The sequence below is a fragment of the Kitasatospora sp. NPDC001175 genome (assembly GCF_053598215.1).
Genome location: NZ_JBSFJU010000049.1, coordinates 1 through 43,480 on the forward strand (window position 1 = coordinate 1; position 43,480 = coordinate 43,480).

At 71.3% G+C, this 43,480-nt stretch carries 38 protein-coding genes, 1 pseudogene and 1 riboswitch; of the genes and pseudogenes, 18 read left to right on the forward strand and 21 right to left on the reverse strand.

From position 1 onward, the window contains the following. Positions 1–260 precede the first annotated feature (260 nt). From ACWDAK_RS28400 to ACWDAK_RS28410, 3 genes are read right to left on the reverse strand one after another with little or no spacing between them, the layout of a single operon-like run. Positions 261–1,349, reverse strand: a complete 1,089-nt coding sequence (locus ACWDAK_RS28400) for a threonine aldolase family protein (RefSeq protein WP_344635957.1) — start codon at positions 1,347–1,349, stop codon at positions 261–263. Beyond that, positions 1,346–2,092, reverse strand: a complete 747-nt coding sequence (locus ACWDAK_RS28405) for an SDR family NAD(P)-dependent oxidoreductase (protein ID WP_344635727.1) — start codon at positions 2,090–2,092, stop codon at positions 1,346–1,348. The genes ACWDAK_RS28400 and ACWDAK_RS28405 overlap by 4 nt, the downstream gene beginning before the upstream one ends. Further along, positions 2,089–3,510 (reverse strand): DUF6421 family protein, encoded by a 1,422-nt coding sequence (locus ACWDAK_RS28410; RefSeq protein WP_344635728.1) that lies wholly within the window; start codon positions 3,508–3,510, stop codon positions 2,089–2,091. Before ACWDAK_RS28410 ends, ACWDAK_RS28405 begins: the two co-directional genes overlap by 4 nt. Before the next feature lie 433 nt (positions 3,511–3,943). On the opposite strand from ACWDAK_RS28410, the gene ACWDAK_RS28415 reads away from it, so the two are divergent. The 6 genes from ACWDAK_RS28415 to ACWDAK_RS28440 all read left to right on the forward strand — a co-directional run bounded on the left by ACWDAK_RS28415 (position 3,944) and on the right by ACWDAK_RS28440 (position 9,854). Beyond that, the gene (locus ACWDAK_RS28415; RefSeq protein WP_344635729.1) at positions 3,944–4,846 is read left to right on the forward strand and encodes an ABC transporter substrate-binding protein; all 903 of its coding nucleotides are present in this window, start codon (positions 3,944–3,946) and stop codon (positions 4,844–4,846) included. Positions 4,847–4,869: 23 nt separating this feature from the next. Next, positions 4,870–5,754, forward strand: a complete 885-nt coding sequence (locus tag ACWDAK_RS28420) for an amino acid ABC transporter permease (protein WP_427395159.1) — start codon at positions 4,870–4,872, stop codon at positions 5,752–5,754. Continuing rightward, positions 5,751–6,506: an amino acid ABC transporter ATP-binding protein gene (locus tag ACWDAK_RS28425; protein ID WP_344635731.1), complete on the forward strand. Its 756-nt coding sequence runs from the start codon at positions 5,751–5,753 to the stop codon at positions 6,504–6,506. The genes ACWDAK_RS28420 and ACWDAK_RS28425 overlap by 4 nt, the downstream gene beginning before the upstream one ends. A 243-nt stretch (positions 6,507–6,749) precedes the next feature. After that, positions 6,750–7,331 carry a DUF5134 domain-containing protein gene (locus ACWDAK_RS28430; protein ID WP_427395143.1) on the forward strand — a complete coding sequence of 194 codons (582 nt, stop codon included), beginning with the start codon at positions 6,750–6,752 and terminating at the stop codon, positions 7,329–7,331. 595 nt (positions 7,332–7,926) lie between these two features. Further along, positions 7,927–8,883, forward strand: coding sequence for a M56 family metallopeptidase (locus tag ACWDAK_RS28435; RefSeq protein WP_344635733.1), 957 nt, complete (start codon positions 7,927–7,929; stop codon positions 8,881–8,883). A gap of 332 nt (positions 8,884–9,215) precedes the next feature. After that, entirely contained in the window at positions 9,216–9,854 is a 639-nt protein-coding gene (locus ACWDAK_RS28440; protein ID WP_427395144.1) for a TetR/AcrR family transcriptional regulator, read from the forward strand. A 127-nt stretch (positions 9,855–9,981) separates the two neighbouring features. Here the strand turns inward: ACWDAK_RS28440 and ACWDAK_RS28445 are convergent, their stop codons facing one another. After that, positions 9,982–10,848: a helix-turn-helix domain-containing protein gene (locus tag ACWDAK_RS28445; RefSeq protein ID WP_427395145.1), complete on the reverse strand. Its 867-nt coding sequence runs from the start codon at positions 10,846–10,848 to the stop codon at positions 9,982–9,984. 418 nt (positions 10,849–11,266) lie between these two features. Here ACWDAK_RS28445 and ACWDAK_RS28450 point away from each other — a divergent pair, with 418 nt between their 5' ends. Then, the gene (locus ACWDAK_RS28450) at positions 11,267–11,800 is read left to right on the forward strand and encodes an ATP-binding protein (RefSeq protein WP_344635958.1); all 534 of its coding nucleotides are present in this window, start codon (positions 11,267–11,269) and stop codon (positions 11,798–11,800) included. A 425-nt stretch (positions 11,801–12,225) separates the two neighbouring features. Here ACWDAK_RS28450 and ACWDAK_RS28455 read toward each other — a convergent pair whose 3' ends face one another. Further along, positions 12,226–12,462 carry a DUF397 domain-containing protein gene (locus ACWDAK_RS28455; RefSeq protein WP_344635959.1) on the reverse strand — a complete coding sequence of 79 codons (237 nt, stop codon included), beginning with the start codon at positions 12,460–12,462 and terminating at the stop codon, positions 12,226–12,228. A gap of 449 nt (positions 12,463–12,911) precedes the next feature. Here ACWDAK_RS28455 and ACWDAK_RS28460 point away from each other — a divergent pair, with 449 nt between their 5' ends. The 3 genes from ACWDAK_RS28460 (at position 12,912) to ACWDAK_RS28470 (ending at position 16,109) form a co-directional block, all read left to right on the forward strand. Beyond that, complete coding sequence (locus ACWDAK_RS28460) at positions 12,912–13,829, forward strand: sirohydrochlorin chelatase (RefSeq protein ID WP_344635736.1); 918 nt, start codon at positions 12,912–12,914, stop codon at positions 13,827–13,829. 522 nt (positions 13,830–14,351) lie between these two features. Continuing rightward, a riboswitch (cyclic di-AMP (ydaO/yuaA leader) is annotated at positions 14,352–14,524 on the forward strand. Beyond that, positions 14,509–15,660, forward strand: a complete 1,152-nt coding sequence (locus tag ACWDAK_RS28465) for a transglycosylase family protein (protein ID WP_427395146.1) — start codon at positions 14,509–14,511, stop codon at positions 15,658–15,660. (Overlaps the previous riboswitch by 16 nt.) A 248-nt stretch (positions 15,661–15,908) precedes the next feature. After that, positions 15,909–16,109: a hypothetical protein gene (locus ACWDAK_RS28470; protein ID WP_344635738.1), complete on the forward strand. Its 201-nt coding sequence runs from the start codon at positions 15,909–15,911 to the stop codon at positions 16,107–16,109. Positions 16,110–16,116: 7 nt separating this feature from the next. On the opposite strand, the gene ACWDAK_RS28475 is transcribed toward ACWDAK_RS28470, so the two are convergent. From ACWDAK_RS28475 to ACWDAK_RS28500, 6 genes are all read right to left on the reverse strand, one after another. After that, positions 16,117–16,683, reverse strand: coding sequence for a hypothetical protein (locus ACWDAK_RS28475; protein WP_427395147.1), 567 nt, complete (start codon positions 16,681–16,683; stop codon positions 16,117–16,119). Positions 16,684–17,009: 326 nt separating this feature from the next. Beyond that, positions 17,010–18,053, reverse strand: a complete 1,044-nt coding sequence (locus ACWDAK_RS28480) for a LacI family DNA-binding transcriptional regulator (protein WP_427395148.1) — start codon at positions 18,051–18,053, stop codon at positions 17,010–17,012. A 1-nt stretch (position 18,054) separates the two neighbouring features. Then, on the reverse strand, positions 18,055–19,764 hold the full coding sequence (locus ACWDAK_RS28485) for a glycoside hydrolase family 13 protein (RefSeq protein WP_344635741.1): 1,710 nt from the start codon (positions 19,762–19,764) through the stop codon (positions 18,055–18,057). A 75-nt stretch (positions 19,765–19,839) separates the two neighbouring features. Continuing rightward, a complete protein-coding gene (locus ACWDAK_RS28490; RefSeq protein WP_427395149.1) occupies positions 19,840–20,742 on the reverse strand; it encodes a sugar ABC transporter permease in 903 nt (300 codons plus the stop codon). Positions 20,743–20,794: 52 nt separating this feature from the next. Further along, positions 20,795–21,787, reverse strand: coding sequence for a carbohydrate ABC transporter permease (locus ACWDAK_RS28495; RefSeq protein WP_344635743.1), 993 nt, complete (start codon positions 21,785–21,787; stop codon positions 20,795–20,797). Between the two features lie 105 nt (positions 21,788–21,892). After that, on the reverse strand, positions 21,893–23,176 hold the full coding sequence (locus ACWDAK_RS28500; protein WP_427395150.1) for an extracellular solute-binding protein: 1,284 nt from the start codon (positions 23,174–23,176) through the stop codon (positions 21,893–21,895). Positions 23,177–23,552: 376 nt separating this feature from the next. Here ACWDAK_RS28500 and ACWDAK_RS28505 point away from each other — a divergent pair, with 376 nt between their 5' ends. Next, positions 23,553–24,752: a globin domain-containing protein gene (locus ACWDAK_RS28505; RefSeq protein WP_344635960.1), complete on the forward strand. Its 1,200-nt coding sequence runs from the start codon at positions 23,553–23,555 to the stop codon at positions 24,750–24,752. Positions 24,753–24,894: 142 nt separating this feature from the next. Here the strand turns inward: ACWDAK_RS28505 and ACWDAK_RS28510 are convergent, their stop codons facing one another. The 3 genes from ACWDAK_RS28510 to ACWDAK_RS28520 form a co-directional block, all read right to left on the reverse strand. Beyond that, the gene (locus tag ACWDAK_RS28510; RefSeq protein WP_344635745.1) at positions 24,895–25,548 is read right to left on the reverse strand and encodes a helix-turn-helix transcriptional regulator; all 654 of its coding nucleotides are present in this window, start codon (positions 25,546–25,548) and stop codon (positions 24,895–24,897) included. Between the two features lie 78 nt (positions 25,549–25,626). Further along, positions 25,627–26,694: an aldose epimerase family protein gene (locus ACWDAK_RS28515; protein WP_344635746.1), complete on the reverse strand. Its 1,068-nt coding sequence runs from the start codon at positions 26,692–26,694 to the stop codon at positions 25,627–25,629. Between the two features lie 124 nt (positions 26,695–26,818). Then, on the reverse strand, positions 26,819–29,845 hold the full coding sequence (locus ACWDAK_RS28520; protein ID WP_427395151.1) for an ATP-binding protein: 3,027 nt from the start codon (positions 29,843–29,845) through the stop codon (positions 26,819–26,821). A gap of 279 nt (positions 29,846–30,124) precedes the next feature. Between ACWDAK_RS28520 and ACWDAK_RS28525 the strand changes: the two genes are divergently transcribed. The 3 genes from ACWDAK_RS28525 to ACWDAK_RS28535 all read left to right on the forward strand — a co-directional run bounded on the left by ACWDAK_RS28525 (position 30,125) and on the right by ACWDAK_RS28535 (position 33,944). Continuing rightward, the gene (locus ACWDAK_RS28525; protein WP_344635748.1) at positions 30,125–31,075 is read left to right on the forward strand and encodes a terpene synthase family protein; all 951 of its coding nucleotides are present in this window, start codon (positions 30,125–30,127) and stop codon (positions 31,073–31,075) included. Positions 31,076–32,041: 966 nt separating this feature from the next. After that, entirely contained in the window at positions 32,042–33,565 is a 1,524-nt protein-coding gene (exaC, locus tag ACWDAK_RS28530; protein WP_344635749.1) for an acetaldehyde dehydrogenase ExaC, read from the forward strand. A 1-nt stretch (position 33,566) separates the two neighbouring features. Further along, the gene (locus ACWDAK_RS28535; protein WP_344635750.1) at positions 33,567–33,944 is read left to right on the forward strand and encodes a DUF779 domain-containing protein; all 378 of its coding nucleotides are present in this window, start codon (positions 33,567–33,569) and stop codon (positions 33,942–33,944) included. A 59-nt stretch (positions 33,945–34,003) separates the two neighbouring features. Here ACWDAK_RS28535 and ACWDAK_RS28540 read toward each other — a convergent pair whose 3' ends face one another. Continuing rightward, entirely contained in the window at positions 34,004–34,129 is a 126-nt protein-coding gene (locus ACWDAK_RS28540) for an SHOCT domain-containing protein (RefSeq protein WP_344635751.1), read from the reverse strand. Between the two features lie 79 nt (positions 34,130–34,208). Continuing rightward, positions 34,209–34,643 carry a DUF6325 family protein gene (locus tag ACWDAK_RS28545; RefSeq protein WP_344635752.1) on the reverse strand — a complete coding sequence of 145 codons (435 nt, stop codon included), beginning with the start codon at positions 34,641–34,643 and terminating at the stop codon, positions 34,209–34,211. Positions 34,644–34,820: 177 nt separating this feature from the next. Between ACWDAK_RS28545 and ACWDAK_RS28550 the strand changes: the two genes are divergently transcribed. Next, positions 34,821–35,144, forward strand: a complete 324-nt coding sequence (locus tag ACWDAK_RS28550; RefSeq protein WP_344635753.1) for a nuclear transport factor 2-like protein — start codon at positions 34,821–34,823, stop codon at positions 35,142–35,144. Between the two features lie 185 nt (positions 35,145–35,329). Here ACWDAK_RS28550 and ACWDAK_RS28555 read toward each other — a convergent pair whose 3' ends face one another. The 3 genes from ACWDAK_RS28555 to ACWDAK_RS28565 form a co-directional block, all read right to left on the reverse strand. Next, the gene (locus ACWDAK_RS28555) at positions 35,330–36,007 is read right to left on the reverse strand and encodes an NlpC/P60 family protein (protein WP_427395152.1); all 678 of its coding nucleotides are present in this window, start codon (positions 36,005–36,007) and stop codon (positions 35,330–35,332) included. A gap of 38 nt (positions 36,008–36,045) precedes the next feature. Next, the gene (locus ACWDAK_RS28560) at positions 36,046–36,768 is read right to left on the reverse strand and encodes a hypothetical protein (protein ID WP_344635755.1); all 723 of its coding nucleotides are present in this window, start codon (positions 36,766–36,768) and stop codon (positions 36,046–36,048) included. A 733-nt stretch (positions 36,769–37,501) separates the two neighbouring features. Then, positions 37,502–38,722 (reverse strand): serine hydrolase domain-containing protein, encoded by a 1,221-nt coding sequence (locus ACWDAK_RS28565; RefSeq protein WP_344635756.1) that lies wholly within the window; start codon positions 38,720–38,722, stop codon positions 37,502–37,504. A gap of 109 nt (positions 38,723–38,831) precedes the next feature. On the opposite strand from ACWDAK_RS28565, the gene ACWDAK_RS28570 reads away from it, so the two are divergent. Then, on the forward strand, positions 38,832–39,350 hold the full coding sequence (locus ACWDAK_RS28570; protein WP_344635757.1) for an NUDIX hydrolase: 519 nt from the start codon (positions 38,832–38,834) through the stop codon (positions 39,348–39,350). 180 nt (positions 39,351–39,530) lie between these two features. Here ACWDAK_RS28570 and ACWDAK_RS28575 read toward each other — a convergent pair whose 3' ends face one another. Further along, positions 39,531–40,178 (reverse strand): cytochrome b/b6 domain-containing protein, encoded by a 648-nt coding sequence (locus tag ACWDAK_RS28575; protein WP_344635758.1) that lies wholly within the window; start codon positions 40,176–40,178, stop codon positions 39,531–39,533. Beyond that, positions 40,120–40,824: a molybdopterin-dependent oxidoreductase gene (locus ACWDAK_RS28580; RefSeq protein ID WP_344635759.1), complete on the reverse strand. Its 705-nt coding sequence runs from the start codon at positions 40,822–40,824 to the stop codon at positions 40,120–40,122. The genes ACWDAK_RS28575 and ACWDAK_RS28580 overlap by 59 nt, the downstream gene beginning before the upstream one ends. Positions 40,825–40,940: 116 nt before the next feature. Between ACWDAK_RS28580 and ACWDAK_RS28585 the strand changes: the two genes are divergently transcribed. Next, complete coding sequence (locus tag ACWDAK_RS28585; protein WP_344635760.1) at positions 40,941–41,762, forward strand: TetR/AcrR family transcriptional regulator; 822 nt, start codon at positions 40,941–40,943, stop codon at positions 41,760–41,762. A 209-nt stretch (positions 41,763–41,971) separates the two neighbouring features. Then, a pseudogene (locus tag ACWDAK_RS28590) lies at positions 41,972–43,480 on the forward strand (hypothetical protein); the annotation flags it as partial.

Below are 43,480 nucleotides of genomic sequence, written 5' to 3' on the forward strand. Positions count from 1 at the left end.
CTGTTGAGTTCTCAAGGAACGGACGCTTCCTTCGGACCGCCTTCCAGCGGAACCTCCGGGCGCTTCGTTCTTTCGTGTTTCCAGCTTATCAGATGCTTTTCGCTCCGTTTTCCGGAGCGAATTCCATCGAACTCGCTTTTTGTCGCCCCTCTCGGTGCGACTCCGGAACTCTACGGGTCCGGTCCCCGACAAGCAAATCGCCCCCGCCCGGAGCCCCCCACGGGTCCCGGACAGGGGCGACGACGAGCCCGGCCGCTTGGTCAGACCCGGCCCATCTCCTCCGCGATCGCTGCCGCGAAGGCGTCGATGTCGGCCTCGGTCGTGTCGAAAGCGGCCATCCAGCGCACCTCGCCGGTGTGCTCATCCCAGAAGTAGAAGCGGTAACGCTTCTGCAGGCGCTCGCTGACCTCGCGCGGGAGCACGGCGAAGACCGCGTTGGCCTCGGCCGGCCGGACGACGGTCACACCGTCGATCCCGCGGACGGCGGCCTCGAGGCGCTTGGCCATCGCGTTGGCGTGGCCGGCATTGCGCAGCCAGAGGTCTCCGGTGAGCAGCGCCTCGAACTGGACCGAGACGAAACGCATCTTCGAGGCGAGTTGCATCGACATCTTGCGGAGGTACTTGATGTCGCGGACCCGGTCCGGGTTGAGGACGACGACGGCTTCACCGAAGAGCAGGCCGTTCTTGGTACCGCCGAAGGACAGGACGTCGACGCCCGCGTCCGTGGTGAAGGCGCGGAACGGCAGGTCCAGCGAGGCGGCGGCGTTGGCCAGGCGCGAGCCGTCCATGTGGACGAGCATGCCGCGCTCGTGGGCGTGCTCGCAGATCGCCCGGACCTCCTCGGCGGTGTAGCAGGTGCCGAGCTCGGTGCTCTGGGTGATGGAAACGGCGAGCGGCTGGGCGCGGTGCTCGTCGCCCCAGCCCCAGGCCTGCTGGTCGATCAGCTCGGGGGTGAGCTTGCCGTCCGGGGTGATGATGGTGAGGAGCTTGATGCCCCCCATCTTCTCGGGGGCGCCGCACTCGTCCACGTTGATGTGGGCGGTCCCGGCAGCGATCACCGCGCCCCAGCGCGGGAGCAGGGCCTGCAGGGCCACGACGTTGGCGCCGGTGCCGTTGAAGACGGGGTACGCCTCGGCGCGGTCGCCGAAGTGCTTGCGGAAGACCGTCTGGAGGTGCTCGGTGTACTGGTCCTCGCCGTACGCGATCTGGTGGCCCTCGTTGGCCAGGGCTATCGCGGCGAGGATCTCGGGGTGCACCCCCGCGTAGTTGTCGCTCGCGAAACCGCGGACGGCGGGATCGTGCCGCCGTACCGCGTCCGTCGCGCCGGCGAAGACGCCGGTGGTGCTCATCGGGCTGTCAGCCACAGGTGCTGTCCGTTCAGTTCTGCTGCGGGGCGGTCCCAGAGGCCCGCCAGGGTGTCGGCCAGGTCGGCGGTGTCGGTGAAACCGGCGAACTTCGCCTCCGGCTTATCGGCACGCATCTCGGGGCTGACCAGGGCCTTGATCACCAGGATGGCAGCTGCGGCGGTGGGCTCGCCGTCGTCGGCGGTGGTCTCCTTCTTGAAGGAGTCGGCCATGGCCAGGGTCCAGGCCTCGGTGGCGGCCTTGGCGGCCGCGTAGGCGGCGCCGCCGGCGGTGGGCTTGTGGGCCGCGGCCGCGGAGACCATGGCGTACCGGCCGGCCGGGCTGCGGACCAGGGCGGGCTGGAAGGCCAGCGAAGTGTGCTGCAGGGTGCGCACCACGCGGTCGTGCAGGAAGTCCCAGTCGTCGATGCGGCTGTCGAAGAAGGTCTTGCTGCCGCGCCAGCCGCCGACCAGGTGGAGCAGGCCGTCGACGTGGCCGTGCTCGGCCTCCAGGTGGTCGGCCCAGTCGTGGACCTCCTGCGGGTCGAGCAGGTCTATCACCTGACCGGTCACCTTGGCGCCGGGCACGGCTACGCGGATGGACTCGACCAGCGAGTCGAGCCGCTGCTGGTCGATGTCGGCGGCGATGACGGTGGCGCCGTCGGCGGCGAGACGGCGGACGACGGCCGGACCGCCGAGACCGCTGGCCCCGGCAACCGCGATGACCTTGCCTTCGAGTCGGGTGCTCACGCGGCGGCCCCCTGGATGCCGGCGCCGGTGATACCGGTGGTGGCGGCGATGACGCCGCTGAGCTTCTTGCTCAGGGCCTCGTAGAACATCGACAACGGGAACTCGTCGGGCAGGACTGCGTCACACAGTGCCTTGTTGAGGGCCTTGCCGTCGGCGATGTCGAGCGGCAGCGCCTCGGGGCCCTTGGCCCAGGTGGAGGCCGGGTGCGGGGTGAGGTAGCGGGAGACCAGCTGGTAGGCGGCGATCCAGTGGGCGGTCTTGGGCCGGTCGATGCCGTCGCGGTAGAGGGTCTCGATCTCACCGCAGAGCTGGTTGGTGACCTCGGCGACGCGGGCCCAGTCGATGCTGAGGCGGTTGTCGCGCCAGCGGAGCGCGTCGTGCTTGTGCAGGTAGGCGAAGAGCAGCTGGCCGCCCATGCCGTCGTAGTTGCGCACCCGGTCGCCGCTGACCGGGAAGCGGAAGAGGCGGTCGAAGAGGATCGCGTACTGGACGTCGCGGCCCTGCGGGTAGCCCTCGCCCTCCAGGCGGACGGCCTCCTTGAAGGCGGTCAGGTCGCAGCGGAGCTCTTCGAGGCCGTACATCCAGAACGGGCTGCGCTGCTTGATCATGAACGGGTCGAAGGGCAGGTCGCCGTGGCTGTGGGTGCGGTCGTGGACCAGGTCCCACAGGACGAAGGTCTGCTGGGCGCGCTCCTGGTCGGCGAGCAGCTCCTGGGCGTCGGCCGGGATCTCCAGGCCGAGCAGCTCGACGGCGCTGGTGGAGACGGCGCGGAAGCGGGCGGCCTCGCGGTCGCAGAAGATGCCACCCCAGGTGAAGCGCTCGGGGGCCTTGCGGACGGCGACGGTCTCGGGGAACAGCACGGCCGAGTTGGTGTCGTACCCGGCGGTGAAGTCGGTGAAGGTGATCGGCACGAACATCGGGTTGTCGAACCGGGTGCGCTCGAGCTCGGCGAGCCACTCGGGCCAGACCACCTTGAGCAGGACGGCCTCGAGGTTGCGGTTCGGGTTGCCGTTCTGGGTGTACATCGGGAAGACCACGAGGTGCTCGAGGCCGTCGGCGCGCTGCGCGGCGGGCTGGAATGCCAGCAGCGAGTCGAGGAAGTCGGGCTCGCGGTAGCCGGTGTCGGCCCACTTGCGCAGGTCGGCCTGGACCGCGGTGAGGTACTCCGCGTCGTGCGGGAAGAAGGGTGCGAGCTCCTCGATCGCCCCGAGCACGGTGTCGATCAGCGGGTCGACCGTGTGGCGCTGGACGGCCGCGAGGTCGATGGAGCCGTCCTTGGACTGGAGCGGGCGCAGAGCCTCGACGGCGTCCTTGAGTCGCAGCCAGGCGGGGTTGGCCGCGTGGCCGGTGGGCTCGGTGGTCGAGGTCGCTGCGGGAAGGTCGGCCGCTACAGCGAGCCTAGGCGAAAGATTCTGCATCTGAGACTCACTTCGACAGAAGTTATTTCGACACGGACACCATAGGTTCGAAAGGTTCTCCTGTTCAAGGGGGGTCGGCGGGGAAGGGATGCGAAGGTGCCGGCTGTCCGGCATCCGGACATCTGGCGAACGGCTGTGGACAGACGTCCCGGTGGGGTGCGAACCTCCCGCCATGCTCCCGGCGGATCTTGTGGCGTCCTGCCACCGCGACCTGCTCCGGGTGTGCTCCTGTCGCCGCGCGCACGACCGCTGCTGTCGCCGCTGACGCCGGTCCGGGAGGCACCGCGGAGACGGTGCCGTACGCCGACCATGCCTCGCGCCCCGCAGCGCCGCCACCGGGAGCTTCCGGTGTGTTCACCGCGCGCGGTGGGCACCTTGTCCCGAGGGCACGCGTCCGTGATCCCGCTTCTTCGCCCTCCCCTGGAGTCCAGCCATGATCCATGCCCCTGGCTCGCGTGCCGCCCGCCGGGCGCCGTTCGCCGCACTGCTCGTCGCGGCCTCGGTGCTCACCGCCTGCGCCCCGCAGGAGGCGGGCGCCGGCGGCGCCTCCTCGGCCACCGCCTCCGCTTCGGCGGGAACCGCGGCCGGGTGCCCGAAGGGCGCGCTGGCGACCAGGAAGGCGGGCACGCTGACCGTCGGCACCGACAAGCCGGCGTACGCCCCCTGGTTCTCCGACGACCGGCCGGAGAACGGGAACGGCTTCGAGTCCGCCGTGGCGTACGCCGTCGCGGACCGGCTCGGCTACCCCAAGGACAAGGTCAGCTGGGTGGTCAGTCCGTTCAACAGGGCCTTCGCACCGGGCGCCAAGGACTTCGACTTCGACATCAACCAGGTCTCGATCAACGAGGACCGCAGGAAGACGGTGGACTTCTCCTCGGGCTACTACGACGTGCGGCAGGCGGTGGTGGCGCTGAAGAGCTCCAGGTTCGCGTCGGCCGCCGGCCTGGCCGGCCTCAAGGGCGCCAAGCTGGGCGCCCAGGTCGGCACCACGAGTCTGGCGAGCATCAACGACGTCATCAAGCCCGGCCAGGGGCCGGCAGTCTTCGACGACAACGACCTGGCGAAGGCAGCGCTGAAGAACGGTCAGATCGACGCGCTGGTGGTCGATCTGCCGACCGCCCTCTACATCACCGCTGCCGAGATCACGGACGCGAAGGTGGTCGGGCAGCTGGAAGGCGGCAGCAGCGCCGAGCAGTTCGGCCTGGTGCTGGACAAGGGCAGCGCGCTGACCGGCTGCGTCAGCCGGGCGGTGGACGGGCTGCGCTCCGACGGCACGCTGGCCGGGCTGGAGAAGCGGTGGCTGTCCGACGCCGTCTCGGCACCGGTGCTCACGTGACCGCCCGCACGGCGGCGGGCGAACTGTCCGACGGAGGGACGCGCGGCGACGGTGCGGACGAGCCGTACCGCCCGTCCGCCCGCCGGCTGGCCCGTGAGGCGTACCACCGGCGGCGGGCCAGGAACTCGGCGCTGATCGCCGCGCTCAGCACGACCGGCACCGCGCTGGTGCTCTACCTGGTGGTGGTCAACTCGCCAGGCTGGCAACGCACTCGGGACACCTTCTTCAACGCGCACTACGCCTGGAAGGCGCTGCCCGAGGTGCTCAGGGGCCTGCGGATCAACCTCGAACTGATGGCGGTCTGCGGGGTGTTGATCCTGGTCTTCGGCCTGCTGCTGGCGGTGCTGCGCACCCTGCGCGGGCCGGTCTTCCTGCCGGTGCGGCTGCTGGCCGCCGCGTACGTGGACTTCTTCCTCGGCCTGCCGATGATCATCTGCCTGCTGATCATGATCACCGGCGTGCCCGCACTGCGGTTGACCGGGGTGACCACCGACCCGCTGCTGCTCGGAGGCGCGGCGTTGGTGCTCACCTACTCCGCGTACGTCTCCGAGGTGTTCCGCGCCGGGATCCAGTCGGTCCACCCCAGCCAGCGCGCCGCCGCCCGTTCGCTGGGCCTCAGCAACGCGCAGACGATGCGGTACGTGGTGCTCCCGCAGGCCGTCCGCCGAGTGGTGCCGCCACTGCTCAACAACCTGATCTCGCTGCAGAAGGACACCGGCCTGGTCTCCATCGGCGGTGTGGTCGACGCGGTCTACGCTGCGAAGATCATCACCTCGCAGACCTTCAACTACACGCCCTACCTGGTCTCGGCACTGGTCTTCATCGTCCTGACCATCCCGATGACCCGGTTCACCGACTGGACGACGGCCCGGATGAACCGCCGCCGGCACCAGGGAGGAACGGTATGACCGAGCCCGTGCTCCGGCTGGAGGCCGTCCGCAAGAGCTTCGGCGGCCACCTGGTGCTGCGCGACGTCGAACTCGCCGTACCCGCCCACTCGGTGACCGCGCTGATCGGCGCCTCCGGTTCCGGCAAGTCCACGCTGATGCGCTGCGCCAACCTGCTGGAGGAGATCGACGACGGCGCGATCTTCCTGGACGGCGAGGAGATCACCGACCCGCGCGCCGACCAGGACGGCGTCCGGCGCCGGATCGGCGTGGTCTTCCAGGCGTACAACCTCTTCCCGCACATGACCGTGCTGGACAACATCACCCTCGCCCCGCGCCGGGTGCACGGGGTGGGAAGGGTCGAGGCGGAGGACCGGGCGCGGGAACTGCTCGACCGGCTCGGCCTGGCCGCCAAGGCCGGGGAGTACCCCGACCGGCTGTCCGGCGGGCAGCAGCAACGGGTCGCCATCGTCCGGGCCCTGGCCACCGGGCCGCGGCTGCTGCTCCTGGACGAGATCACGGCGGCGCTGGACCCCGAACTCGTCGGTGAGGTGCTCGCGGTGGTCCGGGACCTCAAGGAGCAGGGCATGACCATGGTGCTCTCCACCCACGAGATGGGCTTCGCCCGCGAAGTCGCCGACCAGGTCTGCTTCCTGGACAACGGGGCCGTCCTCGAACAGGGCCCGCCCGAGCAGGTCTTCGGCGACCCGCGGCAGGACCGCACCCGCCGGTTCCTCAGCCGTATCGTCGCCACCGGCCGCCTCGCGCCCTGACCCTCCGGAAACCCGGGTGGCGAGCGGAACCGCGCGAGCCGCGCTTCCTCTCGCCACCGATGAGTTGTCCGGCGAACCGCTCCGCGCCATCCGGTGACCCGCGCGGTCTCCCGCGCTCCCGGGGAGTTGCCCCGCGGGCCACAGGCCCGAACACCTCTATGCGCCCCCGCACGCGCCCTGCTACGCCCATCCCTGATCGGTGATCGTGGACGGGAACAACGTGATCGGCCGAGAGGTGCACCGATGCACGGACCCGCACTCGTCACCTGGTTACTGGCCGCACTGGCCCTCGCGTCCAGCGGGTACTGCCTGGTCCGCCTGTGCGGACCAGCTCCGTCCTGCGCCGCTCAAAGCGGCACCGGCCGCCGCACCGGCCACCGGACCGAGGCCACCGAGGCGTTGATGGGCATCGGCATGGCGGGCATGGCCCTGCGCCCGGGCGTTCTCTGGGGTTGGCTGTTCGCGCTGCTCGCCGCCGCCCAGGTGTTCGCGGCACTGCGCCGCGGCAGTCCGGCCCTCCGGGCGCACCGGCTGCACCACGGGATAGGCGCGCTCGCGATGACGTACATGGCGCTCGCCATGGCCGACGCGCCGGCGCACGACCACGCACACGCCCACCACGGCGCGCCATCCGGACTGCCGCTGCTGACTGGCGCGTTGCTGCTCTACTTCGGCTGCTACGCGCTCTGGAGCGGCAGCCGGCTGCTGACCACACCGCACGGGGCGGTTGTGGCAGCGGGCGACGCCGGGACGACCGACGGCGTCTCCCGGGCCTGCCAACTGGCCATGGGTGTCGGGATGTTCGCGATGCTGCTGTCGATGTGACTCCGGGAAGGCCGCTCGTGCGGTGCATGCGGCTCGGCGGACGGGCTTGGACTTTCGGCGGTTCCGGTCGCACCGGCGGTCCGCCTACCGTCGCAACCAAAGATGATCACCCGAGCACTGCCGGCCCCGGACATCGCCGTCCCCGCGGCCACCGTCGCCGAGACCGCACTGACGGTGGCCGGCCCTTGGTGGGGGCTGCCGCCCGCGGTGGGTGCGCGGCCCGCTCGACGCGGCCCGGGGCCAGGGCACGACGGATGGTCGGGTGGCCGGGCCCCGGTGCCTGTGCCGCTCCCCCGTCGGCGGGTCGGCCCGGGAGGCCGAACCGCGCTCGGTCCGCCGGAGGGCGCCGGGAGGAGGGCACGACTGCTGATCCTCATGTCCGATCCCTGACCTGTTGCCCGGCCCCGCCCCATCCGCCGGCAAGCCCCACCTACCCCGAGGAGTCCACCCGCCGCCGCTGACAGGCGTTCAGTGCTGGCCGCCCAGTGGTGTTGGTCACCTGCGTGTCAAGGACGTTCCCCGAGGACTTGGCAGCGCATAGGTTGGGGGCAGCGCGATGCCGCGCTCCCGCGCGTCCTTGGGGGAGCATTTCGACATGACGGCCCTGCTCAGCCTGCTGCTGCTCGGAACACTGCTGGCCACCGTCGCTCCTGGGCGGCTGGCCCGGGCGCGCTGGGCCGAGCGAGAACCCGTGCTCGCCCTGTGGGCCTGGCAGTGTCTGGTGGTCGCCGTCCTGCTGTGCTGTGTACTCGGCCTGCTGCTGGCCGCATCGGCCGCGCTGCCGGAACTGCGCGCACTGCTCTTCACGGGGGCACCGAGGGAGGTCGAGGCGGCGTACGGCCTGTCGGGCTCGGAGGGCTGGGGACGGCTGTGCGCCGGGCTGCTGGCACTCGGCGGGGTGTGGACGGCGGTCTCCTTCACCCGCGAGGTGCGTGCCGCCCGTGCGCTGCGCGACCACCGACATGCCGAACTCCGCCACCGGGCCCCCGAGTTGCCCGCCGAACTGACCGCTGACCGGGCCAGGAGTGCCCGCGAGCGGCTGGTGGTGCTGGAGAACGCGCGCCCCGAGGCGTGGTCCCTGCCGGGCCCCGGCGCCCGGCTGGTGGTGACCACGGGCGCCCTCCGGCAGCTGAGCGACCACGAGCTGGCCGCCGTGCTGAGCCACGAACGCGGCCATGTCCGGGCCAGGCACCACTGGCTGGCCCAGTGCGCCGAGGCACTGGCCACCGGCTTCCCCGGGGTGGGGGTCTTCAGCGCCTTCCGCGCCCAGGTCGGGGAGCTGGTCGAACTGGCCGCGGACGACCGTGCGGCCCGCCGTCACGGCCGGGTGACCACGGCCCTCGCCCTGGTCGAACTCAACTCCGGCCGCGGGCTGTTCGGGTCCTGCCTGCCACAGCAACTGGCCCAGTCACCGCGCCGGGTGGACCGCCTACTGGCCGGCGAACCGCGCCTGCCCGTCCACCACCGCCTGCGGCTGACCATCACCGCCCTCGCGGCCCCGGCCGCCGTCGTTCTGCTGGCCGTCGCACCGGGACTGGCCACCCTGTTCTGACGCCCCGTCCCGACCGCCCCTGCGTCGCCCCACGGACGGCGATGCCCCGGCAGGCGGGATCAGGAACACCAGGCGTCCGCGGCAATGACGCTCAGGACCGCTCATCGGCGATCGGGCACGAACAGGAAGCGCTCCAACACCGGGCGAGTGCGGTGCCGTTGAGAGCCGACTCCACCAAACCCCCGTGTTGGTGGAGTCGACTCGCCGTACGGGTCCGCCCGCTGGGAAGCAGCGGGGGTGGTCCGGACACGGATCTCCCCGGGTTCGGGCACGGCGGACCTGGCCCCGCCAGTATATTGGCCGAGAGCCAGTCAACGTACGGAGCAGACACGATGGCACCTCGCGGGGAATCGGTCAACGAGGAGATGCGTGCGCGCTCCCGCCGGCGCATCATGCGGGCGACCATCGAGCTGGTGGACGAGAACGGATACGTCGGGACGACGCTCAGCGACATCGCCGCACGTGCCGGGCTCGCCCGGGGGCTGCTGTCGTACTACTTCGACGGCAAACGGCTGTTGATGCAGGCCGCCACCCACCGGCTGATGCACCTGGAGCTCGCCGCGGTACTGGCCGAACTACCCGCCGGCACAGGCCCCGAGGCCCGGTTGGCACGTGCCATCGACGCCGTGCTCGGCCTGGCCCTGGACCACCCGCGGGTGATGCGCTCGCATCTCGCACTGATCCTCGATCCGGACGCCGGCACCTTCGTCCAGGACCCGGAACAGCAGCGACTCGGGGCGATCCTGCGGGAGTTACTGCAGGACTGGGGTGCGGAGGATCCGGTCGCGGAGCACGCGGTGCTGCGCAGTGCGCTGATGGGCGGCTGCATCGGCGTGCTGCTGCCGGGCGCCGCACTACCGTTGGCCCCGATCCGGGCCGACCTCTTCGCACGTTACGGGCTCGCCTGGGAACTCGGCGTCCCGCCACAGCCGCAGGCCCCGCTCCGGCCCCAGCTGTCCGTCCGCGTCTGAGCATCCGCTCGGCGACCGGGGCGACGGGCCCTACTCGCCCGCGCGACCGGCCCGCTGCGAAGCGACCGAAGTCTTTCTTGTCCCCGTTCGCCGGGCACCTGCGCCCCGGAGCCGCTCCGGGCTCGGATCAGCTCTCGGCGAGGATCGACCTGAAGAGGTCGATGGTCTGGTCGGGGGTCAGGCTGTCGACGCAGAGCCGTTCCATGACCTGGACGTAGGAGTCGACGTCGTCACGCTTGTCGAGGTAGAGCGCGCTGGTGAGCTGTTCCAGGTAGACCACGTCGGCCAGGTCCTGTTCGGGGAAGCGCAGGATGCTGAACGCGCCGCTCTCGCCGGCGTGCGCCCCGAACCGGAACGGCATCACCTGGATCACCACGTTGGACGTCTCGGCCACGTCGATCAGGTACTGAACCTGACGGCGCATCACACCGTGCCCACCGACCGGGCGTCGCAGCGCGGCCTCGTCGATGACCGCCCACAACCGGGGGCTCTGGCCTTCGGTGAGCAGCTTCTGGCGGCGCATCCGCAGGCTGAGCCGGCGTTCGAGCTCCTCGTTGCTGAGTACGGGCCGGGTCTGCCCGAAGACGGCACGCGCGTACTCCTCGGACTGGAGCAGGCCGGGGATGAACTGCACCTCGTACGTGCGGATCAGTGTGGCGGCCTCCTCCAGGCCGACGTACGTCTGGAACCAGCCGGGCAGCACATCGTTGTAACTGTGCCACCAGCCCGGCTTGTTGGCCTCGCGGACCAGGCCGAGCAACGCCTCCCGCTCGGCTCCGTCGTGCACACCGTAGAGGGTGAGCAGATCGGCCACGTCGCGTTCCTTGAAGCTGACCCGGCCGAGCTCCATACGACTGATCTTCGACTCGGAAGCGCGGATCTGGTAGCCGGCATCCTCGCGGGTGATCCCGTGCCCCTCGCGCAGCCTGCGCAGTTGGGAGCCCAGGAGGATGCGGCGCACCATCGAACCACCGTTGGGCTGGACTGTGGTCATGCCGTCGAAACCTCCGCCTAGGGCAAACAGGGCACAGTCTGCCATCAGTTGAGCGCTCTGGGTGCCGGTACTGGCAGAACGATCTATCAGATCTATCACCGGAACACCATCATGCACGTGCATTCGGCGCTTGCATATGCCAATAGTGCGACTGCACGTGAATCGACTCTTGCATCTGCAGTGAGCGCAGAGGACCATGGTGCACGTGCACCTGCACATCCCTGGCAATCCCGCGGGCTCCACGTTCGACCCCGCGCGCGACTCCGCACACCCACTCGGCCGCGCAGCAGCACGGTCGGGCGCGCGTGCGCGCGTGTGGGCCGTCGAGGAGGCTGGCGCGCGGCCGAGCGAGTCGGAGGTGACCGGCATGACCCCCCTGGGTCCAGCCGTGTCCGCCCCCTTATGGGAGGAGCTCTTCATGGGCACCGGTACGGCTGTCCTGGCCGACCCCCACGTGGTCACCTGCACGCTCGCACCACGCTTCGAAGCCGTCAGAACCGCTCGCGAGTTCGCCAGATCGACCTTGAACGGCTGGGGCCTCGGTGAGCTGTTCGACGATGTCTCCCTGGTCGCCTCGGAGTTGGTGACCAACGCCCTTCGGCACGCGCTCGGCGCCCGCCGGGACGAGTGGTCGGCCATCGCCCCCGGCCTGGCGCCGACGGGTGCGCCACAGGCCGCCGACGAGTCACTGCCGATCCGAATAAGCCTGGTGCACCGCGCGCCTCAGCTGGTCTGCGCGGTGAGCGACCCGAGTTGCGCCGGCCCGATCGCCCGCGAGCCCGACTTCGTCGCCGAGTCCGGCCGGGGGCTGCACCTGGTCGACTCCTTCAGCCGCTCCTGGGGCTGGCACCCGCTGGCCGGTGCGGGCAAGGTGGTCTGGGCCCTGTTCGAGGCCAAGGCTCAGCCCGAGCCGGCACTGGCACCGTCCGGTCGGCATCGCCGCTCCGCCTGAACCGCCCGGCCCGGCCGATCGAGCCGAGCATCCCCGGGTGGGCCGCCGCTCCGCCGCCACCCACCGCATCCGAGCGACCCGGCCACCCCTCAGCCGCCGGTCGCATCCCGCCGGTTCACCACCCGGCCTCGGGACCCACCGCACATCCGGGCGGACGGCCACATCCACCGGCTCCCGAGCCACGGTCCCGCCGACCCCGCAGGTCTCATGGCGGCAACCACGGACCAGCGGCAACCACGAACCGGCAGCAACCGTGGACCGGTGCGAGTCCGCGAGCGACCCCGAACCACTCGGCTCCGCACTCCTCCGACCAGCCCCCTGCGGGCCGCGACGGCCCGGACGGCCCCTGAATGCCCGCGAAGACGATGAAGGCCGTCGTGGCTGACGGTCCCACGACGGCCTGTAGCCGCAGAGCTGACGGCGGTTCAGGCCGTCAGATGGTCGAACTCCCCGTCCTTCACGCCGAGCAGCATCGCGGCGATCTCGGCCCGGGTGTATATCAGCGCCGGCCCCTCGGGGAAGCGCGAGTTGCGCATCGCCACCTCACCGCCCGGCAGAGCGGCGAACTCGACGCAGTTACCCTGCGAATTGCTGTGCCGGCTCTTCTGCCACACCACACCTTCGAGGTCCGCAGCCGCCATGCCGTTGTACGTTTCCTGCATCTCCTGCACCGAATTCTCCCGACCTGCCGGGCTTACGCCCTACTTGACGCGATGATAGCTCCAGTGCACGTGCATCAGCACGGGACATTGCCCGTGCAGTCAAGCGTGTCGGAATGTGTGCCAACCACTCCACTTGGTTCGGCTTTGACGGAACGTAAGTGGACATAGTCCAGCGAATCACAGTTCGTCCGATGACTGCCCGTACCGGGCCCGCGCCACCGTGTTGATCTTCGTGCGCCCGGCACCGGACACCCGCACCGCACCCCGCGATCACCTGTGAGGCACGTCACCCAGGACGGCAACTGACTGCTTTTCGGTTGCGCGGAGCAATAGGTCGTCAGCAAGGATTGGGTAATTTGATGGCAATTGTCCAGATTTTGCGCGGGTTAGGCGCCCACTCTGGGGATCCGGATGCAGTCCCGCCTGCCGAATGTCCTACGATCTCCGCCATGAGCACCGCAGCCATCCCGGGCGCGCCACTGCCCGTCCGCACTCCAGGCTCCCGTGCGCGGGGGCGCCACCGCCGTCCCGAGCGCCCCGAGATCCCGGCCGGTTCCCCGGCACTGGTGCTTGCCGTCCCCGCTGCGGCCGGGCCCGAGGCGAGCCCGATCGTCGAGGAACTGCTGTCCATCGTGCGCGGCGAGCAGCCCGGCATCGAGACCGCGGCCGGCTACCTGGCCGGCGAACAGGCCGACGCCAACACGGCGGAGGACGTCGCGGACGGAGACGGCCAGGCCGCCCCGACCGTGGCCGAGGTACTCGCCCAGGCCACCGAGGCGGGCATGCCCACGCCGGTCGTGATTCCGCTGCTGGCCGGCCCGCACGGCTTCCTGACCTCCCTGCACAAGCTCGCCGGCGAGACCGGGGCGACCGTCACCGATGTGCTCGGCCCGCACCCGCTGCTGGCCGAGGCGGTGCACGTACGGCTCTCCGAGGCCGGCCTGGCCCGCGCCGACCGGGCGCGCCTGTTCGCCATCACCACTGCGGCGGACGGCGTGGTCCTGACCACCGTCGGCGGCGAGGAGTCCGCCGCGGCGGCCGGGATCACCGGCGTACTGCTGGCCGCCCGGCTCGCGGTACCCGTGGTGGCCGCCGCCCTGGACGTGCCGGGTTCGGTCGCCGCCGCGGTCGAGCACCTGAAGGCCACCGGATCCCAGCGGCCGGCACTGGCCCCGCTGGTGATCGGCCCCGAGGCCGATCCCGAGCTGCTGGCCGCGGCAGCCGAGGAGACCGGCTGCCCGAGCGCGGCCCCGCTCGGCGCCTACCCGACCGTCGGTCAGCTGATCGCGTCCACCTACCTGGCCGCGCTCAACATCCCGGGCCCGGGCGAGGCCCCGGCCGTCGTCGCGGAGCAGCCCGCCGACTGAGCACCCGACAAGACCGTACGAGAGGCCCCCGCGAGGGGCCTCTCGGCGTTTCCGGGATCCCCAGGGGTCCGCGGCCCCGCTCGGCCCAGGTCGAGCGGGGTGCGGACCCCTGGAGCCGTGCGGCCGGAGTCGGATGGCGAATTGGCAAACCCCCGCGCGACATTTGCCGCATCGACTCGCAATTCGGACATTTGCCATCACCCTCTCCAGTGGGCCACATTGACCCGGACCCCACTCCCCATCAGGGCTTTTCAAAACCTTCACAACTGGTCGCCCCGACCCCCCGAAAATGCCGCGGCATCACCTGAAAGGAAGGCAGATTCCCACTCGGGCCGCATACCTGAAAGAGCCCCATCGGATTCCCTGGAAATGCCGGCGTGCATTCGATCTTGAGGAATCCGCGAATGGCCTGTGAGGGAACTCACAGGTGTTTGCGGATTCAACTTAAGTCTGCTTAACGTGCTCTCCGTTCGTTGACACACGGACCCAGCTCTTCCGGAACGCCGAGTCCTGCCGCCGGAGCAGCTGGCACCGCAGAACGCACCGACGGCAGGGGCGGGGGAACCAGGTAAGTCGCCCGAGAGCCGGCCAGTATTCGGCCGGTTCCGGGCTAGGGGTGAAGCCGTGCGCAGCACGGCCGGGCAACTCCAGCCCGAATCCGACAGCTCACCTCGCAGGCGTGGGAGAGGAACGCACCTTCATGCTGCCCATCAACGCCAACAAGCGTGCTCGCCGTCTGATCGCCGCCACGGGTGTGGTCGGTCTCGGCCTGTCGATCCCCGCCCTCGCTGCCTCCGGTGCCTCCGCCGCTTCCGTCTCCACCTGGGACAAGGTCGCCCAGTGCGAGAGTGGCGGCAACTGGAGCATCAACACCGGCAACGGCTTCTACGGTGGCCTGCAGTTCACCGCCTCCACCTGGGCCGCCTTCGGTGGCACCCAGTACGCCCCGCAGGCCAACCTGGCGACCAAGGCGCAGCAGATCGCCATCGCCGAGAAGGTCCTCGCCTCGCAGGGCCCCGGCGCCTGGCCGGTCTGCTCGGTCAAGGCCGGTCTGACCAAGGACAGCGCTCCTGCCCAGGTCGACACCTCCGCGCCGGCCGCTGCCCCGGCTCCCGCCGCCCCGGCTACCCCGGCTCCGGCCGCCACGCCGAAGAGCGCCCCGGCCGCCGCCCCGCAGGCCGCGAGCGGCGCCAAGTACACCGTGGTGGCGGGCGACTGGCTGTCGTCCATCGCGACCAAGAACAATGTCGATGGCGGCTGGCAGAAGCTGTACGACCTCAACAAGTCGGTGCTGCCCCAGGGTCCGGACATGATCTTCCCCGGCCAGCAACTGGCGCTCGGCAGCACCTCGGCCGCCGCTCCGAAGCAGGACACCCAGAAGCCGGCCGCCAAGCCGAGCAGCTCCAGCACCCCGGCTCCGGCGCCGGCTCCGGCCAAGCCCGCCACCCCGGCTCCGGCCGCGACCGCGACCGGCAGCAAGGCCGCCGCGGTCAACTTCGCGCTCTCCAAGGTCGGCCAGGCCTACGTCTACGGCGGCAGCAGCGACGGCGGCTGGGACTGCTCCGGTCTGACCCAGGCCGCCTACCGCCAGGCCGGCATCTCGCTGCCGCGCGTCGCCGCCGACCAGGCCGACGTCACCACCAAGGTGTCGCTGGACAAGCTGCAGCCGGGCGACCTGCTGTTCTGGTCCAACAACGGCAGCAACTCGGGTGTCTACCACGTCGCCATCTACATCGGTGACGGCAAGTACGTCGAGGCCGCCAACCCGAAGGCGGGCGTGAAGGTCGAGACCATCGCGAACTACGCCCCGGACTTCGCCGGCCGCGTCTGACGGTCCCGGCTCTCCGCGTGAGGCCGCTGTCCCCGGTGCTCTGGTCGGCGCCGGGGACAGCGGCCTCACCGGATCCCGAGTGCACGGGGCGGCTCGGTCGCACGGTCCCCCGCCCGCTCGTGGTTCCCCGCGCCGCCGGGCGGGCACCGCATCAGATGCTCGGAGAACCCGTGTGCCGCGCGGGCTGGTGGCTCGGTTCCCCACCCTCTAACGTCGGTTGCGCCTGCAGCCACAGGAAGGGGAACGCCATGACGAAGGTCACCGTCAGTCTCGACAGCGATCTGGCGATCGAGGCGATGCTGCTGTCCGGCACCAGGAGTCCGCAGGACGCGGTTGAGTTGATCGTCCGCGACTACCTGGCCACCGGCCGCCGTACCGAGGCCCGTACCGGCGACGCCGCCGACGCGCACCGGGTCGGCCAGGGACGGCCCGCCACCGAGGAGGGCTGAGGGACGGTCACCCCGCGCTGCCCGGTTCGTCGGCCGCCCTCTCGCCGTGGTCCTTGCCGTTGCCCCTACCCTTGCCCGGCTTCTTGCCGCGCCCGGGCCAGCGTGCACGGGTGAAGACCATCAGTCCCGCGAAGATCACGGCCGCGATGATCGCGCCGATCAGGGTCGAGCCGCGGAACCAGGGCGCCCGGACGTCCATCACCCGCTCTCCGGCATGCGCTGCGCTGCCGCTGCCCACCGCGATGCCGAGCGTCCAGAGGTTCGGCATCGCCAGCAGCAGGGCGAGCACCAACCAGGCCAGCGTCACCTTCCAGGGCCGCCGCCGGTGCAGGCCGGCCCACGCCGCCAGCAGCGGCAGCAGGGTGAAGCAGATCCCGAAGACGAGCCCCAGCAGCAGTCCCGCGCTCAGGTGCCCGTTGACCATGTTGCCCACCCGCTGCGCCCACCAGCGCGGGATCGTCGCGGCCCAGGCGAAGTAGACGACCGCCCCGGCGACCAGCAGTCCACCGCCGAGCAGCAACCGCCTGCGCCAGATCGGTGCCGCTGCGTTCTCCCCCGTCCGACCAGCTCTCATGTCTCGATGCTGGCGACCGGCGGGCCCACTCGCAGCGCGAGTCGAGACCCCCTTGCCCGCCGGTGTCCGGCAGACGGGCTCAACGGACGGTCGATGGCCCTCGGGCCCGGCATTGCTCCATCCGGGGGACGGTGCAGGCCCCAGCACGGGCACCGGCCCGTGACTGCGCACCAGAACAGGCACCGGCCCCGTGGCAGCGCGCACTTCCATGACGGCGCGCCCCTCGAACCCCGAAACGGCAGCGCGTCGGCCCGCCGGGCAGAACCCGACGGGCCGACGCACACCCGGAGCCTCACTACCTCCGGGTCTTCAGCCTTCCCAGCCCCTCAGCGCGCCCGGGCCCCGGTGGAGCCCCGCATCACCAGCTCCGGCTGGAACATGAACTCGGCACGCTGCCCGGGGTTCCCCCCGACCTCCTCCAGCAGCGCGTCCACCGCGGCCGTGGCCATCGCCTCGACCGGCTGACGGATGGTGGTCAGCGGCGGCTCGGTGAAAGCTATCAGCGGCGAATCGTCGAAGCCGACCACCGAGATGTCCTGCGGGACCGAGAGACCGCGCTGGCGGACCGTGCGGATCGCGCCGAGCGCCATCATGTCGCTGCCGCAGACGATCGCGGTGCAGCCCTGGTCCAGCAGGGCGCCCGCGGCCGCGTGTCCACCCTCGACGCTGAACAGCGTGTGGTGGACCAGGGATTCGGCCTCCTCCTCGGTCCTGCCGAGCAGTTCCCGGACGGCCGCGGTGAAGCCCCCGATCTTCCGCAGCACCGGGACGTACCGGCGCTGGCCGACCGCCAGTCCGATCCGCTCGTGGCCGAGCTCGACCAGGTGCTGCACGGCCATCCACATCGCGGCCCGGTCGTCCGGCGAGATGAACGGTGCGGAGATCTTCTCGCTGTAGCCGTTGATCAGCACGAACGGCACCTGGCGGCCAGTCAGCTTGGCGTAGCGGTCGTGGTCGGCGGTGGTGTCGGCGTGCAGCCCGGAGACGAAGACGATGCCGGCCACGCCGCGGTCGACCAGCATCTCGACCAGTTCGTCCTCGGTGGACCCGCCCGGCGTCTGGGTGCACAGCACCGGGGTGTACCCGTGGCGGCTGAGCACCTGCTCGATCACCTGGGCCAGCGCGGGGAAGATCGGGTTGCTCAGCTCGGGAGTGATCAGACCGATCAGGCCCGCACTGCGCTGGCGCAGCCGGGTCGGCCGCTCGTAGCCGAGCACGTCGAGCGCCGCCAGCACGTTCTGCCGTGTGGTGGCGGAGACGCCCGCCTTGCCGTTGAGGACGCGGCTGACGGTGGCCTCGCTGACCCCCGCCTGCGCCGCGATGTCCGAGAGTCGCGCCGTAGTCACGGTCCCGAAGCCTATTGCAACCATCTCAGACCGCCCACCACGTGGTGCTGTCCGGTTCCAGCACGGCCTGACCGCCGGTGACCTCGGTGCTCCCGACCGAGCTGAGCAGGACCCTGCCGGGGGCGGTGACGGTGACGGGTTCGGCGGTGGTGTTCACGGTGCACACGAAGGAGGCGCCCTCGGCGCTGTCCCGGCGGAAGGCCAGGGTGCCTTCGGGGCTGTCCAGCCAGGTCACCTCGCTGCCCGCGCCGAGCGCGGACTGGGCCCTGCGGACGGCGAGGGCGGAGCGGTAGAGCTCCAGGGTGGAGGTCGGGTCCCCGGTCTGCGCCTCGACGCTGAGTTCGGCCCACTCGGCGGGCTGCGGCAGCCAGGACGGCCCGCCCGCCACCGGCCCGAAGCCGTACGGGGCCTCGGTGCCGGACCACGGGATCGGCACCCGGCAACCGTCGCGGAAGCCGTCCTGACCGGCCTGGCGGAAGAAGGACGGGTCCTGGCGGACCTCGTCCGGCAGGTCGGTGACGTCCGGCAGGCCGAGTTCCTCGCCCTGGTACAGGTAGGCGGAGCCGGGCAGGGCGAGCATCAGCAGGGTGGCGGCGCGGGCGCGGCGCAGGCCCAGTTCGCGGTCGCCGGGGGTGCGGATCTGGGTGCCGCCGGGCGGGTTGCCGAAGCGGGTGGCGTGCCGGGTGACGTCGTGGTTGGAGAGCACCCAGGTGGTGGGGGCGTCGACCGGGCGCATCGAGTCCAGCGAGGTGTCGATGACCTCGCGCAGGGCCGCGGCATCCCAGTAGGTGCTCAGGTACTGGAAGTTGAAGGCCTGGTGCAGCTCGTCGGAGCGGACGTAGTTGGCGGTGCGCTCGACGGTGGGGGTCCAGGCCTCGGCGACGCCGATCCGCATCCCCGGGTACTCGTCGAGGATCTTCCGCCAGGAGCGGTAGATCTCGTGCACGCCGTCCTGGTCGAAGAACGGCATGATGTCGTTGCCGAGCAGCTTGAGCTGGTCGCCCGAGCCTATGTCCGGCAGTCCGTCGGCCTTGACCAGGCCGTGCGCCACGTCGATCCGGAAGCCGTCGACGCCCATGTCCAGCCAGAACCGCAGAATCGAGCGGAACTCGTCGGCGACCGCCGGGTTATCCCAGTTGAAGTCGGGCTGCTCGGGGGCGAACAGGTGCAGGTACCAGTCGCCGGGGGTGCCGTCGGGGTTCTTCGTCCGGGTCCAGGCCGGGCCGCCGAAGATGGACTCCCAGTCGTTGGGCGGGAGTTCACCCGTCTCGCCCTTGCCGGGGCGGAAGTGGTAGCGGTCGCGCAGCGGGGAGGCCGGGCCCTCGCGCAGCGCGCGCTGGAACCACTCGTGCTGGTCCGAGGAGTGGTTGGGCACCAGGTCGACGATGATCCGCAGGCCCAGCTCGTGGGCGTCGCGGATCAGCGCGTCGGCGTCCAGCAGGGTGCCGAACATCGGGTCCACCGCGCGGTAGTCGGCCACGTCGTACCCGGCGTCGGCCTGCGGGGAGGCGTAGAACGGCGAGAGCCAGACCGCGTCCACGCCGAGGTCGCGCAGGTACGGCAGGCGGCTGCGGATACCGGGCAGGTCGCCCATGCCGTCGCCGTTGGAGTCGGCGAAGCTGCGCGGGTACACCTGGTAGATGACCGCGTCACGCCACCAGCCTCTGCTCTCACCGGCGTTCGCGGCGGTCGGCGCTGCGGCGGGCCGGGAGGTGTCGGCCAGGTTCTGGGTCATCGGACAAGTCATCCTTTGAGGAATCAGAGGAAACGGTTGCTGATCAGGTGGGGTGGCGATCAGGCCAGGTACGGGTCAGGACTTCGCGGCACCGGCGGTCAGGCCGGTGACCAGGTGCTTCTGGACCAGGTAGAAGAACAGCGCGGCGGGCAGCGCGATCAGCACCGAGGTGGCGGCCATCAGGTGCCACTGCGCGTCGTGCTCGCTGATGTAGGTCTGCAGGCCCACCGCCAGCGTGTACTTGTCGGAGCTGAGCATGAAGGTCGAGGCGAACGGCACCTCGGCCCAGGCGGTGAGGAAGGAGTAGAACGCGGCGACGGCCAGGCCGGGACGGGCCAGCGGCATGATCAGCCGCCAGAACGTCCCGAACGGGGTGAGCCCGTCCACCCGGCCGGCCTCGTCGATCTCCACCGGGATGGTGTCGAAGTAGCCCTTCATCAGCCAGGCGCAGTACGGGACGATGGTGCCCGCGTAGGTGAGGATCAGGCCGAGGTAGTTGTCCAGCAGGTTGAGGCTGGACAGGATGGTGTACATGGGCACGATCACCACGGCGATCGGGAACATCTGGGTGAGCAGCAGGGTCCACATCAACTGGCGGTGGCCGGGGAAGCGCATCCGGGACACCGCGTAGCCGGTGGTGGCGGCGACCAGCACCGAGAACACCGTGGTGCCGAGCGCGACCAGCAGCGAGTTGCCGAACCAGACGAGGAAGTCGGTGTGCTGCAGCACGAAGCCGTAGTTGCCCAGGCTCATCTTGCCGAGGATGTCGCCGGGGTGCAGGTAGTCGGTCTTGTCCGGGCCGAGCGAGATCCAGGCGATCCACAGCACCGGGAAGAGCGCCACCAGCGAGGCGACGGTGAGCAGCCCGTGCAGCAGTGCCGTGCGGAGCGGACCACGCTCGCCGCGCGCCCTTCGGTGGGGCTCGGCGGCCGGCGCGGACTGCGCTGCAGTGGTGGGGAGTTCGGTGGTGGCGCTCATTCGCTGGCCTGCCTCGTCGTGGTCGGTGGGGTGACTGCGCCGGTCCGCGGCATCACGCGTTCTCCTCGTTGCGGACCTGCCAGCGGCGGTAGAAGCTGGTGAAGACGACCAGGATGGAGAGCAGCAGCACCCCGTAGGTGGCCGACTCGGCGTAGGCACGGGGCTGTTGGCCGAAGCCGAGGCGGTAGGCCCAGGTGACCAGGATCTGGGTGTCCGGCGAGCCGTCGCCCAGCAGCAGGAAGATGATCGCGAACTGGTTGAAGGTCCAGATCACGCCGAGCAGGATGACGGTGCTGCTGACGGTGCGCAGCCCGGGCAGGGTGACGTAGCGGAAGCGCTGCCAGGGGGTGGCGCCGTCCATCTCGGCCGCCTCGTAGAGCTCGGCCGGGATGGACTGCAGTCCGCCGAGCAGCGAGACCATCATGAACGGCACGCCGCACCAGGTGTTGACGATGACGACGGCGAACTTGGAGGCGAGCGGGTCGCTGAGCCAGGACGGCTGCGGCAGGTGCAGGAAGCCGAGGAAGCTGTTGACCACTCCGCTGTCGGAGAGCATCAGCCGCCAGGAGAAGACGGTGACGAAGGTGGGCACGGCCCAGGGCAGGATCAGCAGCATCCGGTAGGCGAGGCGGCCGCGCAGCTTCTGGTTCAGCAGCATGGCGAGGCCCAGGCCGAGGGTGTAGTGCAGGGCGACGCAGAAGACGGTCCACAGGACCGTCCAGATGAAGTGCGACCAGAACCGGTCGTACGACCCGGGGCCCCAGAGCACGTCGGCGTAGTTGTGCAGGCCGACGAAGTTGAAGCTGTCCGGGATGTGGTTGACGCCGATCTGGCGGCCCACGTTGAGGCTGTTGGCGTCGGTGAGGGTCAGGTAGACGCCCCGTGCCAGCGGGTAGCCGACCAGTACGCCGAGCACGATGACCACCGGCGCGACCATCGCATAGGCGTACCAGTGCTTGCTGTACGAGAGCTTGAGGCGCTGGAGCAGGCCGGGCCGCTGTTCGCGGCTGCCTTGGCTGGGAGCGCCCTGCACGGCGACTGCCATCTTTGACACCTTCTCGGGAGGTCCGCCGCCTCGCTGCGGCGACTGCTGTGCATACGGGAGGCCGCCCGGCCCACCGGTGGTGCGGTGGGCCGGGCGGCTGGGGACTTACTTGCTGAAGCCGGGGAGCAGCTTGGCGAAGTCGGTGGCGGCGGTGTCCAGGCCGGCCTGGGTGCTGGCCTGGTCCTGGGCGACCTTGGTCAGGTCGGTGCCGAGCGGGGTGAACATCGAGCTGTACTCGGGCAGTTCGGGGCGCGGCTGGGCGACCGGCAGGATGGCCTGGAAGCCGGCGATGCCCGGGTCGGCCTTGACGTCGGCGGTGTAGGCGTCGGCACGGGTCGGCAGGGTGGAGTTCTTCTGCGCGAGGAAGGTCTGGCTCTCGGCAGAGGTCAGGAAGGCGGCCAGCTTCTCGGCGGCCTCCTGGTGGGCCTTGTCGGAGCCGGCGTAGACCGAGACGTTGTGGCCGCCGGTCGGCGCGCCGGCCTTGCCGGAGGAGCCGGCCGGGACGGGGGCGATGCCGAGGTTCTTCTTGTCGGTGAAGGCGGCGCCCTTGTAGATGTTGGTGATCTCCCAGGGGCCCTGGATGATCATCGCGGCCTTGCCGTTGTTGAACGCGTCCATCATGTGCGCGTACGAGTCGGTGGTCACGTCGGCCTTGACGGTGCCGGGCGAGGTGAACATCGACTTGTAGGTGTCGATCGCCTTGACGGCCTCGGGCGAGTTGATGGTGATCTTCTTGTTGGCGGCGTCCACCAGGTTGGTGCCCTCGCCGTAGAGGAACGGCATCGCGTAGTAGCCGTCACCGGCCCGCATGAACAGGCCGTCCACGCCGGCCTTGTCCTTGATCTGGGCGGCGTCGGCCTTCAGCTCGTCCCAGGTGGTGGGGGCCTTGTCGATGCCCGCCTTGGCGAAGATCTCCTTGTTGTAGAGCAGGCCGAGGGTGTCGGTGACCAGCGGCACGCCGTACAGCTTGCCCTCGTAGGTGGCCTGCTTGATCAGGCTGGGCTGGAAGGCGGAGACGTCCTTGGCGGCGGCGGTCCCGTCCAGCGGCGCCAGGAAGCCGGCCTTGGCGAAGGCGGCGGTCCAGCCGACCTCGGAGCGGAAGACGTCCGGCGCGCCCTTGGCGCCCATCGCGGTCTGCAGCTTGTTCTGCGCCTGGTCGAACGGCACGTTGACGAAGTTGACCTTGATGTCGGGGTTCGCGGTCTGGAACTTGTCGACCAGCGCCTTGTAGTTCGGTGCCTCGTTGGTGGCGTTGGAGGTGTCCCAGTAGGTGATGGTCACCGGGCCGTCGGCCTTGCCGTCCGAACCGGAACCGCCGCTGCTGCCGCACGCAGCAGTCGTGACCGCGAGGGCCGCGATGAGGGCGGAGGCCGCGATGCCACGCCGCATGAGAACTCCTAGAAGGTGGGGGTGCCCGAGATGGTGGGGGGAGCGCGCATAATGGCTGTCCCGTGCCGACTGCGCCGTTGCGGCCGTCGGGCTTGGGCAGGAACGTAACAGGCGCGCAATCAGCAACGAAAGTCCTTGCAGCAACTTTCTGCAACATCTTGCGATCGTTACGCCCGCGTGTCCTCCGCGTTGCCGCAAGGTAGTCGACCTGTGGCCGTTCTCTTAGCAATTGTCCGATTTGCAGGGCATATTCCGGCCTGTGCACAGCCTCACAAGGCCCCAGATGGCATCCCCTGCATTTAAAAGGATGATCCTCCTATATATTGATGGCGCTGCCGAACGCAGCCAGATCCGTCAGACCGTGTTGGAGGAACCCGTGCTCTCCCCCGAATCGACCGCGATCGTCCGCGCCACCCTGCCCGCCGTCGGGGCCGCCATCGGCGAGATCACCACGCTGTTCTACGGCCGGATGTTCGCCGACCACCCCGAGCTGGAGCGCGACCTCTTCAACCGCGGCAACCAGGCCGCCGGCGAGCAGCCCAAGGCGCTGGCCGGGGCCGTCGCCGGCTACGCGACCATGCTGGTCGAGCAGCCGGAGGTGCGTCCGGCTGCGATGCTGGCCCGCATCGCCCACAAGCACGTCTCGCTGGGCATCACCGAGGACCAGTACAAGATCGTGCACAAGTACCTCTTCGCCGCGATCGTCGAGGTACTCGGCGCCGCCGTCACCCCCGAGGTGGCCACCGCCTGGGACGAGGTCTACTGGCTGATGGCCGGTGAACTCATCGCCCTGGAAGCCAAGTTGTACGCCGAGGCGGGTGTGGCCCCGGGCGAGACCTGGCGCCCGGTGACCGTGGTCGCCCGCACCCAGGAGTCCCGCGGCGCCGTCTCCTTCACCCTCCGCCCGGCCGACGGCAGCCCCGCCCCCGAGTTCCGGCCCGGCCAGTACGTCAGCGTCGCCGTCCACCTGGCCGACGGCGCACGGCAGATCCGCCAGTACAGCCTGTCCGCCGCCCCCGGCGGCAGCCACTGGCGGATCACCGTGAAGCGGGTGCACGGCGGGGACACCCCGGACGGCGAGGTCTCCAACTGGCTGCACGCCAACGTCCAGCCCGGCGACCAGCTCACCGTCTCGCTCCCGTTCGGCGACCTCACCCTGGCCGAGGGCGCCGAGCCGCTGCTGCTCGCCTCCGCCGGGATCGGCTGCACCCCGATGATCGGCATGCTCGACCACCTGGTGGCCAGCGGCTCGAAGCGCCCGGTCATCGTGGTGCACGGCGACCGCTCCCCCGCCGACCACGCCCACGCCGAGCAGCTGCGCACCCTCGTCGCCGCCCTGCCCGGCGCCGAGCTGCACCGCTGGTACCAGCAGCCGGCCGAGGACGACGCCCAGGCGCGGACCGGCCTGGTCGACCTGGCACAGATCGAGGTACCGGAGGGTGTGCGCGCCTACCTGTGCGGACCGCTGCCCTTCATGCGCGCGACCCGGGCCGAACTGCTGCGGCGCGGCGTCCCGGCCCAGTCGGTCCACTACGAGGTCTTCGGCCCCGACCTCTGGCTGGCCTCGGGCAACTGAACCGGCTCGCGACGGGCAGCACCCCGGTGACACGGGGTGCTGCCCGTCCGGCATGTTCGCGACCGGTCGCCCGGCGCGCTCATGACCAGCCGCCCAAGCGCGCGGCGGCCTCCGCGACACCCCGGAAGGCCGCCGACTCAGCTCAATTCCCGCGACGGCCGATCGAGATGCTGCAGACGTGGGGGCCGACGAAGGGGTGCAGCCGGAGCGCGCCCGGCTGTCCGGCACGCTCCGCGATCGCGTCCAGCAGGCCCTGGTGCACCGAGCACACCACCTCGGGGTTGCGCTCCGCGTTGTGCTGGAACGGGCAGCCGTGCAGCAGCACCTCACCGCCGCCCGCGTCGCCGTCCGTGCGGAGTTCCGGCTCGAAGCCCCAGCCGTCGGCGGCCGCCATCACCTGCTCGGTGAGCGAGCCGTCCGCCGCCTGCTCGGTGGCACCCCACAGCCGGCCGGCCTCCCCGGCCCGCTGGGCCCGCTCACCCCTGCTGTCGCCGAGGCCCAGTGCCAGCACGTCCACCAGCGTCCGGTAGGCGACCAGCTGCTCGCGTACGGGAGCAGCCGCGTACAGCAGCCGGGGCCGGCCGCGGCCGCCCGTCGGCTCCTCCTGGCGCACCTCGACCAGACCCGCCTGCACCAGTGCGGTCAGGTGGTGGCGGACGGTGGTGATGTGTTGCCCGACCAGTTCGGCCAGCTGCCGGTTGTCCAGTGGCTCGGCCGCGTCGGTCAGTGCCGCCAGCAGCGCCCGCCGCGCGGGCACCGCGAGGGCCTTGTGCACACCGGGGTCCGAGCTCTCCATTCACCCAATACTACGGCCGGACGTGCGAAGCCCCGGGAGACCGCCCGCCCCGGCCCCGGCCCCGCCCGTGCGGTCCGGCTACCCGCTCACGCCCAGGCGCAGCACGGTGGTCGAGCGGAACTCCTCCCCCGGCCGCAGCTCGGTGGAGGGGTAGGAGGGCTGGTGCGGGGAGTCCGGGTGGTGCTGGGTCTCCAGGGCGACACCCGCGTACGGACCGTACGGGACGCCGCTCGGACCGGTGACCGCGCCGTGGAAGGTGTTGGCGGTGAAGACCTGGATGCCCGGTTCGGTGGTGAGCACCTCCAGGGTGCGGCCGCTGACCGGGTCCTCCAGAAACGCCGCACGGGCCGGCGTGCCGTCCGCGGGGCGGGGCCTGAGCACCCAGTTGTGGTCGTAGCCGCCCGCCCGCAGCTGCGGGTGCTCGTCGTGGATGTCCTTGCCGATCGGCCGGGGGGAGGTGAAGTCGAACGGCGTTCCGGCGACGGGCTCGTACGGGCCGTAGGGGATCAGCCGGTCGTCGACCGGGGTGTACTGGTCGGCCTCCAGGGTGAGCAGATGGCCGAGGATGTCGCCGTTGCCCTCGCCGGAGAGGTTGAAGTAGGCGTGGTTGGTGAGGTTGACGACGGTGGGGCGGTTGGTGGTGGCCCGGTAGTCGATGGTGAGGGTGTCACCGTCGAGGGTGTAGCCGACCCGGACCTCCAGTGCGCCGGGGAAGCCCTGGTCCCCGTCGGCGCTGTGCAGGTGGAGCCGGACTCCGCCGGGTACCTCCTCGGCCGTCCAGATCCGGTGGGCGAAGCCGTCGGGGCCGCCGTGCAGGGTGACACCGCCGCCGGTGGAGGCGAGTTGGTGCTCCTCGCCGTCGATGGTGATCCGGCTGTCGGCGATGCGGTTGGCGTAGCGGCCGACGACGCTGCCGTAGGTGCGCGCGGGACCGAGGAGCGCGCCGAGGTCCTCCGTGCTGAGCAGGATCTGCGCATCGGCGCCGGCCCGGTCGGGTGCGGTGAGGGCGTGCAGGGTCGCCCCCAGGGTGAGCACGCCGGCCGTGATCGGGCCACTGCGCAGCGTCCAGCGCTCGATCGCGGCTCCGGCGCCGCTGGCGGCGAACGGCGCCCGGCTGACCTCGGTCGTCCCGGCCGACCCCGTCATGACTCGCTCCTCCCGGCGGCCCTTCGCCCGAGGACCGCCCCTGCTTGGGGATCTGTACGCTCGCCAGGTTAGCCCTGGCCTCCGTGCCCGGATCGGCTGCGACCCTCCCGCACCCGGTGGTTCGTCAGTCTTCCTTTCCCGGTCGTCCCTCCGTCGATCCCGGCTCGCCGTCCGGCTCCGGCCCTGCGGTCAGCCCGAGCGCCGCCGCCAGACCCTCCGGGCCGCTGCCTGCCTTGCGGTGCACGGCGGCCAGCCGTCGGTGCACCAGGCTGAGCGGGAGGTCCAGCCGTTCGGCGATCCGCTGCGGCGGGACGCCCCGGACTGCCAACCTGGCGACGTCCCACTCGGGCTCGCTGAGGCCCTCCTTGCTCAGGGTGCGCAGGCGGTTGGGACGCAGCACCGAGGTGGCCAGTTCGGTCCTGGCCCGGTCGACCAGGCCGTCGGCGCCGCAGGTCTGGGCCAGCTCCATGCCCTGGTACAGGTACTCGGCGGCGTCGGTGAGCTGTCCGACCCTGCGCAGCGCGGCACCCAAGTCCACCAGGGCGCAGGCGAGTTCGAAGCCGGCCGGGGACTGCGAGAGCCAGCGGACGGCCTGTTCGAGCAGGTCCACGGCGCGCTGGCCGTCCCAGAGTTCGGCCTGCATCCGCAGCGCGGTGCCGATCGCGGACGCCGAGCCGAAGTCCCTGGCCAGCACGACGGCCTCGGCGGCCAGCTTGCGCGCCCGGTCGGGCTCGGTGGGGAAGAGTGCCTGGGCGAGGTGTCCGACCCAGGGCGCCCAGATCGTGTTGCGCCAGCCCCGCCTGGTGAGCTGCTCACCGACCTCCTCGAAGACCTCGGCCGCGGCGGCGTGCTCGCCGATGGCCAGCAGCAGCTTGCCGTAGAGGGTGGGCGCGTCGGGCAGCACCATCGCGGTGGGGTGGTACGGCGGTCCGAAGCGGTACTTCTGGGCCAGCTCCCAGGCCTCGTCGACGCGGCCGCGGGCGAGCAGGGTGTCGGCCAGCACGCCGACGATGTCCCACTGCAGCGGGATGTCCGGGGCGATCCGCTCGGAGATCCGCAGGCCCTGGCGCAGGTAGTCCTCGGCCTCCATCAGGAAGCCGCGCCGGAACCGGGTGAGCCCCATCAGGAAGTACCCGAAGCCCTTGTGCGCGCCGCTCCAGCCGGCCATCTCGAAGCCGAGCACGGCGTCGGAGAACAGCTTCTCGGCGCGGGCGAGCTGGTCGGTGTAGGTGTAGGTCAGGCCGATCAGCGCGGGCAGTTCGAAGCCCCAGGTCGTGTTGGTCCAGCCGATCTCCTTGGGCAGCCGGCCGTTCTCCAGGGCCTTGTCGGCCAGGTCGATCGCCTCGGCCACGGGCCTGCCGCGCAGGGTGAGGTCCCAGGCGCGCATCACCCGGATCACCCGTTCGGGGACGGTGCTGCCGGTCAGGGTGGTGGTCAGCTCCTTCAGCCTGCGGGAGCGGCCGGGGCCGTCCTCCTCGTCGCGCCGCCACGCCACCCACATGTAGTGCAGGGCCTGGAGCCGCAGCCTGCCGGGCCCGGGCTCGGTGTTCTCGGCCTCGCGGCGGCAGACCTCGGCGGCCTCGACCAGCTCTCCCGCGTGCGCGAGCACCTCGGAGAGCCGGAAGGTGGCGTCCACCCGGAGGCCGGGGCTGAGTCCCGGATTGAGCGACAGCGCCAGCTTCAGCTGGTTGACGGTGGTCTTCGGGTCGGTGAGCAGCGCGGCGCAGCCCGCCTCGTACAGCACCTCGGCCCGGTCGTCGTCGTCCGGTGGCTCGTCCAGGGCGCGGGCCAGACAGCGCTGGGCGGCCTCGGGCGCGCCGATCGCCAGGTGCTCGGCGGCGGCGGCGCGCAGCTTGCGGACCATCCGGTCGTCGCCCTCGGGGTGGGTCTCCAGCAGGTGGCGGGAGGCTTCCAGCAGGGAGCCGCCGTTGTTCTCGATGATGGTGGCGGCCATCCCGTGCATCCCGGTGCGGGTGCCGGCCGGCATGGACTGGTAGATCGAGGTGGCGATCAGCGGATGGACGAACTCCAGCCGGCCGTTGGGCGTGCTGGTGAGGATCCGGTGCTTGCGCAGCTGGCGGACGGACTCGTCGGCCTCGGCCGCGCCCTGGGCCGAGATGCTGGCCGCGAAGCTCTGCTTGATCTCGGTGCCGAGCAGGGCCGCGGCCCAGGCGAACCGCAGGGTACTCGGACCGAGCTTGGCCAGCCAGTGCTGGAGCGTCATGCCCTTGGCGGCGGCGGCCAGGTCGCGCAGCTGCGGGCTGTTGGCCTCGATCGGGTCGAGGCACTGGTCGCGGACCTCGCGCAGCAGCGCGGTGGTGTCGTACGGGTTGCCCGCGGTGACGGCCCAGACCTGGCGGCAGAACGCGTCCTCGGCCTCCTCGCCGAGGGCGGCGCGGACCAGCCGGGCGACGGACGCGGGGTTGAGCGGGCGCAGTTCGTGGCTGCGGGTGGCCTGCTCCTGGATCTGCTGCTGGAGGGTCTGGGCCTCCTCCTGGAACTCGTCGCGGTAGGCGAAGACCAGCAGGACGGGCAGGTGGCGGGTGCGGGCCGCGAAGGAGGCCAACCAGCCGAGCGACTCCTGGTCGGCCCAGTGCAGGTCGTCCACCACCATCACCAACGGCGCACGACGCGGCGCGAGTTGGCTGAGCAGGTAGTCCAGGCCGTCCTGCACGCCCTGCGGGTCGAGCCGCTCGACCTCGCCGGAGGGCGGGACCAGGCCGATGGCCGGGCCGACGATGCCGTACCAGGCGCCGAAGACCTCGGCCAGCTCGTCCTTGTCGAGCGTGCCCAGCACCGGGAGCAGCAACTGCCGCAGCACGTGGAAGGGTTCCGTGGTCTGCCGCTCGCCGCCGCGACCGGAGAGCACGGTGCAGTCCTCGCGCAGCCCGGCCAGCCGGCGGACCTGGTCCAGGATGCTGGTCTTGCCGCCGCCGGCCGGGGCGGAGAAGACCAGCAGCTCGCCGATCTCGGTGCCGCCGGCCGCGAAGCGGCGGCAGAGCCGGTCCAACGCGTGCTCGGCGGAACGGAGTTCGGCCTCGCGTTCGTGCAGCGTCTGCGGCTCCGCGGCACCGGACGCCGCGGTACCGATCGGCGGGACACCTCCTTCCGGCGCAGCCTCGCCCGCTGGTCCGTGCTGCTGTTCAGCCACCACTGCCCCTCCGCGTCACCTGATGGTCTGTCCGCTGCCGAGACTATCCCCGCAAACCTCCGAGTGTGGTCCATTCCCGCAGGCTGCGGTGGTCTTATGGGGTTCGGAGCCCTCGCCGGGGGCAAATGCCCTGTTATCTCTAACACCTGATGATCAGATCGACTACTGTTCCGCCCGTCAATGGCAATTGATCAGCGCTATTCGACCACCGCCAGCAGGAGTTCAGCACAGGTCCGCCAGCACACAGCACCACTGTTCCCCAGCAGCACCGGGAGTCCGATGTCCGACGACACCTTTCTTGAGCTTCCGTTCACCCACCGCCGCAACCCCCACCAGACCGAGGCCGCCGACCGCCACCTCGAATGGCTCCGGCGCCACCGGGAGCTGGTCACCGTCGTCAGCGAGCCGACCTACACCGGCTGGGACATCACGGAACTCGCCTCCCTGGTCTACCCCGAGAGCTCCGCCGAGGACCTGGCACTCGCCGCTGACCTCATGGGGTTCTACTTCCTGTTCGACGACCAGTTCGACGGCCCGCTCGGGCGCCGCCCCGACCAGGTCGCCCTGGTCTGCGAGCGCCTCACCGCCATCGCGTACGGCGCCCACCCGGCCGGCACCTCACCCGCCGAGCGCGCCTTCGCCGACCTGTGGCGGCGCATCAGCCGCGGCATGACGGATCGCTGGAGGGCGCGCGCCGCCTACAACTGGGAGTTCTACTTCGCCTGCCACCCCGCCGAGGCCGCCGGCCGGAACATCGGACAGCCGCCGGACCGGGAGAGCTATCTGACCCTCAGACGCGGGACCGCAGCGATGGAGAGCATCTTCGACATGATCGAGCGGCTCGGCCGCTTCGAGGTGCCCCAGCAGGTGATGCACCACCCGCTGCTCCGGCAGATGCGCCAACTAGCCGCCGACATACCGTCGTTCACCAACGATGTGCGCTCCTACCCGCAGGAGGCCAGGCGCGGCGACGTCGCCAACCTGGTGATGATCGTCCAACGGGACCGCAGCTGCTCCGCCGAGGAGGCCTGCGCGGTGGTCTGGGACGAGGCCCAGCGGATGGCCGACCGGTTCTGCGGCCTCCGGGACGAGCTCGCCGACCTCTGCCGCTGGATGGCGCTGGACGAGGCGCAGCAGCGGGCCGCGCGGCGCTACGCCGACGGGATGGCGTTCTGGATCGCGGGCTACCTCCGCTGGGAGTCCCGCACCCTCCGCTACCACCACGACTGAGCCGGACGCCCCGGATCCACAGCGGGGCGCTCCGCGCACCCCGAGCCGCAGGGCGCGCTGGTACCAAGGGCGACGAGCGACAGCGAGCGCAGGGCCCCCATCCCCAGGTCTTCGGCCGGGTCCCCGGGCCCGGAGGCTGGGGGGAGTGCCGGAGCCAGGGCCCCTCGCCCCCAGGCCTTCGGGCGGGGGCGCCCCCGCCCGAGGGCGGGCAACGAGGGCGAGTGCCGGCGCCGACTCCGTCGATCGGCGGCTCCGCCGCGGGGAGCGCCCGGAGACGAACGGGCGAGGAGCAACGGGCTACCGCGTGGCCGGCTCGCCCCGGCCCGCGGCACATGTCGCGGACACTCCCCGCACCCGCCGCTCCAACGACGGCATCGGGCGCGCAACTCCCGTTGCACGCCCCTTCTTTGATCAAGTGTGCGCCATGGCGGCCCGAGCCGAGCGCGGCTAGGGTGCAGTGCGAGGACACCCCGCCCCGGCGACCGAGCGTTCTCCGAGCACGTTCCCGACTGTCCGCGCGGGCCCGCGAACCGGGCCCGTGCGCCGTCCCGCCGCCCCGCGGACGGCAACCCGACGCAGCGAGGAGCACTACCCAGCTGGCCTCCTCCCCCTCGCGAACGAGGGGATTCCAACCCTCGTGGGTCGGGCTTTCTGCTTCACGGCCGACGGCCGACCTGGAGTTACCAGCGGAGGGACGGTGTACCGCCCATCGGCCTTAGATCAGCTCCACAGACCTGACTTCCCGCCAGCCCGGCGGTAGGCCCGGCCAGCTTGGTTGTCGCCCACCGGGCACCACGAAGCCTACCATCCGCTCAGAACCACTTACTGTCAGTAGTCGGGGTGGCGGTCCGCCTTGACGTCGAAACGCCGCTTCCTGACCTGCTGCGCAGGAGGTCCGATTCCTCCCCCGCAAGCGGGGGCACCCCCACCCCCGGCTGAAGCCGGGGGTCTCCTCGGAGGTATCAGATGACCGTGTACCAGCCCCCCGGCCGGCCCGGCAGCATCGTCCGCTACCACCCCCGCTACGAGCACTGGATCGGCGGCGCCTGGACGCCGCCCGTCCGCGGCCAGTACTTCGAGAACCCCACGCCGGTGACCGGGCAGCCGTTCACCGAGATCGCCCGGGGCACCGCCGAGGACGTCGAGGCGGCCCTGGACGCGGCGCACGCCGCCGCACCCGCCTGGGGCCGCACCGGCCCGGCCGAGCGGGCCGGGCTGCTGCTGCGGATCGCCGACCGGATGGAGCAGCACCTGGAGGAGTTGGCGGTCGCCGAGAGCTGGGAGAACGGCAAGCCGGTCCGCGAGACCCTGGCCGCCGACCTGCCACTGGCCGTCGACCACCTGCGCTACTTCGCCGGTGCGCTGCGCGCTCAGGAGGGCGGCCTCTCCCAGCTCGACGAGGACACCGTCGCGTACCACTTCCACGAACCGCTGGGCGTGGTCGGCCAGATCATCCCGTGGAACTTCCCGCTGCTGATGGCGATGTGGAAGCTGGCCCCGGCGCTGGCGGCGGGCAACGCCGTGGTGCTCAAGCCCGCCGAGCAGACCCCGGCCTCGATCATGCTGCTGATGGAGCTGATCGCCGACCTGGTGCCGCCGGGTGTGATCAACGTGGTGAACGGCTTCGGCGTCGAGGCGGGCAAGCCGCTGGCCTCCAGCTCGCGGATCCGGAAGATCTCCTTCACCGGCGAGACCACCACCGGCCGCCTGATCATGCAGTACGCCAGCGGCAACCTGATCCCGGTCAGCCTGGAGCTGGGCGGCAAGAGCCCCAACCTCTTCTTCGCCGACGTCGCCGACCGGCGCGACGCCTTCTACGACAAGGCTCTTGAGGGGTTCGCCATGTTCGCCCTCAACCAGGGCGAGGTGTGCACCTGTCCGAGCCGGGCGCTGATCCAGTCGTCGATCTACGACTCCTTCCTCGGCGACGGCCTGGAGCGGGTCCGCGCGATGCGCCAGGGCAACCCGCTGGACACCGGGACCATGGTCGGCGCCCAGGCCAGCAACGACCAGCTGGAGAAGATCCTCTCCTACATCGACATCGGCCAGGCCGAGGGTGCCAAGGTGCTGGCCGGCGGCCAGCGGGTGGACCTCGGCGGCGAACTGTCCGGCGGCTACTACGTCGCCCCGACCGTCTTCGAGGGCACCAACGACATGCGGATCTTCCAGGAGGAGATCTTCGGCCCGGTCGTCGCGGTCACCCGCTTCGAGGACTTCGCGGAGGCCGTCGACATCGCCAACGACACCCTGTACGGGCTCGGCGCGGGCGTCTGGAGCCGCGACGGCTCGACCGCCTACCGGGCAGGACGGGCCATCCAGGCCGGCCGGGTGTGGACCAACTGCTACCACCACTACCCCGCCCACGCCGCGTTCGGCGGCTACAAGAACTCCGGTATCGGCCGCGAGACCCACAAGGTGCTGCTCGAGCACTACCAGCAGACCAAGAACCTGCTGGTCAGCTACAGCGGACAGGCGCAGGGATTCTTCTAGGATGCGCCCCTCCCAGGTCTCGGTGACCCCGCAGGCCGCCGAGCTGCTGCGGCAGCTCGGCGGCGAGCACGGACCGCTGATGTTCCACCAGTCCGGCGGCTGCTGCGACGGCTCGGCACCGATGTGCTACCCGGCCGGAGAGCTGCACGTCTCGCCGGAGACCGACCGGCTGCTCGGCGAGCTCGAGGTGGACGGGCTGGACCCCGTCCCGGTCTGGATGGCCAGGGACCAGTACGCGTACTGGTCGCACACCCACCTCACCATCGACGTGGTGCCCGGCCGGGGCAGCGGGTTCTCCCTGGAGGCACCCACCGGCCTTCGCTTCCTGACCCGCTCCCGCCTCCTCACCGACGAGGAGTCCGCGGCCCTGGGACGGTAGCCCGGGGCCGCGGGCCCCGCGGCGCCGTCCGCACGCACGGCACCGCACCCGCGGGTGGCTCACCCCGCCAGGAGCCTCGCCTTCACCACCGCGAACTCCTCCGGGGTGAGCACCCCTCGCTCCACCAGCCTGCCGAGCTCGCCCAGGACCTGTCCGGCCAGGTCGCCACCGCCCGGAGGCCGCATCAACGGAGTCCCCGCCGGCCTGGCGGCCCCCAGCGCACGGACCGACCGCACCGGATACGGCGTACGGACCATCACACCCTCACTTCCCGGCCGCCGCACGGGCCTTGGCCACGCGCACGGCCTCCTCGATGTTCTCCGGCGGAATCCGCACACCCGAGGCGATCCGTCCGCCGACCCCGCGCAGCGCGTCCGCCGCGGCCTGTGCCCACACGTGCTCGATCAGCACCAGCAGCGCCACCGTGCCGGGTTCCAGCAGTCCGGCGGCCTCCTGAGCGTCCTCGGGACCGATCAGCGGGAGCACCTGTGCGTGACCGCCGCCCCCGACGACGCCCCTGAGGTGTTCGAAGTCGGCGAGCTCCCCGTAGCTGGCCTCGCCGTCGGGGTGCCGGGTGACGACCAGTGAGTCGATCACCCGGATGTCACCGCCGGTCCGCAGCTTGCACAGGGCCGACGCCGCCTCGACGGTGATGGTCTCCTGCGGAAACGTCAGGACGAGCAGTTCGGCCGGCCCCATCCGAGGCTCCCTTCCGGTCGGAATTGCCCCATATCGGGATCTAAGCACACCGCCACGCCGATTCACCGGAGGCGTCGGCCGCCCCCCGAGCGACACCCTCGACGGAGAGTGCGCAGTCCGCCACATTGTGCGACAGTGCTGCCGACCCATCCACCCCACGATCTGAGGACCCGTCAGATGACCATCGCCGTAGCCAAACTGTCCGACCCGACCGTCCGCGCCGCGGTCACCGCGATCAACGCCAACGACCGCAAGGCCTTCCTGGCCCTGCTGGCCGAGGACGCGACGATGTCCGACGACGGCTCGGACCGCGATCTGCTGCCGTGGCTCGACAAGGAGATCTTCTCCTCCCACGGCCACATGGAGGTCCAGACCGAGTCCGACGGCGGCCGCGCGCTGATCGCCAACTTCACCAACGAGACCTGGGGCGAGATGCGCACCGCCTGGCGGTTCATGGTCAGCGACGGCAGGATCAGCCGCTTCGAGACCGGCCAGGCCTGACCTTCCGACCGGTCGGCGCATCCCCGCTCCAGGCCCGGACCGTAAGCGACCTCACACCTCGCCGTCTCACCTCGTGAACCGCCCACCGCACCTTCCCGCACCGGACACCGTCGAGGCCGGCCCCCGCAGTGCGGGGGCCGGCCTCGACGGCGCTGTTCCTCACGGGGCCGTACGGTGCGCTCCTGTCACCAGCGGCCGCCGTGGTGCCAGCTGGGCTCGCGAGCCGGCGCGGTGGACGTGGTCGGCGCGGTGGACGTGGTCGACGTGGTCGACGTGGTTGAGGTCGTCGAGGTGGACGACGTGGTCGACGCGGTCGAGGTGGACGACGTGGTCCCGGTGCCCGTGATCTTGTTGTAGCGGAGCGGCGTGTAGTAGCTGGTCGGCCAGCCGGCCAGCGAGCTGGCGTTGGTGTTGCCCTGGTACTCGCTGGTGCGCACGCTCGGGTTCTGCTCGGAGTAGTAGTTGAAGGTTCCGGCCGACTGGTTGATCCAGTTGCCGAAGAGGATCACGTGATCGGCCGTGTAGTCGAGGGCGTCGCCGCTCTGGAGCTGGGAGATGGCGATCTTGGTGGCGACGTTCGGGAGGGTGGAGGTGACCATGCTGGAGCCGAGGTGCCAGGCCATGGAGATGAAGCCGGAGCAGTCCTCGCGATAGGTGCCGTTGGCGTCGGTGTGGCTGGCGCCCTGGTTGTAGGGCACACCCTCGGTGACCCAGCTCTTCGCCCGCTGGATCACCTCGTCGCGTGAGATGCTGCCGCCGACGGACGAGGCGGCGTGCGCCGGAGCGGCGATGGCGACTGAGGCGGCACCGGCTCCGAGGAGACCGGCGAGGCAGCGGCGAAGGGACGGTCCGTACTTGGGCATGGGAGTCTCCGGGGATGTGCTGGTGGCAGGCGTGCGGCTCAGCCGAGCTGCTGGGCGACCGAGGTGAGCAGGTCGCCGTCTGATCGGGTGCTGTAGGGGGCGGCGTGGGTGCCGGCCCACTCGTCGTAGTGGACGACCGCAAGGCGGGTGCCCTGCAGGACGGCGTACAGGTGGTCGGTCTGCGGACCGGCCGCGGACAGGCCCTCGACACCCGTCCACTGACGCGACCAGGAGGTACCCCGGTCGGTCACGGCGGTCTTGGCGACCTGTGCGTCGGCGAGGCCGAGGGCCTTGGCCTGAACGGCGCGGGACTGGTTCTGGCACCCGTCCATCTGCGTGAGCAGGCCCTGGTAGGCGGCCTGCGCGGCAGCGGCGTCCCGGAAGGTGAACAGGTCCTGCTCCGCTGGAGTGCGGTGGACGCCGACGTAGCCCTGCTGCCACCAGGTGGCGGCACCGGACACGGACGCGCACTCGTTGAGCTGGATGTCACCGGTCACGGCCTGGACGCGGGGCTGGGAGAGCGGCTGCCAGCCTTCGGCGACACCGTTGGGCAGTTGCTCCGCCGAGAGTCGCGCCGCGGCGGTGGACCCGGGCTGTCCGACGGCGGACGCCGTCGAGGCACTGCCGGCCGGGACGGCGGACAGCTGGCCGGTGGTGCCACCGCAGCCGGTGGCGACCAGGGCCGCCATTACGCCGAGCGCCCCGAGGGCGACCGCGCGGACAGGTGGGGCGAGGGACGGTGGACGGGTCGAGGCAGGCATCGAGCGCTTTCTGGCAGAGGCCTCCGGGTCGCTGGGCGGACACGGCGGGACAGGCAGGACGGAACTGGGCAGGAGGGTTCGAGGAGGGGTTCTCTTTGGACCCGGCGCACGTCACGCGACGCAGCTACCACGGAGGCGATCGAACGATCTGACCTGCAGCGCAGTAGCTGGCTTCGGAAGCGAGGCGGCGCCGGGTGACCGGATTTTTTCCCGACGCTTCGCATACTGTCTATGGCCGCCGTCACACCGGGAATATGGCTGACCCGCGATAGGGAGCTTGGGAGAAGCAGGGGGCACCCCATCCCCCGGCCTTCGGCCGGGGGGACCCCCAGGCCGAAGGCTGGGGGAAGAGAGCGCAGCGGCGCTGCGCGCGACGGGGGATATGCGCCGGAGAGCCCCTCACCCCCCGCCCGATGGCGGGCAAGGACTGCCCCTCGCCCCCAGCCTCCGGCCGGGGGTGCCCCCGCCCGATGGCGGGCAAGGAGGGAGAGGGAGCTATCGGCACGCGACGACGGGAGACGGGCGGTACCGGAGGCTCCACCGCCTCCGCTCCACCCCGTCCGGGTCCAGCTGCAGCTGTCTCGACCGAGGCCGACCGCCTCAGCCGGCCGCTTCGATCGCCGGTTTCCACCCCGCGCCCCAGACCGACTGTCCGCCCTCGCCGCCGCGACGAATCATCAACTGACACGCCATCAGATCACCTTGATCGACCGCCGGTTACCAGGCGCCACGGTCACACGCCGAGGCACTTCAGCACCGCCTTGATCAGCGTCTTCGACCGGATGTCACCCGTGATCCCGGGCTGCATCCCGTTGGTGACGTAGCCGAACCCGATCCCGAGCTCGGGATCCGCGAAGCCCAGCGAGCCGCCGCGCCCTGGATGGCCGAACGCGGCCGGGGAGGACATCGGCGAGGTCGCGCCGTGCCGGAAGAAGCCCAGGCCGAAGGTGGTCTTGATGACCAGCACCCGGTCCGGACCGCTGACCGCCGGCCCCATCGCCTCGTCCAGCAGTTCGGCGCTGAGCAGCGGAGACAGCAACTCTCCAGGCGTGCCGCCGTACCGATCCGCCGCACCGATCAGCGCCGCGTAGAACCGGGCCACCGACCGCGCGGTGCCGATCCCGCCCGCGCCGGGGATCTCCACCGCCTGCACCGCCGGGTCGTTGAAGTCGACCGTCGGGCGCACCGAGGAGAAGGCGCGGGCGGTGAGCGAGTGCGGGTCCCGGTAGGCGTCCACCACGGACTGCTTGGGCCGCATCCTGAGCCCGGCCGGACCGCTGTGCGCCGCCGTGGGCGCCGGCAGGTCCACCAGCCGTCCGACCCTGGGGCTCGCCCCGGCCGGGAGGCCGATCCACAGGTCCAGGCCGAGCGGACGGGCGATCTCCTCGGCGAAGTACTGGCCGACCGAGCGCCCGCTCGCCCGCCGGATCACCTCGCCGACCAGCCAGCCGAAGGTGAAGGGGTGGTAGCCGTGCGCGGTGCCCGGCTCCCAGGCGGGCGCCTGGGCGGCGACCGCGGCGGCGGCGGGCTCCCAGGCGATCACGTCCTCGAGCCGCAGCGGGGTGTCCAGGGCGGGCAGGCCGGCCTGGTGCGAGAGCAGCCAGCGCACCGGCACCCGTTCCTTGCCCTCGGCCTTGAACTCCGGCCAGTACGAGGCGACCGGCGCGTCCAGGTCGAGCTTGCCCTGCTGGACCAGGTGCAGCGCGGTGGCCGCCGTCAGCCCCTTGGTGACCGAGCGCAACACCTGCACCGTGTCCGCCGTCCAGGGCACGGCCGGGGCCGGGAGCTCGCCGACCTCGGGGCGGGCGTCGCCTCCCCACAGGTCGACCACCTTGCGGCCGTCGACGTAGAGCGCGAAGGCCGCACCGAGCTCGCCGTGCTCGCGGAAGTTCTGCGCGAACGCCTCCCGGACCGGCTCGAAGCCCTCCGCCGCCTCGCCCCAGATCTCGACCACCGCGCGTCACCTTCTCGCTCGTACGTCTCCCTTCCGAACGATAGTCGGATCATCGAAACCTCGCCGAGCCGGTGTCAGGTGGCTCCCGGCCCCCACTACCGTGAACGGCATGACGAACCCTGCCGAAGAAGTGCTCGACGTGGTGGACGCCCAGGACCACGTCATCGGAACCGCCACCCGCGCCGAGGTGTACCGCGAGGGGTTGACACACCGTTGCGTCTTCATCCTCGTCCGTGACCCGCAGGGCCGGATCTTCACCCACCGCAGGACCGGCACCAAGCTCTTCGCCCCCGGCGCCTACGACTGCTTCGTCGGCGGCGTGGTCGGCAGCGGCGAGACGTACGCGAGTGCCGCCGTACGGGAGGCGGAGGAAGAACTGGGGGTGAGCGGCATCAGGCCGCTACCACTGTTCAAGTTCCTCTTCCAGGCCGAACCCCGGCTCTCCTGGTGGTGTGACATGTACGAGGCCCGCTGGGACGGCCCGGTCTCCCCCCAGGCCGAGGAGGTCGCCTGGCACGGCTGGCTCACCGAGGACGAACTCGCACAACGGCTCGCCGACGACGGCTGGGACTTCGTCCCGGACGGCCGCGAGGCCTACCACCGCTATCTGGAGTACCGCTCGGCCTGAGCCCCGGCAGCCGGTGGGGCGGCCGGTCCGGCGCCACGGACCTCCGGCCCGGCGTGAGCCGGTTGCCCGGCCGGGCGCGCCGAGCAGCGTGGGCCCAGCGCCCCGGCTGCTCGGCGCGGAGTCCCGGACCTCCGCCCGGGCCGCGCCCGCAGTCCCCCGCACCGCCCGGACGGTACCCGGCTATCGGCCCTCCCAGTGGGGGTGTTCCCGGGCGGCCCAGCCCTCGTCCACCAGCCCCGTCCGCATTCCGCGCCGTGCCTCCGGGTCCTTCCCGGCCCGGTACAGGTGCCCCGCGACGCCGGTCGCGACTGCCACCGCCAGCCAGTCGTGGACGAAGGTGGCCCCGGTCCGCCAGACCAGCGGCGCCAGCCGCGTGAACCACATCAGCAGCCCGGTCCCCAGCATCACCAGGACCGCACCGCCCGTCCACGCCGCGTACAGTTTCTGGCCGGCGTTGAACTTGCCCGCCGGCCGCCGGTAGGAGCGCTGCCGCACCGCCCGCAGCCACTCCCGGTCGTACGGGGCGAAACGGTTCAGCCGAGAGAGGTCCGCACGCAGCGCCCTGGAGCCGAGCCCCAGCAGCAACGGCACCGGCAACGCCACCCCGCACCACTCGTGCACCGTCATCACCAGCCTGCGCCGGCCGACCAGTTCGGCGAGCGGCGGGTAGTACAGGCAGGCCGCGGTGGCCAGGCAGACCAGCATCAGCACCGCACTCGCCCAGTGCACCCACCGCTCGGCCCTGGTGAAGCGGAGCAGCGGGCCTCGGTCAGCCGGTCGGGGCGTCGTCGCGTCCGTTGGAGCGTCCGACCCAGGCGTCGACGTCATATCCGAAGTGCTCCCAGTAGCCGGGTTGGACGGTGGAGGTGAGGGTGATCGAGTCGAGCCACTTGGCCGACTTGTAGAAGTACATCGGCGCGACGTACAGCCGGACCGGACCGCCGTGCGCGTGGCCGAGCGGCTGGTCCTGCATCCGCAGTGCCACCAGGACGTCCTCCCGCTGGGCCTGATCGAGCGTCAGGCTCTCGGTGTAGCTGCCGTCGAAGCAGCCGAAGGAGACGGCGGTCGCCTCCGGCCGCACCCCCGCCGCCTGCAGCAGGTCCGCGAGCGGGACCCCCTCGAACGGGGTGCCCGGCACCCGCCAGCCGGTGACGCACTGCACGTCGTGCACGATCCGGCGCTGACGCAACGCCTGGAGGTCGGCGAGCCGGTAGGTGGTCGGCCGATCGACCAGGCCGCCCACGGTCAGGGTGTAGTCGGCCGCGGTCCTGACCGGCACCGATCCGGTCACCGAGTAGTACCTGAACCCGCCGCCACCCGGCAGCAGGTCGCTCAGCCCCGTCGGATCCTTGCTGGCCACGCCCTCGACCGCGCGCTGCAGGTACGGCCCGGCCGCAACCCCGGCGGCCCCGAGCCCGAGCATGCCGAGCACCACCCGCCGCCCGACCGGAGGTCCCTCGCCGCCCGCTCTCATGGCCTGCCTCCCATCGCTGTCATGCCGCCATTCGAGCAGGTCGGCGCCGCTCTTCCCAGGGTCCGGGGCCGGACGTCAGGGTTTCGTCATCTTCCCGCACGGATAGGGTGGCGGGCATGGCTTCCTCCCGTACACCGGCGGTAACGGACCACCGCGCCGAGGGCGAGCACGCCGCGGGCCGGGCCGGGCGAGCCGGACGTGCCGCCGGCGAGCGCGCGCCGCGGCGCAGGCTCAGCGTGGACGAGCGCCGGGAACAGCTGATCGGGGTCGCCCTGGACCTCTTCAGCAAGTACCCGCCCGAGGAGGTGTCCATCGACGACATCGCCGCGGCGGCCGGCGCCTCGCGCCCGCTGGTCTACCACTACTTCCCGGGCAAGCAGGCACTGTACGAGGAGTCGCTGCGGCGCGCCGGGCAGGAACTGGCCGGACGCTTCGAGGAGGAGACCGAGGGCCCGCTCTCCGAGCGGCTGTACCGGGTGATGGGCCGCTACCTGGACTTCGTGGACAGCCACGGGCCCGGCTTCGCGGCCCTGCTGCGCGGCGGTTCGGTGGCCGCCAGCCCCGGAACGACGGCGGTCATCGACGAGGTGCGGCGGGCCGCGCACGACCAGATCCTGCGGCACCTGGCGGTCGCCGAGCCCAGTGCCGGACTGCGGCGCACCGTACGGGCCTGGATCGCCAACGCGGAGATCACCTCTCTCGACTGGCTGACCGACCGGTCGGTGCCACGCGAGGAACTCCAGCTCCAGCTGGTCCAGGAGTTCGTGGCCGCGCTGGCGCTGACCGCGGCCCGGGAGCCGGCCCTCGCCCTCGAACTCGCGGACTTCTTCGCCGCTGAACGCCCCGAGGGACCCACCGGCCAACTGGTCAGGGAACTGGCCGGTCTCCTCTCCGTCCCCGGCCTCGGCGTCCAGCTCACCCGGCTCGCCGCCTGCTGACCCGTGCCTGCCGGCGGCCCGCCCGGCCACCCGCACTTCGGTACCGGCCCCGACTCCGCACCCCGCACCCCGTCCACCGGCCCCGCCCCGGCTTCCAACACCGACTCGGCACAGCACCCGCCCCCGCCCACCACCGGTCTCGGACTGTCAGAGGTTTCTGATAGAAAGTGGACGGAATTCCAGCATTCGGGTGAGGGGGGCTCAGTACCATGAGTCAGCACGATTTCGCAGCCGCGGAGCAGGTCGGAGCCACACTCGACGTACTCGCCGCTGCCCTGCTCGACGAGCGCGCGACCCACTACCCGATCGCCTCGCTGACGGGCTTCCGCCGCAACGCCCACCCGTCCGCCTCCGCGCTCTTCGGCCTGCGATTGAGCGCCAAGGGTCCGGGCACCCTGACGGTCCGTGGCCTGGGCACCGTGGTCGAGGGCAGCACCAAGCGCCCGACCGCCCCGGACCCCGCCGTGGCCACCGAGTTGCTGACCCGCTTCGGCGGCGGTGCCGTCCGAGGCGTCTTCGGCTCGGCCCGCGGCCTGGACGCGGAGCAGTTCCAGCTGCCGGTCGGTGTGGAGCGTACGGAGGACAAGCTCCGCCCGGCCTTCCCCGCAGTCCTCGCCGAGTTGGCCGCCGACCGCCCCACGGTCGCTCCGGAGGAGCTGTCCACCGGCACCGGCACCGAGGTTCGGCTCGTACTGCCCTCGGTCTTCCACGCGCTCGCCGCCCGAGGTGGCACCCCCGCCCGCACGGCACAGCTCGCCGAGGTCGCCGAGGAGCTCTTCGCGGGGGCCGACGTTCGGGCCCGCAAGGAGTGGGCCGTGCTGACGGCCGGTCTGGACACATGGTTGAGTGCCGCAGGAGTGCTGTTCGCCGGGGTCTCCGCGCTCCGTGTGGCCGACCGGCCGAGCCACGCCTCACTGGTGATATCGATGGCACACCGTCCGGTCCAGATCGCCGAACTCGCCGCCCAGCTCGCCGATTCCCGGCCGCAGGCGGAGGTCTGGACGGTCCTGCTGCCCGCCGGCCCGGCCGCCGTCCTGGTCGAGGGGCGGACGTCCCCGGTCCCGGCCGTGCTCTCCAACGACGGGCAGCCGTACCGGACTTCCAGCTCGGTGGCCCAGGCTTTCGTACCGCTCCCGGACAGCTCCTCCGTCCTGGTCATCCAGCTCTCCGTCGCGCAGCCGGAGGACTGGGAGCTGTACATGACCTCGTTCGCCGAGGTCCTGAAGAGCGTCCAGCTCGGCTGGGACGGCGTCTACGCCACCCAGGCCGCTACTCCCGCCCAGGCCCAGGCGCCCGCCGCTGCCCCGCACAGCTCTGCCCAGCCGCAGCCGCAGCCGCAGCCGCAGCCGCAGCCGCAGCCGCAGCCGACCAGTGTTTCCCCTTCCCAGGCCCCGACCGCTACCCCACCGGTTACCGCTACCCCGCCGGTTACCGCTGCCCCGCCCGCGCCCGCGCCCGCACCGGCGGCGCCCGCCGAGCAGCCCGCAGCGCGGAAGGGCACCTCGGTCGCGGTACCTCCGGCGGACTTCGACCCCTTCGCACCCCCGGCACCCGCCGCCACCACCACCGCCGACGCACCCGCCTCCACCAAGGGCACCCCGGTCGCAGTACCCCCAGCCGACTTCGACCCCTTCGCACCCCCGGCACCCGCCGCCACCACCACCACCGACGCACCCGCCTCCACCAAGGGCACCCCGGTCGCAGTACCCCCAGCCCGT

Excerpts from the sequence above, each read along its gene's own strand:
- ACWDAK_RS28470 (WP_344635738.1), top strand. The coding sequence starts at position 15,909 with ATGACGAAGGTCACCGTCAGTCTCGACAGCGATCTGGCGATCGAGGCG.
- ACWDAK_RS28475 (WP_427395147.1), bottom strand. The coding sequence starts at position 16,683 with ATGAGAGCTGGTCGGACGGGGGAGAACGCAGCGGCACCGATCTGGCGC.
- ACWDAK_RS28560 (WP_344635755.1), bottom strand. The coding sequence starts at position 36,768 with ATGCCTGCCTCGACCCGTCCACCGTCCCTCGCCCCACCTGTCCGCGCG.
- ACWDAK_RS28555 (WP_427395152.1), bottom strand. The coding sequence starts at position 36,007 with ATGCCCAAGTACGGACCGTCCCTTCGCCGCTGCCTCGCCGGTCTCCTC.
- ACWDAK_RS28450 (WP_344635958.1), top strand. The coding sequence starts at position 11,267 with ATGGGCACCGGTACGGCTGTCCTGGCCGACCCCCACGTGGTCACCTGC.
- ACWDAK_RS28410 (WP_344635728.1), bottom strand. The coding sequence starts at position 3,510 with ATGCAGAATCTTTCGCCTAGGCTCGCTGTAGCGGCCGACCTTCCCGCA.
- ACWDAK_RS28550 (WP_344635753.1), top strand. The coding sequence starts at position 34,821 with ATGACCATCGCCGTAGCCAAACTGTCCGACCCGACCGTCCGCGCCGCG.
- ACWDAK_RS28425 (WP_344635731.1), top strand. The coding sequence starts at position 5,751 with ATGACCGAGCCCGTGCTCCGGCTGGAGGCCGTCCGCAAGAGCTTCGGC.
- ACWDAK_RS28510 (WP_344635745.1), bottom strand. The coding sequence starts at position 25,548 with ATGGAGAGCTCGGACCCCGGTGTGCACAAGGCCCTCGCGGTGCCCGCG.
- ACWDAK_RS28495 (WP_344635743.1), bottom strand. The coding sequence starts at position 21,787 with ATGGCAGTCGCCGTGCAGGGCGCTCCCAGCCAAGGCAGCCGCGAACAG.
- ACWDAK_RS28535 (WP_344635750.1), top strand. The coding sequence starts at position 33,567 with ATGCGCCCCTCCCAGGTCTCGGTGACCCCGCAGGCCGCCGAGCTGCTG.
- ACWDAK_RS28480 (WP_427395148.1), bottom strand. The coding sequence starts at position 18,053 with ATGGTTGCAATAGGCTTCGGGACCGTGACTACGGCGCGACTCTCGGAC.
- ACWDAK_RS28585 (WP_344635760.1), top strand. The coding sequence starts at position 40,941 with ATGGCTTCCTCCCGTACACCGGCGGTAACGGACCACCGCGCCGAGGGC.
- ACWDAK_RS28570 (WP_344635757.1), top strand. The coding sequence starts at position 38,832 with ATGACGAACCCTGCCGAAGAAGTGCTCGACGTGGTGGACGCCCAGGAC.
- ACWDAK_RS28455 (WP_344635959.1), bottom strand. The coding sequence starts at position 12,462 with ATGCAGGAAACGTACAACGGCATGGCGGCTGCGGACCTCGAAGGTGTG.
- ACWDAK_RS28430 (WP_427395143.1), top strand. The coding sequence starts at position 6,750 with ATGCACGGACCCGCACTCGTCACCTGGTTACTGGCCGCACTGGCCCTC.
- ACWDAK_RS28515 (WP_344635746.1), bottom strand. The coding sequence starts at position 26,694 with ATGACGGGGTCGGCCGGGACGACCGAGGTCAGCCGGGCGCCGTTCGCC.
- ACWDAK_RS28580 (WP_344635759.1), bottom strand. The coding sequence starts at position 40,824 with ATGAGAGCGGGCGGCGAGGGACCTCCGGTCGGGCGGCGGGTGGTGCTC.
- ACWDAK_RS28415 (WP_344635729.1), top strand. The coding sequence starts at position 3,944 with ATGATCCATGCCCCTGGCTCGCGTGCCGCCCGCCGGGCGCCGTTCGCC.
- ACWDAK_RS28500 (WP_427395150.1), bottom strand. The coding sequence starts at position 23,176 with ATGCGGCGTGGCATCGCGGCCTCCGCCCTCATCGCGGCCCTCGCGGTC.
- ACWDAK_RS28540 (WP_344635751.1), bottom strand. The coding sequence starts at position 34,129 with ATGCGGCCTCCGGGCGGTGGCGACCTGGCCGGACAGGTCCTGGGCGAG.
- ACWDAK_RS28445 (WP_427395145.1), bottom strand. The coding sequence starts at position 10,848 with ATGACCACAGTCCAGCCCAACGGTGGTTCGATGGTGCGCCGCATCCTC.
- ACWDAK_RS28525 (WP_344635748.1), top strand. The coding sequence starts at position 30,125 with ATGTCCGACGACACCTTTCTTGAGCTTCCGTTCACCCACCGCCGCAAC.
- ACWDAK_RS28575 (WP_344635758.1), bottom strand. The coding sequence starts at position 40,178 with ATGACGTCGACGCCTGGGTCGGACGCTCCAACGGACGCGACGACGCCC.
- ACWDAK_RS28440 (WP_427395144.1), top strand. The coding sequence starts at position 9,216 with ATGGCACCTCGCGGGGAATCGGTCAACGAGGAGATGCGTGCGCGCTCC.
- ACWDAK_RS28485 (WP_344635741.1), bottom strand. The coding sequence starts at position 19,764 with ATGACCCAGAACCTGGCCGACACCTCCCGGCCCGCCGCAGCGCCGACC.
- ACWDAK_RS28545 (WP_344635752.1), bottom strand. The coding sequence starts at position 34,643 with ATGGGGCCGGCCGAACTGCTCGTCCTGACGTTTCCGCAGGAGACCATC.
- ACWDAK_RS28400 (WP_344635957.1), bottom strand. The coding sequence starts at position 1,349 with ATGAGCACCACCGGCGTCTTCGCCGGCGCGACGGACGCGGTACGGCGG.
- exaC (WP_344635749.1), top strand. The coding sequence starts at position 32,042 with ATGACCGTGTACCAGCCCCCCGGCCGGCCCGGCAGCATCGTCCGCTAC.
- ACWDAK_RS28460 (WP_344635736.1), top strand. The coding sequence starts at position 12,912 with ATGAGCACCGCAGCCATCCCGGGCGCGCCACTGCCCGTCCGCACTCCA.
- ACWDAK_RS28490 (WP_427395149.1), bottom strand. The coding sequence starts at position 20,742 with ATGAGCGCCACCACCGAACTCCCCACCACTGCAGCGCAGTCCGCGCCG.
- ACWDAK_RS28435 (WP_344635733.1), top strand. The coding sequence starts at position 7,927 with ATGACGGCCCTGCTCAGCCTGCTGCTGCTCGGAACACTGCTGGCCACC.